This is a genomic window from Nonomuraea solani, assembly GCF_900108335.1.
Lineage (GTDB): Bacteria > Actinomycetota > Actinomycetes > Streptosporangiales > Streptosporangiaceae > Nonomuraea > Nonomuraea solani.
In genome coordinates, this window is record NZ_FNVT01000017.1 from 1 (window position 1) to 57245 (window position 57245).

Below are 57245 nucleotides of genomic sequence, written 5' to 3' on the forward strand. Positions count from 1 at the left end.
CGTCGCGAGGGTGGCTTCGGCGACCGTCGCGAGGGTGGTTTCGGGGCGCGCCGTGAGGGCGGGTTCCGTGACGATCGCGGTCCGCGTCGCGAGGGTGACCGTGGTCCCCATCGCGAGGGTGGTTACGGCGACCGGCGTGAGGGCGGCGGTTACCGGGACGCCCGTCCGTTCTCCCGGGACGATCGCGAGGACCGTACCGGTGCTGGGGGGACCCGCGCCAGGTACGGCCGGCCCGATCGCGAGGGTGCCGACGAGGCTCCCCAGCGTGAGAGGCTGCCCGAGGTGGCGCCCGACATCACGTCGGAGGAGCTCGACAAGGAAGTCCTGGAAGAGCTGCGTTCCCTGCCGGGCGACCTCGCCGACCTGGTCGGACGGCACCTCGTGGCCGCCGAGCGGGCGCTCGAGGCCGACGACCCCGATCAGGCGCACGAGCACACGAAGGTGGCGCGCCGGTTCGCGGCCCGCATCGGCGTCGTACGTGAAGCGGCGGGCATCGTCGCCTACCGCGCCGGTCATTTCTCGGAGGCTCTGAGCGACCTGCGGGCGGCCAGGAGGATGACGGGTTCGGATGCGTACCTGCCGGTCATGGCCGACTGCGAACGCGGTATGGGACGTCCGGAGCGGGCTATCGACCTCGTACGTTCGCCGGAAGCCGAACGGCTCGACCGAGCCGGGCGCATCGAGCTGACCATCGTCGAGTCCGGCGCGCGCCGCGACCTCGGCCAGCACGACGCCGCCGTGATCACCCTTCAGCGCCTGCCCGAACTGCGGGACCCGCAGCCCAAGCCCTGGTCGGCGCGGCTGGCGTTCGCGTACGCGGACGCGTTGGCCGAAGCAGGGCATCAGGAGGCGGCGACCGACTGGTTCGGCAAGGCGATGGCGTTCGACGAGGACGGGGAGACGGAGGCGGCGGATCGGTACGCGGAGCTGACCGGAGCCGTCATCGAGGACATCGAGGAGGAATTCGACTACGAGGACGACTCCGACGACGCCGGTGCGGCGGAGGCCGAAGACGTCGATGACGTTGAGGCCCTGGCCGAGGCGGGCGACCTTCTCGACGACGGTACGGAGCCGGCCGCTCCGCCGGCCGATGCTGCCGACGTACAGGATGAAGGTGCGGAGGAGAGCCGCGCTGACGACGTTCTGGAGACTGACTCCGACTCCGACGACGTGGTCGAAGCGGAGGACGAGCTCGAGGACGAGTCGGAATCCGACGACGAGCCCGATGACGAGTCTGAGCCCGAGGAATCCGGCGAGCCGCAGGATGCCGCTAAGGCGGTTGAAGAGCAGCAGGCCGAGACTCCGGGCATCACTCCGGCGTTCATCGAGCCTAACTTCGGTGACGTACTCGATGAGTCCAACGACGCCGCCAAGGACCGGCCCAAGACGGTCGACTGACGCCGAACTCCCGCCGTACCCGATGACATTCCGGGTACGGCGGGAGACCCGCTCGGTTCTTCATCGGGACACGGTGCCAAGCGGTAGTGCGCTGGGATGTGGCGTCAAGTGGCAGTGAGCAGGACGTGGCGCTTAACCGCAGGGCGCTGAGCGGTGGCGCTTAACCGCAGGGCGCTGAGCGGTGGTGCTTAACGGCAGGGCGCTGAGCCGTGGTGTCAAGGCGCGGGGTGCTGAGCGGTGGCGCAAAGCGGCACTAAGCAGACCATGGTCCCAAGGTGGTAGTGCGCTGAGCGGTGGCGCCAAGCGGCGGTTAACGGGACGTGGCGCCAAGCGGCGGTTGGCGGGGCGTGACGCCGAACGGCGGTGCGCCATCGCTTGGCGTCACGTGTTCCTTCCGGTCACGGGGAGACGCGGTCGAGCCAGTGCAAGATCCCCGCGACGTTCGACGGGGCACCACTCAGTATTTCGACCTCCTCGCTCATGACGCCGTCAGTCGTCAGTGCCGCATAACGCTCCTTGGTGCGATCCCTGACCATGGCGACGGCATGATCCAGGTCCATACCCTCCGACCGAGCCTGCCGTGTGAGATCCACCCAGACCCTCAGCTCCTCCGCAGATCGTTCGAGGGTCTCCCGAACCGCCTCAACCGGCCCATAGTGGCTGAACAGCAACCTCTGCGGCCCAAGCGCCTCGAACAGCGCGATCGAGTCGAGCGCGGTCTGCAGGTCGAAGTCCGGCGGCGGGGTCGCGGGACGCAGATCGCCCGTTTCGGGCAGGTAGACGCCGGCCGCGTCGCCGACGTACAGGTCACCGGTGGCGGAGTCGACCAGGCCCACATGGTGTTTCGCGTGGCCGGGGGAGTAGTGGCTGTTCAGCGTACGCCCATTGCCGAGATCGATGGCACCGGTGTCGCCGAGCGCGACGATGCGTTCCGCCTCAGTCGGGGACAATTCGCCGAAAAGGGTGTCGAGTCTGTCCCCCCACACCATGCGCGCGCTGGCCATCAGCCGTGACGGCTCGGCAAGGTGCCGGGCACCTTTTTCGTGTACGACGACCTGTGCGGACGGGAAGAACCTGGCGATATCCCCCACTCCACCGGCGTGGTCCAGGTGAATGTGAGTCACGACGATCGTGGCCAGGTCCTCGGGACCGACACCGAGCGAGGCGATGGCGTCGCGCACCACGGGCGCCGAGGTCGAGGTGCCCGTCTCTACGAGGCACGGCCGGTCGCCCAGAATCAGGTACCCGGCCGTGATGCCCGAATATCCGGCCATTTTGGTGTCGATCTCATAGACGTCGCCGCCTAGCGCGGTGATGTTGTCCACAGGCACTCCCGAGCGTCCAGCCGTTATCCCCAGAACGGCGTTCCAGCCGATCCGGCCACCCCATCATCGTAGAGAGTGATCTCCACCAGAACACCGATAGGAGGACGACGGTGGATCGAAACGAAGTCTTGCTGGTGGGGAGGCTGTCGGCGCAGGTTGAGGAGCACCCTCTGCCGAGCGGCGACACCGTGACCAAGTGGCGCATCATCGTGCGCCGCCGCCGGAACAGACGTGGCGCGGCACTGACGGACAGCATCCCGTGCGTCACGTTCAACCCGGAAACGGCCGCCGTGCTCCGTGGCCTCAAACCTCGCGACTATATCGAGGTGACAGGGGCATTCCGCTGCCGCGTCTTCGGCCCGTCGGCCGGCAAGATCTGGAGATACGAGGTGGAAGTGAGCACCGCCAGACCCTACGACGCCGAACTCCCCGCACCAGACGACCCGGCAGACGATCCCACCGGCCCCGTTCACGACGGCTTGTCCACCGGGCAAATCGCTGCGTTGATTCCCCGGCAGGTGACCTACCTGGCACCCACTGGTTGACGCGAGCTGCCTACGGGGGCTGGCAGCTTACGAAACGGTCTTCGCCTTCCGAGGGCTGGCGGCTGGGGACGGTCTTCGTCTGCCGGGGGCTAGTTAGCGGCTGACGGCTTGCGGAACGGTCCTCGTTTACCGAGAGCCGCGAGCTGTCGAACTGTCTTCGTCTACCGAGAGCCGCGAATTCGTCGAACCGTCTTCGTCTACCGAGAACCGGCAGTTCGCGGACCATCTCCATCCACCGAGCCGCCAGCGAGCGGAATCCGTGCGAGCGTATGGAGCCCTGCCCGGGTCCAGGCTCCAGCCTGTGGCCGAGGCGGCCGGCGTTCGTGTCTGGGTTTCCGAGCCCGGAGACGGGCAGCGGGCGGCTGGGGGGTCGTGTGGGGTGATGTGCGCGGCTGGGGGGTCGTTCGGCTGGGGTTCGTGCGGCGAAGGCACGGGTGGCTGGGGCGGTTCGTGCCGCGGGGGCGGGCAGCGCCGGGAGGTTCGTGCTGCAGGGCGCAGGCAGGGTCGGGGGAATGTGCTGGGAGGCGCAGGCGGGGCTGGGAGGTTCATGCCGCGAAATGCGGACGGGGCTGGAGTCTGTGTTGTGTGGTGCGTGGCGGGGCTGGGGTTGGTCCTGTGTGGTGCGTGGCGGGGCCGAGGTCAGTCCTGTGTCGTGCGTGGCGGGGCCGAGGTCAGTCCTGTGTCGTGCGTGGCGGATGGCTGGGCGGGTACCCGCCCGTCTCAGTCGGTCGCGAAGGTACGCAGCACTAGGCCAGTCCTCGGTTTGGGGCCGAAGGAGGTGGACTTACGGGGGACTCGTTCGCCACCGGCGGCAACGGCCAGCACGTCCTCGATGGCGAGCGGTTTGAGGATGACAGCGGTGCCGCCGGTGCGGACGGCCAGTTGTACGGCGGCGTCCGTGTCGTGGTGCACGATCCGTACGGCCTGCTCGTTGTCGCGCATGCCCCACAGCACGGGCAGTACGAACTCTGTGAGGACGGAGGTGTTGAGCGAGTTCCAGCGGTCGGAGCGGTCTGGTGGCATGGCTCGGCCCAGTTGAACCGGGTCCGGGTCGGTGAGGAGGTGCGAACCGTCCGCGCCGGCCAGCAGGAGAGCAGGCTCCGGGGCTTCCTCGAGCGCGGCCAGACCCTGCGCCAGGTCGTCGAAGTCGTACACGTGCCACGAGCCCTGGACCCTGGCGACCGCTTCGGCGAGCGGCAGACCGGGGATCACGCGATGGATGGCTTTCAGGTCGGGCGGGTAGGCGGTTGAGTCGACGAGCAGCGCCAGCCCGAAGTCCCACGGCCCTGCCAACGGTCCACGGGACTCTGACGTGAAATGGCTTACGTCGGAGTGCGTTGTCTCGTGACGGGGCCCGCCTGGATGACTTCCGCCCAAGTGGGCCGCACTTGCGGTGGCTTCGTCGGGGTGCGCTGCTCCGTGATCGGCTGCTCCTCCGGGATGTGCTGCGTCTCCGGGATGTGCTGCTCCTCCGGGGTGAGTTGCGCTCGGGTGGGTTGTGCCTGGGCGGGCTGCTTCGGAGTGGGATGTGTCCTGGCGTGCTGCTCCGGGGCGGGGCTGGTGTGGTGGGGCCGAGCTTGGGTGGGTTGCGTTCGGATGGGGTGTATCTGGATGGGCCGCGCCTGGGTGGGGTGTATCTGGACGGGTCGCGCTCGGGTGGGCTGTGTCCTGGTGTGCTGGTTCAGGGTGGGTTAGGTCTGGGTGGGTCGCGCTCAGGTGGGCTTCGTCCGGGTGCGCCGGAGTTGAGTGGGTTTCGTCTGGGTGTGCTGGTTCGGGGCGCGCTTTGTCGGGGTGGGTTGCGTCGGAGTGCGTCTCGGTTTGGTGGTTTTCGGTGGAGGGTCCGTTCGTCGGCTGGCTGGGTTGAGGACGGTGGGTGGCGCGTTCCTGGCGTTGAAGGACGCGGTAGGTGGCGTACCTGTGGTGGCCGTCGGCGATCAGGGCTTGGCGGTAGTGGAGGTCCGCGTTGATCGCGGCGATCTCGGTGGTGTCGGTGATCGCCCATAGGCGATGTGTGAGGCCGTCTTCCGTGTGGGCGGATATGAGGGGACGTCGCTTTGAGGCCACCTCGTCCGCAAGGCGGGTGGCCATGCCGTCGCCGCCCTCGTAGAGGAGGAAGATCGGTTCGAGGTTGGCTTGGGTGGTGCTCATGAGGGCGAGCCGGTCAGTGATAGGGCCCTGGAGGACGTCCTCGTGGGGCAGGATGATGCGCTGCCCGGGGTCGACCAGGCCCACGTCGCCGATCAGGCCGCGCTGCAGGACGTCCGGCCCGCTCTGCTCGTACACGTAGAGCGCCGGCACCGGGTCCGGCACCAACACGCCTGAGTTCAACCAGGCTCGCAGGGTGTTCCGGGCCTCGGCATAGCGGGCGTGAACAGGTACGTCGGGACTAGGGGGCGGCGGACCGGGGTCGGGAGGGGAGGCTTGGGGGCCGGGGTGCGAGGTATCAGGCTCGGAGCCGGCGGCCTGTGACTGCGGGCGGGTGGCTTCGGTTCGAGCGTATGGGGCGTCGGGTTGGGGGTTGGTGGTGGGGTGGGCGGTGGGTGCTTCGGGGGTGGGAGCGGACGTGTCGGGTGGCAGGGTGGAAACGTCAGGGGGAGGGGGTGCTGTGGCTGCGGAGGAGTTGCTGGGGGAGGAGCAGGGAAGGATGAGGCGTACGACGTTGTTCGGGTGAGACTCCAGGAGGGCCTCTACGTCGGCGTCGGAGATCAGGTCGTACGGTGGGGAGGTCACCTTGGCGGGATCCTCGACAGCGAAACGTACGCCTCGGAAGGGCCGTAGCACCAGTCCGCTCGGTACCGGCAGTTCAGGAGTCCCCATACCGGGCATGCTCCCATAAATGCTTACGCCTTCCGGAAGTCGCCCCACGGTTGCATTCGCGCCCGTTCCGCAGCAGGGCGGGGCGGGGTCGCCTTTACGCGGTGAAGGAGTCCTCACGCATGGCCCACGATGGAAATGTTCATGACGAGAGTTCGGGCGTTCCCGGGGGTGGTGTTTACGACTGGTATCAGCGTGGGGTGAAGTTGCTGAAAGAGGGGAGTCCGGCTGCTGCCGCGGCATTGCTGGAGAGGGCCTCTGCGGCTGAACCTGAATCGCGCAGCATTTTGGAGGCGTTGGCGCGGGCGCAGTTCAACTCACGGCAGTACGCCGAGGCTGCGGCCAGTTTCCGGCAGATCGTGGATGCCAATCCGGCCGAGGACTATGCCCACTTCGGGCTGGGGCTGTCCTTGTGGCGGACCGGGGATGTGGAAGGGGCTCAGGAACCACTGGCCATCGCCGTGGCGATGCGGCCGGATGAGCGGCATTATGTCTCGGCTCTGAAGAGCGTTCGGGCGACGTTGCGGGCTCGCCGGGAAATGTAGCCGGGGACGGGAATTGGCTGTGTGTTGCGGTGTGGAGTAAGGGCGCTCCCCCGCTGGCAAGCGTTCGTCATGCGCTAGGTGGCCCCGCGCCTGCGTCTGCTCCCTTTCTGGTGTCTCACTCTGGTGCTGGTTCGTGATGGCCTGATGTCTGGGTGGGCCGGTGACCGTGAGTTGATAAAGGCAAGCGGTGAGTTGATCAATGACAGCGGTGCCCTGGCGGTGACGGTGATGGTGGCAGCGCGGTACTGACCGTGTGGAGGTTGTGAAGCGCTGTAGGGGTTGTGAAGCCGGCGGGGTTGTGAAGCCGGTGGGGGATGGTGAAGCCGGCGGCGGTTGTGAAGCGGCGAGGGTTGTGAAGTGAAGGGGTGGTACTGACGGAGCGGTGGTGCTCTGGTCGGGGTGGGTTGGGTGTTCCGTCAGTTCGTGGGTGGGTCAGGCGTCAGGTTGGTTGATGGGTCAGGCGTTGTGGCGGGTGGCGTTGGCCGCTATGGCGGCCTGGAAGTAGGTGGCCAGGCCGGGGGACGTCGCGTCGATGGTGGTGGTGAAGCGGGGATCGGAGACGTACATGTCGCCCAGGCCGCGGTGGATCTCGTACGTGCAGGTGTAGCACCAGCGGGTGATGTGGGCGCGGTGCTCCTCCACCAGGTCCATGGCGAGGTCGCCGTCCGCCGGGGCGCCTGAGCGCATCGCGTCCGCCATGCGCGCGGAGATGTCGGCCGCCTCCGCCATGAAACGCCGCCAGTCCTCCTTGGTGTACGACGACGCCCGGTTCGTCGACTCCGTCCAGGCCGGCGAGCCGCCCCAGCGCTGCTCGGCCTCCGCCGCGTGAGCGTCCGGGTCGAAATCGCCGAACAGTTCGGCGCGGTCTTCGGGAGTGAGATTGAGGTTCGCGGACATGGCCGTCCTTTCTGTTGGCAGGTAGGTACGGAGGCGACGCTAAAGTCTCACGCGGCGTGAGAGTCAAACGGGAAGAGGCACTGTGCTGATCGACGGTTATGACACCCTGCTGCTCGACCTCGACGGCGTGGTCTACCTGGGCAGTCATGCGGTGCCCGGGGCGCCGGAGGCGCTGGAGGAGGCGCAGCGGCATGGCGTACGGCTGGCGTACGTGACCAACAACGCCTCGCGCACACCGGCCGCGATCGCCGCCCACCTGCGAGAGCTCGGCGCGCCCGCCACGGCCGCCGACGTCGTGACCTCGGCGCAGGCCGCCGCGCGGCTGGTCGCGGAGAAGGTTGCGCCGGGCGCGAACGTGCTCGTGGTGGGCGGGTCCGGGTTGCGGCTGGCGCTACGGGATCAGGGGCTCCGGCCCGTATCGACGGCCGCCGAGTCGCCGGTCGCCGTGGTGCAGGGGATCGCGCCCGGATTGTCGTACGGGCTGCTGTCGGAAGGGGCGCTGGCGGTGCGGCAGGGCGCTTTGTTCGTGGCGTCCAACGGCGACAGCACGATGCCGACCCGGCGGGGCGAACTGCCGGGGAACGGGTCCATGGTGCGGGTGATCGCCACCGCCACCGGGGTCGAGCCGATATATGCGGGCAAGCCCGATCCGCCGCTGCACCGGGAGTCGATGATCCGTACGGGCGCTCGGCGGCCCTTGGTCGTGGGCGATCGGCTGGACACCGACATCGAAGGGGCCTCCAACGCCGGGGTCGACAGCCTGCTGGTGCTCACCGGGGTGGCCACGCCGGCCGATGCGCTGATGGCGGAACCCCGGCATCGGCCCACGTACATCGGGGAGGATTTGGGGGCTCTGCTCCTGCCCTATCCCGAGGTGCGCGACGGCGCGTGCGGAGGATGGCAGGCGCGGTGGACGGACGGCGTGCTGCGTCTGGAAGGCGAGGGCGGCCGGATGGACGGACTGCGGGCGGCCTGCGACGCGGCCTGGACGGCGGCCGGTGACGGACGCCTGGAGGGGGAGGACGTGGTCAAGCCTGCCCTGGAGATGCTGGAGCGGGTCAGATGACGGGCCGTTGATGGTGGTGAGGGTGGGTTTCGGGGATTCGTGAGCGGTGGTGCGAGAGGGCATCTCGGAGGGTTCCCGTGCCGTGTGAAGGGGTCAGGCGACGCGGTGGCTGGTCTGGCGGGTGAACTGCCAGGCGCCCACGGCCAGGAGCAGGGACGAGGCCAGGACGAGTACGCCCAAGGACACCGGCACCCCGCCGCTCCACCCCCGCAGCACCAGCAGCCGCATGGCCTCGATCGCGTACGTCAGCGGATTGGCCCGTGCCACCGCCTCCATCCACCCGGGCATCGCCGTCAGCGGGACGAACGCGTTGCTCATGAACAGCAGCGGCAGCGAGGCGAACCCGGTGACCGCGAAGAACGTACCGTGTGACGGCACCGCGCAGGCCAGTGCCATCGCGGCGGCCGTGAGCGCCAGCGTGAGGAGCGCGGTCGCCGCCAGGATCGCCAGCACCCCGAGCGGTCCCGACGCGGGCCGTACGCCCAGGGCGAGCGCCACGAGCAGGATCACCAGCACCTGGGCCGAGTTCATGCCCACCTGGAACACGAACCGCGACACGATCAGCGAGCTGCGCCTGATCGGCATGCTGAGCAGTTTGTCCAAGTATCCGGTCTCCTTGTCGAACAGCAGCGGCATCGCCGCCGACACGCCGTTGCCGACCACCGTGAAGGCGATGATGCCGGGCACCGCGAACGCGATGTAGTCGCCCGTCCCCACCACCCGGGGATCGACCGCGCCCCCGAGGGCGCCAGCGAAGAACACCAGCCAGACGGCCGGTTGCAGCACGCTGAACAGCAGGTTCAGCCGCTCGCGAAGCATCATGAGCAGCCAGCGCCGGGAAAGGGCCAGCACCTCCTGAGACCACATCATCCGGATTCCTCCCGCAGCGCGTGACCGGTGTGCCGGAGGAAGACCTCGTCGAGCGTGGCCACGCCGAGCGCCGCCTTCAGCTCGGCGGGCGTCCCGCCGACCACCTGCCGGCCGTGGTCGATGATCGTCAGCCGGTCGCAGAGGCGGTCGGCCTCGTCCATGTAGTTGGTCGCCAGCAGGACCGTCATGCCCTCGTCGCAGAGCGAGCGGATGTGGTCCCACATGTGGTGGCGCGACTGCACGTCCAGGCCCAGTGTGGGCTCGTCGAGGATGAGCAGCTCGGGCTGGTGCAGCAGCCCGCAGGCCAGATCGAGGCGCTTCTGCATGCCGCCGGAGTATTCCTGGACGAGCCGGTCGGCGCTCTCCGACAGGCCCACCAGCTCCAATACCTCGCCGACCCGGGCCTTCAGACGCCGCCTCGGTACGTGGTAGAGGGCCGCCTCGATCTCGGCCTTCTCCCGCCCCGTCAGCAGGTAGTAGCCCATGGGGGAGACCTGCTGCATCACGTACCCGATGCGGCGGCGTACCTCCCCCGCCGACCGCACCACGTCGAACCCGCACACCCGCGCCGTGCCCCCGCTCGGCGGCAGCAGCGTGGACAACATCCTGATCGTGGTCGTCTTGCCCGCCCCGTTCGGCCCGAGCAGACCGAAGATCTCCCCGGGCGCGATCGCCAGGGCCAGGCCGTCGACGGCGCGATGGTCGCCGAAGGCGCGGCTCAGGCGTTCGCTGTCGATGATCAGACCCATTTGTTCGCCCATCGCCTAATAGTTAACGTTCTCATTAAATAACTAGGCGACGGAACGGGTCAACGGGTCCCTCAGATGAGCCGGCGCAGGCGCAGCAGGTCGCCGAAGCTCGCGTCGATCTTCACCCGGCCTCCGAGCAGCGCCCGCGCCAGGTCGAGCTCCCCGTCGACCAGCGCGACCAGGTCGTCGCTCGCGATCGTGAGCTTGACGTCGGCGGACTTGCCGTCCGGCGGCGGCTCCTCCGTGAACGGCTCGAGCCCCCCGTGGTGCAGCCGGCCGTAGAAGATCACGTCGAGGTCGGACACCCGGGCGCTGACCGTGCGCTCGACCACGTGCTTGGCACGGTCCTCCTCGTCGATCTCATCGAACTGGGCGACGAGCTTGGCCAATGCCGCCCGGCACTCCTCGACGCTTGCCATGATGCGCATCCTTTCTTCCCTTTGCGGACGGTAGCGTTCCACATCACTAGCACCCCCGTATGAGCTTCAACGAGTGACACGCCTGCCAAGGTCCCGGGTGCTCGCGGGAGGCGTTACGGTCGAGTCATGACTGAGGTTCCGGAGGAGACCGGCGATGAGCGGGTCGACGCCATCGTGGCCGGCCTCGGAGGGCTGGGCGAGCTGCCGGTGAGCGAGCACGTCGCACGCTTCGACCAGGCGTTCTCCGGGCTGGAGAGCACGCTCGCCGCCGCCGACGAGGCCGTGCCCGAGATCGTGCCCGAGGTCGTGCGGGCCACGCCCGAGGCCGTGGACGGCCGGTGAGCCGCAGGATCCGCCTGGACAGCGAGCTCGTACGCCGCGGCCTGGCCCGATCGCGTGAACAGGCCGCCCAGCTCATCGAGGGCGGCCGGGTCAGCGTCGGAGGCCAGCAGGCCCGCAAGCCCGCCACCCAGGTCGAGACCGCCTCCGCCATCGTCGTGGCCGCCTCGGAGGACGGGCCCGACTATGTTTCGCGCGGAGCGCACAAACTGCTCGGCGCGCTGGAGACGTTCACGAACCTGTCGGTGGAGGGCCGCCGCTGCCTCGACGCGGGCGCCTCCACGGGCGGGTTCACCGACGTGCTGCTGCGCCGCGGCGCGGCCCACGTGCTCGCCGTGGACGTCGGTTACGGCCAGCTCGCCTGGTCGCTGCGTACCGACGAGAAGGTGACGGTGATGGAGCGCGTCAACGTACGCGACCTCACCTCCGAGATGGTCGGCGAGCCGCCCACGCTGATCGTGGGCGACCTGTCGTTCATCTCGCTCAGGCTCGTGCTGCCCGCGCTGGCCGCGGTCGCCGCGCCGCGCGCCGATTTCGTGATGTTGGTGAAACCGCAGTTCGAGGTGGGCAAGGACCTGGTCGGGGCGGGCGGGGTCGTCCGTGATCCGGCGCTGCGGGCCGGCTCGGTGCGCGACGCCGCGGCCAAGGCCGGGGAGCTGGGGCTGACGGTCCGTGGAGTGACCGCCAGCCCGCTGCCCGGACCGTCGGGAAATGTGGAATATCTGCTCTGGCTGGGCAAGGGAGAGGGCGAGCCGCCGGTCGCCGACCTCGAAGGCGAGATCCAGCGTGCCGTCACGGAAGGGCCGCAATGAACCGGACCGTCCTGGTCGCCGTACACACCGGGCGTGGCGCCGCCGTCGACAGCGCCCGGCTGGTCATCGCCCGGCTGGTCGACGCCGGCATCACCGTCAGGATCCTTGACGCCGAGGCCGAGGAGATCGGCTGCGCGGGGGCACAGTCCGTCCCGGCCGATCCGAGCGCCGCCAAGGACGCCGAGGTCATGATCGTGCTCGGCGGCGACGGATCGCTGCTGCGTGCGGCCGAGCTGGCCAAGCCCGCGGGCACACCGCTGCTGGGGGTCAATCTCGGGCATGTCGGGTTCCTGGCCGAGGCCGAGGTCGCCGACCTGGCGGCGGCGGTCGACAGCGTCGTGGCGGGGCGTTACGACGTCGAGGAGCGCATGACCATCGATGTTCTCGCCCGGCAGAACGGGCGCGTCCTGGCGGACACGTGGGCGCTCAACGAGGCCAGCGTCGAAAAGCAGGAGCGCATGCTCGAAGTGGTCGCCGAGATCGACGGCAGGCCGCTGTCGCGGTGGGGCTGCGACGGCGTGATCTGCGCCACCCCGACGGGCTCGACCGCGTACGCGTTCTCCGCCGGTGGCCCCGTGGTGTGGCCGGAGGTGGAGGCGCTGCTCATGGTGCCCAACAGCGCGCACGCGCTGTTCGCCAGGCCGCTGGTGGTCTCGCCACGCTCCACGCTGGCCGTCGAGATCCTGCCGGACACCCCTGGCGGGGTCCTGTGGTGTGACGGGCGGCGCAGGTTCGACCTGCCGTCGGGGACGCGGGTCGAGGTGCGCAGGGGCTCCGAGCCCGTCCGCCTGGCCCGCCTGCACGGGGTCGAGAGCAGTGGCGCGCCGTTCACCGACAGGTTGGTGGCCAAGTTCGAGCTACCTGTTCAGGGGTGGCGCGGAAGGGTGCGACCCTGAGTGAATGAGGGGCAGAGCGCGTAGGATCACCTGGGCATGACGGACCGTCCCCAGCGGCCCGTCGCGGGCCGCGAGGTCCGCGCTCAGAGGTGTGACCATCGGACATGGCAGTGAACGGGAGTGGGCAGTGCGACCCAGGGTCGAGGAGGTCCGCATCCAGGGGCTCGGCGTCATCGACGAGGCCGTGCTCGAGCTTTCGCCGGGCTTCAACGTGGTCACCGGCGAGACCGGCGCGGGCAAGACGATGGTCGTCACCGGGCTCGGGCTGCTGTTCGGCGGCCGGGGCGATCCTTCGCGCATCCGCCCGGGAGCGGAGCGGGCGACCGTCGAGGGCACGCTGGTCATCGAGCCGGGCGGGCGCGTCGCCCAGCAGGTCGAGGACATCGGGGGCGAGATCGAGGACGGCGAGCTGATCATCTCGCGGGCCGTCTCGGCCGAGGGCAGGTCCAGGGCGTGGCTCGGAGGGCGCACGGTGCCCGTCGGCACGCTGACCTACCTGGCCGACGACCTGGTGGCGGTGCACGGGCAGATGGATCAGCAGCGGCTGCTGCAGTCGGGCAGGCAGCGGGCCGCGCTCGACCGCTACGCCGGCAACAAGCTGGTCAAGCCGCTGCGGGCCTACTCGCAGGCGTACAAACGGCACAAGCAGGTCGGCGCGTTGCTCGACGAGCTGACCACCAGGGCCAGGGAGCGGGCGCAGGAGGCCGACATGCTCCGGTTCGGCCTGGAGGAGATCGAGAAGGTCGATCCCAAGCCGGGCGAGGACATCGAGCTGCGTTCTGAGGAGGAGCGGCTCTCGCACGCCGACGCGCTGCGCAGTGCCGCGACGACCGCGCACACGGCGCTGCTCGGCGACCCGATGGAGGCCGCGGGCAGCCCGCACGACGTGATCTCCCTGCTCGGCGAGGCGCGGTCGGCCGTCGAGACGGTCCGCGACTACGACACCCAATTGGCCGGCGTGGCCGACCGGCTGGCCGAGGCCGGCTATCTGATCTCCGACGTGGCCACCGATCTGGCGGCGTACGCGGAGTCGATCGAGGCCGATCCGGCGCGGCTGGCGGCCGTACAGGAACGCCGCTCCGTGCTGTCCAGCCTGATCCGGAAATATGCGGAGGACAGCGCCGGTGTCCTGGCCTGGGCGCAGCAGTCCGCCGGCCGGCTGGCCGAGCTCGAAGGCGACGACGAGCGCATCGGCGAGCTGACTCGCGAATTCGAAGAGCTGACCGCCCGCCTCACCGAGCTGGCCGACGAGCTCACGGGGGTGCGCGAGGCCGCCGCCGAGCGGTTCGGGCACGCGGTGACCGAGGAGCTGACCGCGCTGGCCATGCCGCACGCCAGGGTCGTCGTCCAGCTCACCCAGAGCGCCGAGTTCGGCCCTGAGGGCCGCGACGAGGTGGAGCTGCGCATGGCCGCGCATCCCGCCGCGCCGCCCCTCCCGCTCAACAAGGGCGCCTCCGGGGGTGAGCTGAGCCGGGTGATGCTCGCGATCGAGGTGGTCTTCGCCGGTGCGGATCCGGTGCCGACGTTCGTGTTCGACGAGGTCGACGCGGGGGTCGGCGGAAAGGCCGCCGTGGAGATCGGGCGCAGGCTGGCCCGGCTGGCCCGTACCGCGCAGGTGATAGTGGTCACACATCTGCCGCAGGTCGCGGCGTTCGCCGACCAGCATCTCGTGGTCGAGAAGGCGAGCGACGGCAGCGTCGTGCGCAGCGGCGTCGTCACCCTCAACCACGAGGGCCGCGTACGCGAGCTGTCTCGCATGCTGGCCGGACTCGAAGACTCCGAACTTGGCCGCGCGCACGCCGAAGAACTGCTGGGTCTCGCGGCCGCCGACAGGTGATCCTGGGTGACATAGCGGACACGCCGCGTCATGCGTGGCCCCTGCGCTGTTTCGCTCTGGCAGGATGGTCTTGATGAAGGTTCCGGGAAACAGATTGCCGGGCCTCCGCGGTAGGAAGGTCGGAGACCTTCCCGGTGTAACGGCAGTGGCGAGAATCGACCGGCGTACCAAGAGGCTGACAAAACGCCTCCAGCCTGGAGAAGTTGCGATTATCGACCATGTTGACGTAGACCGGGTCAGCGCGGAGGCACTCGTCGCGTGCGGTGCGGCGGCCGTGGTCAATGTGGCCTCGGGCATCAGCGGCCGCTACCCCAACCTGGGGCCACAGATTTTGCTGGAAGCCGGGGTGCCGTTCGTCGACAACGCCAACCCGGAGCTGTTCGAGCGGGTCAAGGACGGCGACGTCGTCCGGATCTGCGAGGGCGTCGTCTACCTCGACGACGACGTGGTCGGCAAGGGTGAGGAGCAGTCCACCGAGGCCGTCGAGGCCGCCATGGCCGAGGCACGCGCCGGGCTGGCCGTCCAGATCGAGGCTTTCGCCGTCAACACGATGGAGTACGTTCGTGGTGAGGGCAAGCTTCTCATCGATGGAGTCGGCGTGCCTGAGATCCGCACCCCCATGGAGGGCAGACATGTCCTCATCGTGGTGCGCGGCTATCACTACAAGGAAGACATCGCGACCCTGCGCCCGTACATCCGCGAATACCGCCCCGTGCTGGTCGGCGTCGACGGCGGCGCCGACGCGCTCCTGGAGGCCGGCTACCTGCCCGACGTGATCGTCGGCGACTTCGACTCGGTCTCCACCAAGGCCCTGACCTGCGGCGCCGAGCTCGTCGTACACGCCTACCGCGATGGCAGGGCGCCCGGCCTCGAGCGCGTGCACCAGCTCGGCCGCGAAGCGGTGATCTTCCCCGCCACCGGCACCAGCGAGGACATCGCGATGCTCCTGGCCGATGACAAGGGGGCCGAGCTCATCGTCGCCGTCGGCACCCACGGCACGCTGGAGGAGTTCCTCGACAAGGGGCGCTCCGGCATGGCCAGCACCTTCCTCACCCGGCTGATCATCGGCAGCAAGCTCATCGACGCCAAGGGCGTCAGCAGGCTCTACCGCAGCCGCATCACCACCTCCCAGCTGCTCCTGCTGGTGATCACCGCGCTGATCACCATGGGGGTCGCGCTCGTCAGCTCGCCGCTAGGCAAGACCTGGCTGAACGGCGTGCAAGACTTCTGGAACGCCTTCATCTTCTGGCTGGTCGGACTCTTCTCGTGATCGATTTCCGCTATCACCTCGTCTCCACTGTCGCCATCTTCCTGGCCCTGGCGGTGGGGATCGTGCTGGGCACCACGCTGCTCCAGGATCCGGCGCTCGATCTGGCCAAGAAGACCAGCGACGAGATCTACAACGCCAACATCGGCCTGCGCGCCGACCTCGACACCCTGCGCGGCAGGGAGGCGGGCAACGACGCGTTCATCGCCGGTCTCACGCCCGAGGTGGTGGCCGGCGACCTGACCGGCCAGCGGGTGCTGCTGATCGAGGCGCCCGGCTCCAGCGGCACCGTGCGCGAGAACGTGCAGCAGGTGCTCGACCAGGCCGGGGCGGAGGTCACCGGGCGCGTCACGCTGACGGAGAAGTTCCTCGACCCCAAGGGCAAGGGCGTGCTCGACGGGCTGGTCAACCAGCTCAAACCGGTCAACATGATATTCCCCGACACGGCCACGAGCTGGGACAGGGCCGCCACGCTGCTCGCCGCGGCCCTCGTCACCACCGACCAGGCCCAGGGCGGCACCCCCAACACCGCCACCGCCGACGTCATCAGCACGTTCGAGGCGGGCGGGCTGCTCAGCACCGAGGGCGAGGTGGACAAGCGGGCCACGCTCGCGGTCATGTTCGCGCCCGAGAAGGCGTACGACGGTGACGGCGCCGAGGTCCAGGCGGGCGCGCTCGTCTCGGTGGCGAACGCGTTCGACGTGGGCGGCAAGGGCACGGTGCTCGCCGGCGCGGCCGCCACCACCGTCCTGCCCGGCGACCCGATCGCGCTCCTGCGCGACGAGAGCGAGATCTCCAAGCGCGTCTCCACCGTCGACACGGCGGATATGCCGGTGGGCCGCGTCGCCATCGTCTACTCTCTGCGAGAACAGCTGAGCGGGCGCGCCGGCCAGTACGGCGTCGGCAAGGGAGCCTCGGCCCCCGTCCCCGTCCTGACGTCCGCCACGCCGACCCCCACCGAGTCAGGGAGCTGACATGCCTGCGAGCCGGGCCCTGTTCTACGCCCTCGCCGGAGCCGCGATCGGGGCCGTGGCCGCCCGCGTCGCCTACACGGGCTTCACCCGCAACCGGCCGGCCGATCTGGGCGGGCGCTGGACCAGGAAGAACCACCGCGGCGAGCCCATCACCCTGCTCGAAGGGCCCGCGTTCGTGGCCGGCTCAGGCGCCGCGGCCGCGCTCACGCCCGGCCTGCCCGGCCGGGTGCGGGCGGCGGCACTGCTCGCCGGGGTCGGCAGCGGGGCGCTGGGCGCCTACGACGACCTCTACGGCACCACGTCCTCCAAGGGCTTCAAAGGCCACCTGACCGCGCTCGCGCGTGGCGAGGTCACCAGCGGCGCCGTCAAGATCCTGGGCATCGGCGCCACCGGGCTCGGCGCCGCCGCCCTCGTCTCGGCGGGCCCCGTGGACACCGCCGTCAACGGCGCCACCATCGCCGGCGCCGCGAACCTCGCCAACCTCTTCGACCTGCGTCCCGGCCGGGCCGTCAAGGTGGGGCTGCTCACCGGCGGGCCGCTGCTGGCCGCCTCCCTCTTCCGCGCCTCGCCCGCCGCGGCCGCGCTGGCCGCCGTCCCGCTGGGCGCCGCCGCCGCGCTGCTGCCCGACGACCTCGGCGAACGCGCCATGCTCGGCGACGCGGGCGCCAACTCCCTGGGCGCCCTGCTCGGCCTCGCCGCCGTCACCAGCCTCGGCAAGCCCGGCCGGTACGCGCTGCTGGGCACCATCGCGGCGCTGACCGCAGCCTCGGAGAAGGTCAGCTTCACCAAGGTCATCGCCGGGAACAGCGTGCTCAACCGCATCGACATGCTCGGCCGCCGCCCGGTCGACCCCGTGTGACGCCCGCGACGCGCGCGCCGGTCCGGCCCGCTAGGACGCGCGCGACGGTCCGGCCCGCTAGGACGCGCGCGACGGTCCGGTCTGTCAGGACGCCCGCGACGCGATCGCTTGCGCGGCCCGCTACGACGCCCACGATGGCCCGTCCTGCCAGGACGCCAGTGACGCGATCGCTTGCGCGGCCCGCTATGACGCCTGCGACGGCCCAGTCTGTCAAGACGTCGGCGACGCGATCGCCGGTTCGGCCGGCCAGGATGCCCGCGACGCGATTGTCGGTCCGGCCTGCCAGGATGTCTGCGTAGGCGTGATCGGCGGTACGGGTCGGCGGGAGGCCGGGTGGGCGTGGTGACGGCGCGGGGCGTCGCGGGCGGGGCGATGCTCATCGGGGCGATCACCGTGCTGGCACGCGTCGCCGGATTCGCCAAGCAATACGCCTTCGCCCAGACCGTCGGCACCAACTGCCTTGCCACCGCCTACATGACGGCCAACCAGATCCCCAACATCGTGTTCGAGGTGGTCGTCGGAGGCGCGCTGGCCGGCATGGTGGTTCCCGTGCTCGCCGGGCGCGAGTCGCGGGAGCAGGTCGGCCGGATCGGGTCGGCGCTGCTCACGTGGGTGGTCGTCGTGCTCGTGCCGGTGGGCGTGCTCACCGCGCTGCTGGCGGGGCCGATCATCGGACTGTTCTTCGGTGGCGGCGTCGCGGGGTGCACAGACGCGGTGACCGCCGTCGCGACCCGGATGCTGGTCGTCTTCGCCCCCCAGATCCCCCTGTACGGCCTGGCCGTCGTGCTCTACGGCGTGCTCCAGGCGCACAAGCGGTTCGCCGGGCCCGCGGTCGCGCCCCTGGTGTCCAGCATCGTGGTCATCGTGGCCTACCTGCTGTTCGTGCCGCTCAGCGGCGGGCAGAGCGAGCCCGTCGCGCGTCTGGAGCCCGCCGAGCTGGCCCTGTCGGTGGGGACGAGCCTCGGGGTGCTGTCGCTGGTGCTGGCGGTGATCGGGCCGGTCGCGCGGCTGGGACTGCGGTGGCGGCCGACCTTACGGTTCCCCGACGGGGTGGCCGGGCAGGTGCGCAGGCTCGCCCTGGCGGGCATCGCCGCGCTGCTCGCCCAGCAGGCGGCCATGATCGTGGTGGTCCTGCTGTCGAACCAGGCGATCGGCACCGGGGCGCTCGCCGTCTACAACTACGCGTGGGCGATCTATCTGGTGCCGTACGCGGTGCTCGCCGTGCCCATCGCCACCAGCGCCTTTCCCCGGCTGTCGGCGCGGGCGGACGATCCGGTGGCGTTCTCGGCGCTCGCGGCGCGCACGACCCGGGCGGTGGTGCTGGTGTCCGGGCTTGCGGCCGGGGTGCTGGCGGCGGCGTCCGGGCCGGGAGCGGTGGTGTTCCTCGCCGGCAAGACCGTGGTGCCCCCGCCGCAACTGGCGGCGGCGATCGCCCTGTTCGCGCCGGGGCTGGTGGGATATGGACTCATCGCCCATCTGAGCCGGGTGCTGTACGCGGCCGGGCGCGGGCGGGCCGTGGCCACCTCGACCGTGGCGGCCTGGGCTGTCGTGATGGTCGCCCAGACGGTCTTCGTGCTGGTCCTGCCCGACGCGTGGAAGATCGGGGGGATGGCGCTCGGGATGAGCGTCGGCATGACCGTCGGCGGGGCGCTCCTGCTGGGGGCCGTGATGCGGGCCCGGGGCCGCGCGGCCGTCGCCGGGCTGCTCAGGGCAGGGGGCGCGGCGGTGGCCGGTGGACTCGCCGGATACCTGGCCGGGGGCGGAGTGGCCGGTTGGCTGGGGGCGGGAAGCATGGGCTTCACGGTCCTGGCGACTGTGCTGGCCGCGGTGGTGGCGCTGGTGGTGGGGGCGTTGGTCGTGGCGGTGGTGGACCGGGAGGACGCGGGCGCGGTGACGGGCCTGCTCCGCCGGGACCGGTCCGGATGAACCGGGTGGGGTCGAACCCGGCTGGGTTGGCGGGTTCGGGCTGAGCGGGGCGGGGCTGGATCTGGCTGGACCAAGCGGACTTCGGTCGAACGGGGCCGGGCTGGACCTGGCCAGGTTGGGCGAGTTTGGGACGATCCGGGCGGGGTTGGACCTGGCGGGGTGGGGTGGGCTTGCGCGGAATGGGACGGGTTGGATGGCTTGGGCTGGGGTCGACCCGGCTGGGTTGCGCGGAGGTTCAGGTCTCAGTGGGCCGGGTTCGGCGGAGTTAGGTCTGGCCGGGCGAGACGGGCATGGGCTGGACCGGGGTGGGGCTCGACCTGGCTAGGTTGAGCGGGTTCGGGTCGAGCCGGACGGGCTGGACGGGCTTGAGTTCGATCGGTCTGGGATGGAGTGGTCTGGGTTGGGCCGGTCCGGGGATGGAGTGGTCTTGGTCGGGCTGGATGGGCTTGGGTCGAGCGGGCTTGAGTTTGATCGGTATGGGTTGGGCTGGTCTTGGTCGGGCTGGATGGGCTTGGGTCGAGCGGGCTTGAGTTCGATCGGTCTGGGATGGAGTGGTCTTGGTCGGGCCGGTTTTGGGTCGGGGCGGCGTGTGCGGGGTTGTGGTGGGACGGTGGTGTGGGGCTTGAGGGAGGAGCGGGTCGTGCGGGTGGCTTTTGTGCTGGGGACCACGTCCGGTGGCACCGGGCGGTACGTGCTGATGCTGGTCCGCGGCCTGGTACGGCGTGGGCATCGGGTGGTGGTGGCCGGGCCGCGCAGCGTTGAGGAGCAGTTCGCGTACACCAGCGCCGGAGCCAGGTTCGTGGAGGTGGCCGTCTCCGATCGGCCGGACCCCGTCAACGACGTGCGTGCCGTGCTCGCCCTCAGACGTGTGACCCGGGGCGCCGATGTCGTGCACGCTCACGGGATGCGGGCCGGGGCGCTGGCCGCGATCGGGCGGCGCGGGCCGGTGGTGACCTTGCACAACGCGCTGACCACAGGCGGTTTCGTCGGGCTGGTCTATGGGGTGCTGGAGCGGATCGTGGCCCGCCGGGCCGGGTGCGTGCTGCCCGTCTCGCCCGACCTCGGCGCGCGCATGACCACGCTCGGCGCCCGCGACGTGCGGGCCGCCCTGGTGCCGGCCCCCGCGCTGCCACCCGCCAAGCGGACGCCCGAGGACGTCAGGGCCGAGCTGGGGGCGGGGGAGCGGCCCGTCGTGCTGACGATCGCCAGGCTGGCCCAGCAGAAGGGGCTCGACACGCTGCTCGACGTCGCCGCGGGACCGTGGCCGGGCGACGACTCCGTGAAACCCCTGTTCGTGGTCGCGGGGGAAGGGCCGTTGCGTGGAGAGCTGCGGCGCCGGATCGATGCCGAAGGGCTCCCGGTCGTGCTGCTCGGGAACCGGGATGACGTGGCCGACCTGCTCGGCGCGGCCGTCGCCCTGCTGATGCCGAGCCGGTGGGAGGGGCAGCCGCTCACGCTCAGGGAGGCGCTCATGGCGGGGACGCCGGCCATCGCCTCCGCCGTGGGTGGGATTCCGGAAATATTGGGGGATGCGGGGATTTTGGTGCCGTATGGGGACGTCGGGGGGTTCCGTGACGCCGTACAGGAACTGCTGACGACGCCGGGAACTGCGGAAACGCTGGCTGCGGCGGCAGTGCGGCGCGGGCGGGAGATGCCCGATGGCGACGAGGCCGTGGAGAGTGTGCTGGCCGTCTACCGCGGACAAGATCCAGCGGATGATTAGGTGACGCTCAGGCGTTCTCATATACTGCGTGGGTTAGGGAGGGGAGTATCCCTTCGCGACAGCCTCGTCATCACGGTGCCGCCCCGCTCCACGGGGCCCCCGGGGCTGCCGGTCCGCAGATTTCGGCGGGCGGGAGAGACCTCCGGCACTGAGCCATGTCTGCCGGAGGGTTTTGAGTGGACGTACCCATGTGGGCCTGGATCGCCGTTATCGGCGGTCTTCTTGTTGTGCTCGCCGTTGACCTGTGGATCGTCGACCGCGGTGAAGCCCGCGAGTTCTCCATGCGGCAGGCCGGATACTGGGTGACGTTCTACGTCGCCCTCGCCGTCGCCTTCGGCGCGTTGTTGTGGGCCGTTGGCGGTGGTGGCGCGGCGGGCGAGTTCTTCGCCGGTTACATCACCGAATACAGCCTCAGTGTCGACAACCTGTTCATCTTCTTCATCATCATGAGCCGGTTCGCCGTGCCGAAGGCGTATCAGCACAAGGTGCTGCTCGTCGGCATCCTGCTCGCGCTCGTCATGCGCGGCATCTTCATCGCGCTCGGCGCTGCGGCGCTCGAGCGGTTCAGCTGGCTGTTCTACGTGTTCGGCGCCTTCCTCGTCTACACCGCGATCAACCTCGTCCGCCAGCACCTCAAGGGCGACGAGGAGGAGTTCAACGAGAACGCCGTGCTGCGGTGGGTCCGCAGGGCCTTCCCCACCACCGAGGGCTACGTCGGCTCCAAGGTCACGGTCAAGATCGACGGCAGGCGCATGGTCACGCCGATGCTGATCGTGATGGTCGCCATCGGAAGCACCGACCTGCTGTTCGCGCTCGACTCGATTCCCGCGATCTTCGGGCTCACCAAAGACCCCTTCATCGTCTTCACCGCCAACGCGTTCGCCCTGATGGGGCTGCGTCAGCTCTACTTCCTACTCGGCGGGCTGCTCCAGCGGCTCGTGTACATCAGTTACGGTTTGGCGTTCATCCTGGGGTTCATCGGGGTTAAGCTGGTATTGGAGGCGTTGCACTCCAGCCATGTCTCCTGGGCGCCTCAAATTCCCATCTGGGTGTCGCTCTCGGTCATTGGCGCCACCATGGTCATCACCACCGTGGCCAGCCTGATCAAAGCCCGCATCGACGCGCGCAAGGGCGAGGAAACGCACCCGGAGCAGGTCTAGCGAAAAGGGCTTCGAGGCGCTTTGCTTGTGTAGTTGCGCCGTGTAATAGTTGCTGGTTCTGTAACATCACGGCAAAGCGCCCAGTCCTATCACCACCAAAGGTTGTACGTGTCAGACGATTCTGCCAAGCCGAGCCGGATCAGGCTCGCACGCGGGGTCTCCCCGTGGCTCCTCCCGACGGCGGCCGCGGCGGCCGCTACCGCGCTGCTGACGCGCCGAGACCGGCGATGGGCTCTGGCGGCGGCGCCGCTGAGCGCACTCACCGGCGGGATGCTCTGGTTCTTCCGCGACCCGGACCGCATTCCGGGGGAGGGACGCATCCTGTCACCCGCCGACGGCGTGGTGCAGAGCATCGACCCGTGGCCGGACGGCCGTACCAGGGTGGCGATCTTCATGAGCCCGCTGAACGTGCACGTCAACCGTGCCCCCCTTGCGGGAAATGTCTCCTCCGTGCAGCATGTGGCGGGTGGGTTCCTGCCGGCGTTCAACAAGGACAGCGACCAGAACGAGCGCGTGGTGTGGCATTTCGAGACCACGCTGGGCGACATCGAGATGGTGCAGATCGCGGGCGCGGTGGCGCGCAGGATCGTGCCGTACCTGAGCGCCGGTGCGAAGGTCGAGCAGGCTGAGCGGATCGGTCTGATCCGGTTCGGCTCGCGGGTCGACATCTACCTGCCCGAAGGCATATCTCCCGCGGTGTCTGTGGGGGAGAAGACGGTTGCGGGGGTGACCAGAATTGACCGCGGCTGACGCCGGTAGCTGGCAGGCGAACGAGGACGAGCAACGTGGTCCGGTCGGCAAGGCGTTCCGCCTGTCGGCCGCCGACTCCCTGTCGCTGGGCAACGCCGTCTGCGGCTTCCTGGCGGTGTGCGTGCTCGCCTACTCCGCCATTCAGCAGCTCCAGGTGGGCGGTGGCCGGTTCACACCGGCGCCCAGCTACTTCGCCACCGCCATCGTGCTGCTGCTCATCGGCGCGACGTGCGACCTGTTCGACGGCCTCGTCGCGCGGCGCTTCCGGGCCTCCGCGATGGGCGCCGAGCTCGACAACCTGGCCGACGTCATCAGCTTCGGGTTCGCGCCCGCGTTCATGGTCGTGATCTGGGGCGGGTTCACCGACCAGGTGCCGTTCACCGCCGTGCTGGCCGCGGCCACGGCGATCCTGGTCGCCGGGGTCGTGCGACTGGCCAGGTTCGCCTGCGTCAAGACCAAGAGCGGCGACTTCATGGGCCTGCCCATCCCGATGGGCGCCATGACCGTGATCTCCATCGTGCTGCTCTTCCAGCCGAACTTCTGGACCCTGCTCGGCGTGCTCGCCGTGGCCTGGCTGATGGTCAGCCGCATCGAGTACCCCAAGCCGAAGGGCCAGCTTCTCGCGGTCGTTCTCGGGTGGATCATGGTGAACGTGGCGTTCCTCGCCGTCTGGGTCGCCTGGCCGCAGGGCGGCGACCTGCCGATCAAGATCGGGGCGAGTATGCAGATCGCCCTGGTGGCGGCGATTCCGCTGCGGATGCTGTTCTACAAGCGCGAGCAGCGCAAGGGTGCGGAGCGCATTCACAACTAGCGGGATTTTTCGTCTTACTTCGGCTTTGATGGAACCATGGCCGCCACGCCGCGCGAGCATACGCGCACGTACTATCTCGGCAAGCTGGCCACGGAGCTGGAACAGCGCGGGCTGACGGCCACATTGCGGCCCTATCCGCCCGCGCTGCGCATCAGCGATCCCGACACGATCATGCTGGCCGAGACCGTCGACTGCGTGCCGCTCTCCGAGGGGTGGTTCTACCGATGGTCGTGGGGCGAGCTCGTCGGGCTGGCCGACGATCCCACCCTGGCGGCCGAGCGCATCGTGCACGTGCTGGCCGCCCGCGGGTGAGCCCTGCAACCAGCCCTGCAACCAGCCCTGCCACCAGCCCTGCCACCAGCCCTGCCACCGGCCCTGCCACCGGCCCTGCTACCAGCCCCTGGCCTTCCACTCGGGAAGGGCGGGGCGCTCCACCCCCAGCGTGGTGTCCTTGCCGTGGCCCGGGTAGACCCAGGTCTCGTCGGGCAGGCGGTTGAAGACGCGCTCCACCACATCGGTGTAGAGCTGGTTGAAACGCTCGGCGTCCTTCCAGGTGTTGCCGACCCCGCCGGGGAACAGGGAGTCGCCGGTGAACAGGTGGTGACCCGCCGTGCCGCCGTCGTACAGCAGGGCGATGGAGCCCGGGGTGTGCCCCCGCAGATGGATGACCTCCAGGGTGACCGCGCCGAACGTGATCGTGTCGCCGTGCTCGACCGTGCGGTCGACCGGTACGGGAAGGGCGGAGGCGTCGAGCGGATGGGCGACCACCTGCCCGCTCGTCACCTTGACCATCTGCTCCAGTGCCTGCCAGTGATCGCCGTGCTGGTGCGTCGTGACGATCGTGCCCACCGCCTGCTCGCCCATCAGGGCCAGCAGCCGGTCGGAGTCGGCGGCCGCGTCGATGAGCAGCCCTTCGCCGGTCTCGGTGCAACGCAGCAGGTAGGCGTTGTTGTCGTACGGGCCGACGGCGAGCTTGCAGATCGTCATCGCGGGCAGCTCGCGCACGTCGGCGGGGCCGCCGACCTGGACGTCACCTGAATAGGTCATGAATAGTCCTTTGGAGGCGTCATGGGTAGATCAGCGGGGGCCGGCATCGTCTGCCACGGCGGCGGATCTGGGAGATCCGCCGGCCCGGGGCGTGGCGGCAACGACTGCCCCACGGGCAACAGACTAACCCCCTTGCCGTCCGACCTGCCGGTGAGCCAGGCCAGCATGTCGGCCGGTGCGCCGGTGACTCCTGGACCGGTGCCCAGGTTGTGCCATTCGGCGATGGTTCGGGTGCCCTCCTTGATGATGACCTCGCTGATCGTGGAGCGGTCGTACGGCCAGCAGGCCAGGCAGTCGTGGAGTTCGCGGCGGACGAACGAGGCCGGCCAGTCCGCGGGAGTGTGGCCGGCGTCGAGGTCGACGTGGTGGAGGCCGACCTCGCGCAGGCGGCGTACCAGGATGTACCAGGCGGGGTGGGGCGGCGGGCGCATGGCCTCGACCGGGGCGGACCAGCGGTCCTCGGGGAGGTCGCGGATGGCGGTGGCCAGGCGGGCGGCCTCTTCTCCGAGCTCGGCCAGGAGCCTGGCGGCCGGGCGGGTGGCGTGGGCGGCGATCTCGGTGGCCCTGGCCTCGTACGAGGAGTATTGAGGGGTTTTGGTGCCGGTTCTCGCCCAGGTCAGGAGATTGAGGTGGGAGCGGGCGTTGCCGGCGAGGTGGGCGAGGACGTGTCCTCTGGTCCAGCCGGGCAGGAGGGAGGGGGCGGCGATGTCGGTGTCCGAGAGGGACGCGGCCGTGGCCAGCAGCCGGTCGGTCGCCGCGGCCAGTTCGGCCTGCAGCGCGGGTAGAACGGTCATGTCCTGATATTTCATCATCTAGGGTGTCTGGGCTGGACGGGGCATAAAACCGCAGGTCGGGAGGTTGAATGTTGAAGGGCTCCTGGCGAGGCGCGAGATGGCCGTAACCTGTGGGGGACGGATTTTCGATGGCCGGAGATCGGGCCGCCGAAATTGTCGGAGCCTCCGTCTACCATCCCCCGTGGACCTATCCGCCTTTCGACATCCGGGATCGCCGTGGCAGACCGCCTGATCGTGCGTGGTGCACGAGAACACAACCTCAAGGACGTCTCGCTCGACCTGCCGCGAGACTCGCTGATCGTCTTCACCGGCCTGTCCGGCTCTGGCAAGTCGAGCCTGGCCTTCGACACGATCTTCGCTGAGGGGCAGCGGCGCTACGTCGAGTCGTTGTCGGCGTACGCCCGCCAGTTCCTCGGCCAGATGGACAAGCCCGATGTCGACTTCATCGAGGGCCTGTCGCCCGCGGTGTCCATCGACCAGAAGGCCACCAACAAGAACCCGCGCTCGACCGTCGGCACGGTCACCGAGGTCTACGACTACCTGAGGCTGCTGTGGGCGCGCATCGGCAAGCCGCACTGCCCGGTGTGCGCGCGCCCGATCGCCAGGCAGACGCCGCAGCAGATCGTCGACCGGGTGATGGACCTGGAGGAGGGCACCCGGTTCCAGGTGCTCGCGCCGGTCGTCAGGGGGCGCAAGGGCGAATACGCGGAGCTGTTCCGCGAGCTGCAGACCAAGGGCTTCGCCAGGGCCAGGGTCGACGGCACCGTCGTACGGCTGGAGGAGCCGCCGACGCTGAAGAAGTACGAGAAGCACGACATCGAGGTCATCGTCGACCGCCTGTCGGTCAAGGAGTCGTCGCGGCGCAGGCTCACCGACTCCGTCGAGACGTCGCTGCAGCTGTCCGGCGGCACGATCACGCTCGAGTTCGTCGACCTGCCCGAGGGCGACCCCAACCGTGAGCGCTTCTACTCCGAGCACCTCTACTGCCCCTACGACGACCTGTCGTTCGAGGAGCTGGAGCCGCGTTCGTTCTCGTTCAACTCGCCGTTCGGCGCCTGCCCGGAGTGCACCGGTCTGGGCACCAAGATGGAGGTGGACCCCGACCTGGTGGTGCCCGACCCCGAGCGGACGCTCGGCGACGGCGCGATCCACCCCTGGTCCGGCGGCCACACCAGCGAATACTTCGCCAGGCTGATCGAGGCGCTCGGCCACACGGTCGGGTTCACGCTCGACACGCCGTGGGAGAAGCTGTCGAAGAAGGCCCAGAAGGCGCTGCTGTACGGGCACGACGAGCAGGTGCACGTCAGCTACAGCAACCGATTCGGCCGCAAGCGGGCCTATTACACCACCTTCACCGCCGTCATCCCGTGGGTGCAGCGCCGGCACGCCGAGGCCGAGAGCGACTCGGCGCGCGAGCGGTTCGAGGGCTACATGCGCGAGATCCCGTGCCCCGCCTGCAAGGGGGCCAGGCTCAAGCCGATCACCCTCGCGGTCACGGTGGCAGGGCAGTCCATCGCCGACGTCGCGGCCATGTCGATCGGCGAGTGCGCGAAGTTCCTGGCCGGGCTCAAGCTGTCCGACCGCGACATGCACATCGCCGAGCAGGTGGTCAAGGAGATCAACGCCCGCATGGGCTTCCTGCTCGACGTCGGCCTCGACTACCTGTCCATGGACCGCGCCGCCGCCACCCTCGCGGGCGGCGAGGCGCAGCGCATCAGGCTGGCCACGCAGATCGGCTCCGGCCTGGTCGGCGTCCTGTACGTCCTGGACGAGCCGTCCATCGGCCTGCACCAGCGCGACAACATGCGGCTGCTCGACACCCTGATCAGGCTGCGCGACATGGGCAACACGCTGATCGTGGTCGAGCACGACGAGGACACGATCGCGGCCGCCGACTGGGTGGTCGACATCGGGCCCGGCGCCGGTGAGCACGGCGGCCAGGTCGTCGTCTCCGGCACCGTGCAGGAGCTCCTCGCGAGTGAGACCTCGATGACCGGGGCATACCTGTCCGGGCGCAAGAGCATCGCGATCCCCGCCAAGCGCCGCAAGCGGGACAAGAAGCGGCAGATCACGGTCAAGGGGGCCCGCGAGCACAACCTCAAGGGCGTCGACATCGACTTCCCGCTGGGCATGTTCACGGCCGTCACGGGGGTGTCGGGGTCCGGGAAGTCGACGCTGGTCAACGACATTCTCTACAGCGCGCTGGCCAAGGAGCTCAACGGGGCGCGCACGGTGCCCGGGCGGCACTCCCGGATCAACGGCATGGACCAGGTGGACAAGGTCGTCCACGTGGACCAGTCGCCGATCGGGCGCACGCCGCGCTCCAACCCGGCGACGTACACCGGTGTGTTCGACCACGTGCGCAAGCTGTTCGCGGCCACGGCGGAGGCGAAGGTGCGCGGCTACCAGCCGGGGCGCTTCAGCTTCAACGTCAAGGGCGGGCGCTGCGAGGCGTGCGCGGGCGACGGCACCATCAAGATCGAGATGAACTTCCTGCCGGACGTCTACGTGCCTTGCGAGGTCTGCCACGGCGCCCGTTACAACCGGGAGACGCTGGAGGTCCACTACAAGGGCAAGACGATCTCCGAGGTGCTCGACATGCCGATCGAGGAGGCCCTGGGCTTCTTCGACGCGATTCCGGCGATCAAGCGGCACCTGCAGACGCTCAACGACGTGGGCCTGGGTTACGTACGGCTCGGGCAGCCGGCGACCACGCTGTCCGGTGGTGAGGCGCAGCGGGTCAAGCTCGCCTCCGAGCTGCAGCGGCGGCAGACCGGGCGGACCATCTACGTCCTCGACGAGCCGACCACCGGTCTGCACTTCGAGGACATCCGGCGGCTGCTCGGAGTGCTGGGGCGGCTGGTCGACGGCGGCAACACGGTGATCGTCATCGAGCACAACCTCGACGTCATCAAGACCGCCGACTGGCTGATCGACATGGGGCCCGAGGGCGGGTCGCGTGGTGGCACCCTGGTCGCCAGCGGCACTCCGGAGGAGGTCGCGCTGGTGGAGGAGAGCCACACCGGGCGGTTCCTGCGGAAGATCCTCTCCGTCTGATCTGATACCTGGCGGTCCGTTCCCCGGCTCATCGGGGATCGGACCGCCGGTCCTCCCTGGAAGGTGATTCAGGAGCGGCGTCGCCGCGTTCGAGCCACCACTCCGCGAACGGCAGCGGCAGGATCCAGCCGAGCCAGGCACCCAGGCCCGCCACCGTGGCGGCCGGCAGGGTCTCGTCGCCGTGGAACGTCGTTTCAAGCTGCGGCGACAGCAGAATGGCGAACAGCACGCCGTACACGCGGTTGGTGATGATGGACATCGTCAGGGCGAAGTTGCGCACCATCCACCGGCGGTGATCGACGAACCGGCGCCGCCCGGCCATCCGCCGGCCGGCCGGCGTACAGCTCAGCCAGAGCAGCGCGTCACCGGCCATCGTGACCGGGCCGTACGGGGTCGCCAGACCGGCCACCAGGCCCAGCAGGCCGCTCGGGAGGCGGCCGCCGAAGACGTACACACGGCCGATCAGGCGGTGGGCGCCTGGAATGGTGCCGGCGGAACCACGGCCAGATCCGCAGGCAGCACGTGATCATCGCGATCGAGCCGAAGATCACGTGCAGAGAGCATCACGAAGTGCGGTGGGAAGAAGCCGGGGGGCGGGCACACGGGACTGGGCCGGGTCCAGCGACAGGCAGGGCGGTAGCGAGAACGCCAGGAACGCCGCCACCAGCGAAGCCGGGGGACAGGTGGGGCGGGCGGGCTGGTCGTCGTCTATGTCATGAGAGGAGCCTGGGCTCCGCCGCTGACCGTACGCCTACCACCCGCTGACCGGACCGTGGGGTAACGCCAATACAGTTAATGCCTGGCCAAGGGGTGTGCGAGGCCGGCCGGAAAACAATGATGACGGATCGGGGCGGAGCCATGTCCGAAAACGGGTTGGGACGGCGCGAGGTGCTGGGAGCGGCCGGGGTGGCGGCCTGCGGGCTGGCGCTGACCGCCTGCGGCACCGGCGGGGCCGAGAGCAGGCCGAGTCTGAAGGGCAAGGTCCTCGCCAAGACGGCCGACGTGCCCGTAGGCGGTGGCGCGCTGATCGAGGACCTGAAGGTCGTGGTGACGCAGCCGAGCGAGGGCGTCTACATGGCCTTCAGCGCGCGGTGCACGCACAAGGGCTGCGCGGTCAGCACGCCCAAGGACAACGTCATCCGCTGTGCCTGCCACGGCAGCGAGTTCGCCACGGACAGCGGTAAGGCCACCAAGGGGCCCGCCACCGCGCCGCTGGCCTCGTTCAAGGTCAGGGTCGAGGGCGACGGCATCGTGGTGGCATGAACAGGTAAATCTGCGTAGTTACCCGGATTGGGCTCGGGCACGCTGAACCGGCGCGAGGGCGCTGGCCGTACCTGAAGTGAGAAACAATCTGGGAGGACACACCATGACGGAAACGACGCGCCGGACAGTGGTGTTCGGTGCCGGTGGCGCCGGACTCGCTGCGGTTCTGACGGCGTGCGCGAGCTATGGTTCGCCGACGACGGAGGCGAGCGCGGAGCCGGAGGCGCCGGCTGAGGAGGAGGCGTCGTCTGAGCCCACCAAGAAGAAGAAGGAATCGCAGGCCAAGGCGCTGGCCGACACCAGCGACATTCCCGAGGGGGGCGGGAAGGTCTTCGAGAGCCAGAAGATCGTGGTGACGCAGCCGACGGCCGGGGAGTTCAAGGCGTTCACGGCGGTCTGCACCCACGCGGGGTGCACGGTCGCCACCGTCGCCAACAAGACGATCAACTGCCCGTGCCACGGGAGCAAGTTCAGCATCGAGGACGGTTCGGTGAAGGACGGCCCCGCGGGCGGCCCGCTGGAGGAGAAGCAGATCACCGTGGACGGCGACAAGATCCGGCTGGCCTAGCCGTCGTCTCATGATTTTCTCACCTGCGTGCGCTTGGGTGTGCGCATGGGAGAAGACCTTCAGCAGAGCCGCAGGGCGGTGTTCGCAAGCGTCGGAGCGGGTGGCCTGGCGCTGGCGATCACCGCGTGCGGCGCAAGCGACACAGGAACGACCGGCACCACGACCGCGACCGAGTCGAGCGCGCCCGCCGCGGGCGCGTCCGAGTCCAGCGCGCCCCAGGCCGGTGGCGCACTGGGCAAGACCGCCGACATCCCCGTCGGCGGCGGCACGATCTTCAAGGATCAGAAGATCGTGGTGACGCAGCCGACCGAAGGCGAGTTCAAGGCGTTCAGCGCGGTCTGTACGCACAAGGGCTGCGCGGTCGGCAGCGTCGAGGGCGGCGCGATCGTGTGCCCGTGTCACAACAGCAAGTTCGGTATCGCCGACGGCGCGGTCACGGCCGGCCCGGCGGAGAAGCCGCTGCCCGCGCAGGAGATCAAGGTCGAGGGCGACCAGATCATGCTCGCGTAGCGGACGACTCTTCAGCGTTGCCCGCCGTTTCTTTTGGCGAAAAGATACGGCGGGCAACCTTGTCGGTGGGGGCTACTAGGCTCTAGGCGTGGCGAGATCAGCGGGCAGCACCTTGAGTTTCCGGCCCAAGCCGGGTTCGATCCCCGATTCCCCGGGGGTCTACCGGTTCAGGGACGCGCATGACCGGGTGATCTACGTCGGCAAGGCCAAGAGCCTGCGGCAGCGGCTCAATTCGTACTTCGCCGATTTCTCCGCGCTCCACCCGCGCACGCAGACGATGCTGACCACGGCGGCCGGCGTCGACTGGACGGTCGTGAGCACCGAGGTCGAGGCGCTGCAACTCGAATACTCCTGGATCAAGGAGTTCGACCCGCGCTTCAACGTGAAATACCGCGACGACAAGTCCTACCCCTACCTCGCGGTCACCATGGGCGAGGAGTTCCCGCGCGTGCAGGTCATGCGCGGTGCCAAGCGCAAGGGCACCCGCTATTTCGGGCCCTATTCCCACGCGTGGGCCATTCGCGAGACCGTTGACCTGCTGCTGCGGGTCTTCCCGGTGCGCACCTGCAGCGCGGGGGTGTTCAAGCGGGCCGGGCAGATCGGCCGGCCGTGCCTGCTCGGCTACATCGACAAGTGCTCGGCGCCCTGCGTGAGCCGGGTGACCCCCGACGAGCACCGCGACCTGGCCGAAGACTTCTGCGACTTCATGGCGGGCAACACCGGCCGGTTCATCAAACGGCTGGAGAAGGAGATGCGCGACGCGGCCGTCGAGCAGGAATACGAGCGGGCGGCCCGGCTGCGCGACGACATCCAGGCGCTGCAGCGGGCGCTGGAGAAGCAGGCGGTCGTGCTCGGCGAGGGCACCGACGCCGACGTGATCGCGCTGGCCGAAGATCCGCTCGAAGCCGCCGTCCAGGTCTTCTACGTGCGCGGCGGCCGCATCCGCGGCCAGCGCGGCTGGGTGGTGGACAAGGTCGAGGAGACCTCGCCCGGCGAGCTGGTCGAGCAGTTCCTGCTGCAGATGTACGCCGAGGCGAGCCCCGACTCGATGCCCCGCGAGGTGCTCGTGCCCGCGCTGCCGCCCGACAACGAGGCGGTCGCCGAGCTGCTGACCGAGCAGCGCCGCGCCCGCGTCGAGGTGCGCGTGCCGCAGCGCGGCGACAAGAAGTCGCTGATGGAGACCGTCGAGCGCAACGCCAAGGAGTCGCTGGCGCAGCACAAGATCCGCCGCGCCAGCGACCTGACCACCCGCAGCAAGGCCCTGCAGGAGATCGCCGAAGCGCTCGACCTCGACCAGGCGCCGCTGCGCGTCGAGTGCTACGACGTCTCCCACCTGCAGGGCGAGAACGTCGTGGCGTCGATGGTGGTGTTCGAGGACGGCCTGGCACGCAAGGGCGAATACCGCCGCTTCGCGGTCAAGAGCAAAGAGGGCGACGTCGCCTCGATCCACGAGGTGATCACCCGGCGGTTCCGCCGCTACCTGGAGGAGCGCTCCGCGACGGGCGAGCTGGCGGCCGACGACGAGGACGGTCACGGCCCCATCGACCCGGAGACGGGCAAACCGCGCAAGTTCGCCTACCCGCCCAACCTGGTCGTGGTCGACGGCGCGGGGCCCCAGGCGGCCGCCGCCCAGCGGGCGCTCGACGAGCTCGGCATCGACGACGTCTCCGTGTGCGGCCTGGCCAAACGGCTGGAGGAGGTGTGGCTGCCCGGCGATGACCAGCCGGTTATCATGCCTCGTTCAAGTGAGGGTCTCTACCTCCTGCAACGCGTACGAGACGAAGCACACAGGTTCGCCATCACCTACCATCGTTCCAAGAGGTCAAAGACGGTGAAGGAGAGCGCGCTCGACAGCGTGCCCGGCCTGGGGCCGGCGCGCAGGCAGGCGCTGCTCAGACACTTCGGCTCCGTGAAGAAACTACGCGAGGCCACTGCCGCCGAAATCTGCGAGGTTCCCGGCATCGGCCCGTCCATCGCCGAGGTCATCGTGTCGACGCTGAAGGGAGAGTCACCTTGATCTCGTCAGGATGCCAAGGTGTTCATGCCGAAGGGGCGAGCGCCCCACCGGATCGCCGGCGCGGCGCGCCGGCACGCGAGCAGGTCCGTGATACCGGGCCGGCGGACGGAGCGAGACGATGAGCACCGAACCGGCGTTCGTCATCGTCACCGGCATGTCGGGGGCGGGCCGCAGCACCGCGGCCAAGGCCCTCGAGGACCTGAGCTGGTTCGTGATCGACAACCTGCCGCCAGGGCTGCTGTTCGCCATGGCCGAGGAGGCGGGCAAGGTCAAGCTGGCCACCGACAAGGTGGCGGCCGTCGTCGACGTGCGCAGCCTGGCCTTCACCACCGACCTCAACGCGGCCATCGAGGAGCTCGAAGGGCGCGGCGTACGCGTGCGGGTGGTCTTCCTCGAGGCCAGCGACGAGGAGCTGGTGCGCAGGTTCGAGAACGTGCGCCGCCCGCACCCGCTGCAGGGCGAGGGGCGGCTGGTCGACGGGATCGCCCGCGAGCGGGGGATCCTGCGCGAGGTGCGCGCCAACGCCGACCTGGTCATCGACACCTCCGCGCACAACGTGCACGACCTGCGCAACAAGATCGTCGCCTACTTCGGCGGGGAGGACCGGCCGGGGCTGCGGCTCAACGTGGTGTCGTTCGGGTTCAAGTACGGGCTGCCGGTCGACGCCGATCTCGTGGTCGACTGCCGGTTCCTGCCCAACCCGCACTGGGTGCCCGAGCTGCGGCCGATGAACGGGCTCGACCCGTCCGTGGCCGACTACGTGCTCGGGCAGCCGGGGGCCAAGGAGTTCCTCGACGCGTACGAGGAGGTCCTGCAGGTGGTCGCCGCCGGATACGCGCGCGAGGGCAAGAGCTATGCGACGCTGGCGGTGGGCTGCACGGGCGGCAAGCACCGGAGCGTGGCCATGGCCGAGCAGGTCGGCGCCCGCCTGCGCGACCGCGGGATGGAGGTCCAGGTGAGCCATCGGGATGTGGGGCGGGAGTGACCGATGAGCGTGCCGACGCTGCTTTGCCGGATCCGGTAGAGGGTGGTTCGAAGGCTGTTCCGGATCTGGTGGGGGGCGAGGTTCGTTCGCTTGAGACCACCGATGGTTCGCGCGTGCTCGATGCCGCGGCTTCTTCCGATGATGGTTCGCGCGTGCTCGAAGCGGCCGGGTCCGAGGGACGGGAGGCCGGGTTCGGGCCTGGGGTCGTGGCGTTGGGGGGTGGGCATGGGCTTTATGCGTCTCTGTCCGCCTTACGGATGGTCACCGATCGCCTGACCGCCGTGGTGACCGTCGCCGACGACGGCGGGTCCAGCGGGCGGCTGCGCCGGGAGCTCGGCGTGCTGCCGCCCGGCGACCTGCGGATGGCGCTGGCCGCGCTGTGCGGTGACGACGAGTGGGGCAGCACCTGGAGCGAGGTCGTCCAGCATCGCTTCAGGAGCGAGGGCGACCTGCACGGGCACGCCGTCGGCAACCTGCTGATCGTGGCGCTGTGGGAGCTGCTCGGCGACTCTGTGGAGGGGCTCGACTGGGTCGGGCGGCTGCTGGGCGCGCACGGACGGGTGCTGCCGATGGCGTCGGTGCCGCTCGACATCGTGGCCGAGGTGGAGCTCGACGGCGTCATCTCGACCGTACGCGGCCAGGTGGCGTGCGCTCTCACACCCGGCCGGGTGCAGGCGATCTCTCTCGTGCCCGAGGATCCGCCCGCCAGGCCCGAGGCGGTAGCGGCCGTGCTGGAGGCCGACTGGGTGGTGTTCGGGCCCGGGTCGTGGTTCACCAGCGTGCTGCCGCATCTCAAGGTGCCCGAGCTGGCCAGGGCGCTGCACGCCACCCGGGCCAGGCGGCTGGTGACGCTCAACCTGGCGCCGCAGCCGGGCGAGACCGACGACTTCTCCCCTCAGCAGCATCTGGAGGTGCTCAGGCAGCACGCCCCGGACCTGTCGATCGACATCGTGCTCGCCGACACCGGCATCGTGGACGATCCGGACGCGCTAGAGAAGGCCGCCGCGGCCCTCGGCGCCCGGCTCGTGATGGCCGACGTGGCGGGCCGCGACGGCTCGCCGAAGCATGACCCACGACGTCTTGCCTCCGTCCTGGACGAGATTTTCCTCTCGAAGCGTTGATCCTGGTCGGCGTGGCGCGAAGGTGCGAGAGACTCAAGGGATCCGGTCTGAATGGGGGAGAGGACTAGCGCATGGCGATGACAGGTGTGGTGAAAGACGAACTGAGCCGCCTGCCGGTGCTGAAGCCGTGCTGCCGCAAGGCGGAGGTTTCGACGCTGCTGCGGTTCGCCAGCGGCCTGCACCTGGTGGGCGGGCGGATCGTGATCGAGGCCGAACTCGACACCAACGCCACCGCACGGCGACTGATCAAGGACATCGGTGAGGTCTTCGGTCACAAGGCCGAGGTGCTCGTGCTGGCGCCGGCGGGGCTGCGTAAGGGGTCACGGTACGTGGTGCGCGTCTACCGCGACGGTGAGGCACTGGCCCGGCAGACGGGCCTGATCGACAACCACGGGCGTCCGGTGCGGGGGCTGCCCCGCCAGGTGGTGGCGGGGGCCGCCTGCGACGCCGAGGCCGCGTGGCGGGGGGCGTTCTTGGCGCACGGCTCGCTCACCGAGCCGGGGCGGTCGATGTCGCTCGAGGTGACGTGCCCGGGGCCGGAGGCGGCGCTGGCCCTGGTGGGGTCGGCGCGGCGGCTGAAGATCCACGCCAAGGCGCGCGAGGTGCGCGGCGTGGACCGGGTCGTGGTGCGAGATGGCGACGCGATCAGTGCGCTGCTCACCCGGCTGGGCGCGCATGACAGCGTGCTGGCCTGGGAGGAGCGGCGGATGCGCCGCGAGGTGCGGGCCACGGCCAACCGGCTGGCCAACTTCGACGACGCCAACCTGCGGCGGTCGGCGCGGGCGGCGGTGGCGGCGGGGGCGCGGGTGCAGCGGGCGCTGGAGATTCTGGGGGAGGAGGCGCCCGAGCATCTGGTGGTGGCGGGGCGGCTGCGGGTGGAGCACAAGCAGGCGTCTCTGGAGGAGCTGGGGCAGATCGCCGATCCGCCGCTGACCAAGGACGCGATCGCGGGGCGTATCCGGCGGTTGCTGGCCATGGCCGACAAACGCGCCTCCGACATGGGCATCCCCAACACCGAGGCCAACCTCACCGTGGACATGCTTGCACCTTAGCCACGGTGGGACGGTTGCCGCCGGCGTGGGGGTTTGCGGCCATTTGTTGCGGCGGTTCTGGTCGGTGCGCACGTGCCCACGTGGGGTTTACGACCATCTTTTACGGCGGGCCAGGTGGACGCGTACGCGCCGACGTGGGGTTTGCGGCCATCTTTTACGGCGGGCCAGATGGTCGCGTACGCGCCGATGTGGGGTTACAGCCATCCTTTACGGCGGGCCAGGTAGACACGCACGCGCCGACATGGGCGGGCGTCCGTCATGGCCGGTCGTGAAGGCTCACGGGGTGCTCGCCGTGACGGAGCGTCTTCTTGACCGGGTTCCGTGGCACCTTGGCCGGAGAGCGCCGCTTGGGACACCGTGGTGGGTGGGGGATGGATGCTCACCACGGTGCCGTGATCAGTCGCGGGCCGGGTTGCGGGGGGCGAAGAGGTCGGTCGTGGGCTTGGGGGAGGGTTGCTGGGCGGGCTCGAAGGGGGCCCGATACTCCGGTTCCTGCGACTCCTCCTCCTCGGCCGCCGCCTCCGTGCGCTGGGCGCGGCGTACCCGGGTGACGCGCAGGGCGACCAGCACGAGAGCGGCCAGGGCCGCCACGGCGATGTACAGCCAGGCCGCCCACGTCTCCGACAATGGGGCGCTGTAGAGGGACAGGGCGTCGGGGAGGCCCCCGTTGAAGTTGGCCAGGGTGACGTCGCCGAGGTCGGCCGGGGCGCGCTCGTCGGCCGGGGCGCGCAGGGCGGCGCCGATCATGACGGCGGAGCCCGCCATCTGGCCCGCTACCACGGCGCCGCCCGCGTACAGCGCCGCGAAGGGGAGCAGGACGAGGCTGCGCGGGCGTACGGCGCCGATCGCGAGGGCGACCAGCACGGCGATGAGGAGCGACAGCGCGAGCGAGACCGGCAGACCACCCCCGAACGCCATCACGGCGCCGGGCAGGCTCTGCTGGAACAACACGGCCGTCCCCAGGCCCGCCGCGCAGACGAGCCCGGCGAGCAGGCCTGCGAGGAGTCCGGGAAGCAGACCGGACCGCTTATGTGACATCTCAGCCCCCAGAGAATGCACGAATTTACTTCGACGAGTCGGGCACTTTACTCGAACCTGGCAAAACGTGTCGCCGGAACGGTGATTCACAGGGTGGGACCTGCAGTGGTCTAAACCAATTTAGGTCCGATAGGGTTCGTGTTTGAGGTTCAGCCCGCCATCTGTTCGAGGAGATCGGTTCCCGTGAGCATCCGCGTAGGCGTCAACGGCTTCGGCCGTATCGGTCGCAACTTCTGGCGCGCTGTCGCCGCCAGCGGCAAGGACATCGAGATCGTCGCGGTCAACGACCTGACCGACAACGCGACGCTCGCCCACCTGCTGAAGTACGACAGCATTCTGGGCCGTCTGCCCTACGAGGTGAAGGCCACGAGCGACGAGATCACCGTCGACGGCAAGGCGATCAAGGTCTTCGAGGAGCGCGACCCGGCCAAGCTGCCCTGGGGCGACCTCGGTGTGGACGTCGTGCTGGAGTCCACCGGTCTGTTCACCGACGCCACCAAGGCCAAGGTGCACGCCGACAACGGCGCGAAGAAGGTCATCATCTCCGCCCCGGCGAAGAACGAAGACGTCACCGTCGTCATGGGCGTCAACGACGGCACCTACGACCCGGCCAAGCACACGATCATCTCCAACGCCTCCTGCACCACCAACTGCCTGGCGCCGATGGCCAAGGTCCTGCACGACTCCTTCACCATCCAGAAGGGTCTGATGACCACCATCCACGCCTACACGCAGGACCAGAACCTGCAGGACGGCCCGCACAAGGACCTGCGCCGCGCCCGCGCCGCCGCCCTCAACGTGGTGCCCACCTCCACCGGCGCCGCCAAGGCCATCGGCCTGGTGCTGCCCGAGCTCAAGGGCAAGCTCGACGGGTTCGCCATGCGCGTGCCGATCCCCACCGGCTCGGCCACCGACCTCACCGTTGACGTCGGCCGTGACGTCACCGTCGAAGAGGTCAACGCCGCGGTCAAGGCCGCCGCCGAGGGGCCGCTCAAGGGCATCATCAGCTACACCGAGGACGAGATCGTCTCCTCCGACATCGTCACCGACCCGGCCTCCTGCATCTTCGACGCCGGTCTGACCAAGGTCATCGGCAACCAGGTCAAGGTCGTCGGCTGGTACGACAACGAGTGGGGCTACTCCAACCGCCTCGCCGACCTGATCGAGCTGGTGGGCCGCGACCTCTGATCCGCCCGCGAGGGAGCGCGCCGTCGTCCGGGGAAGCGGCCATCCGATCTGCTGAGCGGGTGGCTCTTCGAGCGGGCCGGGCGGGCCGTTCCTCCGAGTGGATCGGCCGGGCCGTGAAGCGGGTTGACACGTTTGGGAGGGTCGGTCCGCGAGGCGGGCCGGCCCCTTTGAGTGGGACCGCCGGTCTGTGAGGCGGTCCCTCCCTCAGGGCGGGTCGCCTTAGAGCCGGTCGGTCTTGGACAGGTCGGGTTCGAGCCGGTCGGTGTACTGCCGGTCGGGTTCGGGGCGGCCGGTCGTAAGCCGTCCCCGCCCCAACCCCGTACCCGCCTCAAGCCCGTACCCGCTTCAAGCAGTGAGGCCGGGCGCACGGGGTAGGGCGATCGGGCCGCCTCCGCCGGGTGAGGCCAGGAACACGTGTCGGGGCGCGCGCCGCGCGCCCCACGGGAACAGGAGCATGAGCATGCGCACGCTCGACGATCTCGACGTGAAGGGCCGGCGCGTGCTCGTGCGCGCCGACCTCAACGTCCCCCTCGACGGGGAGACGATCACCGACGACGGCCGTATCCGGGCGTCGGTGCCGACGATCAAGACCCTGCTGGAGCGGGGTGCCCAGGTCGTCGTCTGCGCCCATCTGGGCAGGCCCAAGGGCCAGGTCAACCCGAAATACTCGCTCAGGCCGGTGGCCGCGCGCCTCGGTGAGCTGCTCGGCCAGGACGTGGCGTTCGCCACCGACGTGGTCGGCGAGAGCGCGCGGAGCACCGTCGAGGCGCTCCAGGACGGCCAGGTGGCCCTGCTGGAGAACCTGCGCTACGAGCCGGGCGAGGAGTCCAAGGACGACGCCGAGCGCGGCGCGTTCGCGGAGAAGCTGGCCGGGTTGGCCGAGCTCTACGTGGGCGACGGGTTCGGGGCGGTGCACCGCAAGCACGCCAGCGTCTACGACGTGCCCAAGGTGCTGCCGCACGCGGCGGGCGGGCTGGTCGTGGCCGAGGTCGAGGTGCTGAAGAGGCTGACCGAGAAGACCGAGCGGCCCTACGTGGTGGTGCTGGGCGGCGCCAAGGTCTCCGACAAGCTCGGCGTCATCGCCAACCTGCTGACCAAGGTCGACCGGCTGCTGATCGGCGGCGGCATGGCGTACACGTTCCTCAAGGCCCAGGGCCACGAGGTCGGCAAGTCGCTGCTCCAGGAGGACCAGCTCGACAAGGTGCGCGGCTTCCTGAACCAGGCCGCCGAGCGCGGCGTCGACCTCGTCCTGCCGGTCGACGTGCTGGCGGCGGTCACCTTCGCCGCCGACGCCGAGCACGACGTGGTGGCCACCGACGCGATCCCGGCCGACCGGGAGGGGCTCGACATCGGGCCCAAGACCCGCGAGCTGTTCGCCTCCAAGCTGGCCGACGCCAAGACCGTCTTCTGGAACGGGCCGATGGGCGTGTTCGAGTTCGACGCGTTCTCCGGCGGCACCAGGGCGGTGGCCGAGGCGCTCATCGGCTCCGACGCCTTCACCGTGGTGGGCGGCGGCGACTCGGCCGCGGCCGTGCGCAAGCTGGAGCTCCCTGAGGACGGTTTCTCCCACATCTCGACCGGTGGCGGGGCCAGCCTCGAATATCTTGAGGGTAAGACCCTTCCCGGACTCGCCGCGCTGGAGGACTGAGTGACGCAGCGGAAGCCGCTCATCGCCGGTAACTGGAAGATGAACCTCAACCATTTCGAGGCCATCGCACTCGTCCAGAAGCTGGCGTTCGCGCTCAACGACAAAGACTTCGACAAGGCCGAGGTCGCCGTGCTGCCCCCGTTCACGGATCTGCGCAGTGTGCAGACGCTGGTCGACGGCGACAAGCTCAGGATCGTGTACGGCGCCCAGGACCTGTCCCAGCACGACGCCGGCGCCTACACCGGTGAGATCTCCGGCGCGATGCTGAGCAAGATCGGCTGCACCTTCGTGACGATCGGCCACTCGGAGCGCCGGCAGTATCACCACGAGGACGACGACCTGGTCAACGCCAAGGTGCACGCCGCCTACCGGCACTCGCTGACCCCCATCCTGTGCGTGGGAGAGGGCCTGGCGGTGCGTCAGGAGGGCGGCCACATCGCGCATATTCTCGGCCAACTCGACGGCGCGCTGCGCAAAATCACCGCCGAGCAGGCAAAATCGATAGTGGTGGCCTACGAGCCGGTGTGGGCGATCGGCACCGGCGAGGTGGCCTCCCCCGAGGACGCCCAGGAGGCGTGCGAAGCGTTGCGAGTGAGACTCGCTGAGCTCTACGACTCCGAAGTGGCCTCTGGGGTCCGTATCCTTTACGGAGGCTCGGTCAAGTCAGGCAATATCGCGGGGATCATGGCTCAGCCGGATGTCGATGGCGCGCTCGTGGGTGGTGCCAGCATCGACGCCGGGGAGTTCACGAAGATCTGTCGTTTCTCCGATATGCCCGGCTAACTGAGTCGTTCTGGGGGTGCGACTTGACAGCAGGCCGTACCCTCAAGAGGCAAGTTTGAATCGTCACGCGTAACAGAGCATTGAAGGAACAGGCATACCGTGGAAATCGGAATCTCCATCGCCCTCATCCTGGCGAGCCTTCTCATGATCCTGCTCGTCCTGCTCCACAAGGGCAAGGGTGGTGGCCTGTCTGACATGTTCGGCGGCGGTTTCTCGTCGAACTTCGGTGGTTCCTCGGTGGTGGAGCGCAACCTCGACCGGCTGACCGTCATCACGGGCACGGTCTGGTTCGTCTGCATCATCGCTCTCGGCCTGCTCATGAGGCCCTGAGCCAAAAAGTTAACGCGTGACAGTGATTCTCCCCCCGTGTCTGTACGCGGGGCGATCGAGCGAGGAGTTCATCCGTGGGTAGTGGCAACGCGATCCGTGGCAGTCGAGTCGGTGCGGGCCCGATGGGGGAGGCCGAGCGCGGCGAGGCGGCTCCGCGAGTGCGGGTCTCGTTCTGGTGCGCCAACATGCACGAGACGCGCCCCAGTTTCGCCAGTGACGCGGCGGTCCCCGAGACGTGGGACTGCCCACGTTGCGGCCTTCCGGCCGGCCAGGACGAGGAGGCCCCGCCTGCCCCGCCGAAGAACGAGCCGTACAAGACGCACCTGGCTTACGTGAAGGAGCGCAGGAGCGACAAGGACGGCAAGGCGATCCTCGAGGAGGCACTGGAGCGCCTGCGCAACAACAAGTCCCCCTGGTAGTGCGCGACCGCGAAAGGGCCCCGGAGCAGGTCTCCGGGGCCCTTTCGCGTCTTGGAGGGGCCGGCGGCCTCGATGAGCCGCGTTCGTCGTACGGGGTCAGCGGGTTTCGGGAACCGGCACGTCAGCGGGCTTCGTACACCGGTTCGCCGTCCACGAACGTCATCCGCACCCGTGTCGTCCAGATCTCGGCGGCGGGGAGGTCGAACGGGTCGCGGTCGAGCACCACCAGGTCGGCCGGGCGTCCCGGCTCGATGGCGCCGGCCGGAGAGCGGTTGATCCAGGCCGAGCCCGCCGTGTACGCGGTCATGGCGGTCGCCAGGTCGAGCCGCTGGCCGGGCAGGAACGGGGTCTGCGCGGTCGGGTAGCCGGCGTGCACCGAGTCGCCGGGCTCGGTGCGGTTGACCGCGACGTGCATGCCCTGCAGCGGATCGGCGCTGGAGACCGGCCAGTCGCTGCCCGCGCAGAAGCGGGTGCCGTGCCGGAGCAGGTCGGCGAACGGGTACTGCCAGGAGGAGCGCGGCTCACCCAGGTACGGCAGCGTCAGCTCGTCCATCTGGGCGTGGTGTGTGGCCCACAGCGGCTGCAGGTTGGCCGTGACGCCCAGGGCGGCGAAGCGCGGCACGTCAGAGGGCTCGATGATCTGCAGGTGCGCGATGTGGTGCCGGTTGGCCGGATCGGTGCCCTCGAAGCTGTCCAGGGCCTCGCGCACGGCCCGCTCGCCGATGGCGTGGAAGTGCACCTGGAAGCCGAGCCGGTCCAGCTCGGCGACGTACGACTTGAGCTTGCCCGGGTCCACGTACGACAGGCCCGTGCCCCCGCACAGGCAGTAGGGCTCCAGCGTGGCGGCCGTGAAGTTCTCCGTGATGCCGTCCTGCATGATCTTGACCGAGGTGGCCTTGAACCGGTCGAGCCCCTCTGCGGCGGCCCGGCGCGCCACCAGGTCGTCGATCTGCTCCAGGCCCCGCGTACGGTCCCACCACAGGGCGCCCGTCACGCGCGCCCGCAGCCGCCCCGCGCGGGCCGCCGCCACATAGGTGGGCAACTGGTCCCGGGAGCCCGCGTAGGAGCCCACGATGGCGTCCTGCCAGCCCGTGACGCCCAGCGAGAACAGGTGCTCCTGCGCGTCGGCCAGCGCGTCCTGCAGGTCCTGGTCGGTGGGGCGGGGGGTGAGCAGGCCGACGAGGTCCATGGCGCCCTCGTGCAGGACGCCGGTCGGGGCGCCGGTCGCGTCGCGTTCGATGCGGCCGTCGGCGGGGTCGGGGGTGTCGCGGGTGATGCCGGCGCGTTCGAGGGCGCGGGTGTTGACCCAGGCGGCGTGGTGGTCGCGCTGGATCAGATAGACGGGGCGGTCGAGGAAGTCGATCTGGTCGCGATGGGGAAGACCGCCGGGGAATGCCGACATGTCCCAGCCGCCGCCATCAATCCACTCTTTATCGGGATTTATCGCGGCGTAGTTTTTGATCTTCGCGATATATGCGTCAAGCCCGAAAACCTCTGACAAATCGCACTTTGCGCGTTCCAGGCCCGCCTGGACCGGATGGATGTGCGCGTCCGTGAAACCGGGCACCAGCAGACCGCCGCCGAGATCGACCGTCTCGTGGGCCTGTCCTGCCAGGTCCCCCTCCGCGTCCACGGCGGCGATCACGCCGTCGCGCACCAGCACGGCCTCGGCCACGACGCCCTTCGGGGTGAAGACGCGGCCCCCTCGGAAGAGGATGTTCATGGGGTCTCCCTTTCTCGATCACACCATCTTCCCGCCGCGAGGGCGGTTCAGTGACCGGTGATCAGGTCGGCGAAGCGGGCCAGGACAGAGGTACGCGGCATGGTGTGCTCGCGGTGGTCCGCCATCCGGTACAGGCGGTACATCGTGTGCACGCCCAGCCACCGCAGCGGCTCCGGCTCCCAGCGGCGTACCTCGCGGCCGACCCAGGGCAGCGTGGTCAGCTCCGTCTCCTCGCCCAGGATCAGGTCGCGGAGCGTGCGGCCGGCCAGGTTCGTGGTGGTGACGCCGTGCCCGGTGTAGCCGCCGGCCCAGCCCAGGCCGGTGGCCGGGTCCACGTGGACGGTCGAGCACCAGTCGCGCGGCACGCCGAGCACGCCCGACCAGGCGTGGGCGATCGAGGCGGAACGGGCGGCGGGGAAGAAGTCGGTCAGCAGGCTCCACAGGGCCTCGACGGTCCACTCGTGGGTGTGGCCGCGGGCGTCGATGCGCGAGCCGTACAGGTAGGGGCGGCCGCGGCCGCCGAAGGCGATGCGGTCGTCGGCGGTGCGCTGGGCGTACATGTAGTAGTGGGCCAGGTCGCCGAGCAGTTCGGCGTCGCGCCAGCCGACCTCGTCCCAGAACGACGGCGGGAGGGGCTCGGTGACGATCATGGAGCTGTTCATGGGGAGCCACTGCCTGCGCAGGCCGCGCAGGCGGGCCGTGAAGCCCTCCGTGGCGCGGATCACGTGGCCGGCCGTCACCGTGCCGTACGGGGTGACCGCCCGGTGCGGGGCGATCTCCGTGACCGGGGTGCGCTCGTAGATGGGCACGCCGAGCTCGCGTACGACCCTGGCCAGGCCCTGTGCCAGCTTGGCGGGCTGGATGCGCGCGCAGTGGGGGCTCCAGGAGGCCGCCAGCGCCCCGTTGACCCGGATGCGGTCCGCCGGGCCCACCAGGCGCAGATCGGGCTCCTCGATGCCCCACGCGCGGGCCGAGGCCACACTCTCGCGCAGCCGGGCGGCCTGGGCGGGGGTGCGCGCCACGTTGACCACGCCGCCCTTGACCAGGTCGCAGTCGATGGACTCCTTCTCACAGACCGCGATGACCTCGTCGATCGAGGTGTACATCTCGCGTTGCATGCGGCGGGCGTCCGCGCCGTACCGCTCGTGCGAGCCGGGCAGGTCGCCGGTCAGCCAGCCGCCGTTGCGGCCCGACGCGCCGAAGCCCGCGAACTCCTGCTCCAGCAGCACGACCCGCAGGGACGGGCGGGCGCGCTTGAGGTAGTACGCGGTCCACAGGCCCGTGTAGCCGGCGCCGACGATGGCGACGTCCGCCTGGAGGTCGCCATCGAGCCGGGGACCGGGGGCGGGCACGCCGGAGTCTCGGTACCAGAAGGACACGTCGCCGTTCACAAACCCAGACGACAAGGGGACACGCGCGCTCATAGCGACATATCATCCTATATCGGGAAAAATCACGCATCTTGCGACGAAATGCGCGATGAAACACGTCGTTAGCGGGCGCGTAACAGCCGCCGGGCATGCTCGTGTGCATGGGATTCTTGCGTATCCGGACCACGGTGGACGAGCGACCCGGCCGCCTGGCCTCGCTGGCCGCGGCCCTGGCCGACAGGGGCGGCAACATCCTCGGCCTGAGCGTACAGTCCGACACCGACGGCACCGTCGACGAGTTCGTCGCCGACATTCCCGCGAACCCCGAGACCGTGCGCGAGGCGCTGGAGGCGGCCGGTGGCCGGCGCGTCCAGGTCGTGCCCGCCACCGCTCACGAGCTGACCGACGAGCCCACCCGGGCGCTGCTGCTGGCCTCGCGCCTGCGCTCGATGCCCTGGCGGCTGCCCGAACTGCTGGCCGAACTGCTGCGCGCGGACGACGCGCGGTGGGTCTATGGTGAGCCGGTGAATGATCTTCCCGACCCGACCCTGCTCATCGTGCCGGTCGCGCCCAGGCGCTCGGTGCGGCTGCGCCGTGCCGAGCTGCCGTTCACGCTGACCGAGGCGGCCAGGGCGGCCTCCTTCGCCCGGCTCGCCCAGCCGGCCACCGGGCACGGCGGGGTCGAGCCCGCGGTCAAGCTCACCGACGGCGTCGAGGTCACCGTGCGCCCGCTGACCGGCATCTACCGCGAGGCCGTCCGCGACCTGCACGACAGGTGCTCGCCGGAGTCGCGCAGGTTCCGCTACTTCACCTCCATGCCCGCGCTGCAGCCGCGCATGTTCGACCGGCTGTGCGACAGGAGCCGTGGGCAGTCGCTGGTCGCCGGGCATGACGGGCAGGTCGTCGCGATGGCGAATCTCATGTTCACCCCCGACCCGGGCATCGCCGAGATGGCCTTTCTCGTCGAGGACCGCTGGCAGGGGCGCGGCCTGGGCACGGCGCTGGCCAGGATGCTCGTACGCACCGCCCGCGACCTCGGGTACGCCGAGGTCAGAGCCACGATGCTGGCCGACAACGCCAGGATGCGCAGCCTGCTGGTCTCCCTGGGCGCCACGCTCACCTACACCGAGGACCCCGGAGTGATCGAGTCTCGCCTGCCGGTCGGCGCCGTGGCGTCAGCCTAGGCCCTCCTCTTTCCCCGGGCTCTCGGGGTTCTCGGCGGCCGGCCGTTCGATGCCCAGGTGCCGTTCGATGCGCTCCAGACTTTCCTGGATCTGCGTGAGCCGCTCGCCCAGCACGGAGCCGCCGGCGAAGAACATCTCGCTGGGGCGCTCCTTGGAGCCGCGGCCCACCCGGTCCAGCAGGCGCTGGCGTACGTCGGCGAGGTCCGTGCCCGCGTCCACGAGCGCCTGCGCGGCCAGGCCCTCGCCCTCCTTGATCAGCCCGAGCAGGATGTGCTCGGTGCCGATGTAGTTGTGGCGCAGTTGCAGGGCCTCGCGCAGCGACAGCTCCAGGACCTTCTTGGCTCTCGGTGTGAACGGGATGTGCCCGCCGGGAGACTTGGCGCCGCGGCCCACCTCGCGCTCGACGAACGCGCGTACCAGATCGAGCTCGACCCCGCAGTCTTCGAGGACCAGCGCGGCCAGTCCCTCACCCTCGTGGATGAGGCCGAGCAAGATGTGCTCTGTGCCGATGTAGTTGTGGTTCATCATCCGCGCCTCCTCCTGGGCGAGGACGACGACCCTGCGCGCACGGTCGGTGAAGCGTTCGAACACCGGGGGCCTCCGTTCGGCTGGGGCTGCCTCCACTATGCGCTAGAAACCCCGTGATGTGGGGTATTTGTCCTGTGTGGATCTTGACGAGGTAGCCGACCGGCTGTATGCGCTGCCGCCGTCCGAGTTCACCGCCGCGCGCGAGGCCGAGGCCCGCGCGGCGAAGGACGCGGGCGATGTACGGCTGTCGCGGGACATCGCGAAACTCCGCAGGCCGACGGTCTCCGCCTGGGCGGTGAACCGGCTCGCCCGCGACCATCCCGACGCGCTGGCCGACCTGCTCGACGTGGGGGAGCGGCTGCGTACGGCCTGGGCGGAGCAGGACGCCGACGCGCTGGCCGAGCTGACCCAGCGCCGCGCCGACGCGACGGGCAAGGTGGCCCGGCTGGCCCGGCAGGCGGGCGGCCTGTCGTCGGCGGCCGCGACCGAGGTGGACCAGACCCTGGACGCCGCCGTCGTGGACGCCGACGCCGCCGCGGAGGTGCGTCTCGGCCGGCTGGTCAAGCCGCTGCGCTACAGCGGCTTCGCGCCCACCCCGATCCCGAGCGGGCGCCCCGCCGCGAGGAGGCGGAAGAGTCCCGAGGACGAGGCCGCGGAGACCAGGAAACGCGAGGAGGCCGAGGCTCGCAAGGCCAAGGAGCGCGAGGAGGCCGAGGCCGCGCACCGGGAGTGGCGTGAGGCGCTGGAGGTGGCCGAGAAGGAGCACGATGAGCGCGCCGAGAAGGTCGCGCGGCTGGAGGGGAAGCTGGCCAAGGCGCGCAAGAGGCTCGCCGACAGCCGGCAGCGGCTGGAGGTGACGCGGCGCGAGGAACGGCACGCGCGGCAACGGCTGGATCGATGAGTTAGGGTAGGTGTACGAAACGGTTTCGTACACCTTGGAGTGACGATGACTTGGACCCCTGCCTCCATGCCCGACCTGAGCGGCAAGACGGCCATCGTGACCGGCGCCAACACCGGCATCGGCCTGCCCACCGCACTCGAACTGGCCAGACACGGCGCCCGCGTCATCGTCGCGGCCCGCAACCCGGACAAGGGCGCCACCGCCGTCGAGCGGATCCTGGGCGCGGTGCCCGGCGCGCAGGCCGAGTACGGCCGGCTCGACCTGGCCGACCTGGCCTCGGTCAGGCGGTTCGCCGAGGGCGTCGAACGGGTGGACCTGCTGATCAACAACGCCGGCATCGGCATGATCCCCCGGCAGGAGACCAAGGACGGCTTCGAGATGCAGTTCGGCACCAACCACCTGGGGCACTTCGCGCTCACCGGGCTGCTGCTGCCGCTGCTCCTGGCCGCCCCGGGCGCCCGCGTGGTGAACGTGTCCAGCGACGCCCACACGGTGGGCAGGATCGACTTCGACGATCTGGGGCTGGAGCGCGGTTACCGCAAGATGGCCGCGTACGGGCGCTCCAAGCTCGCCAACCTGCTCTTCACCCTGGAGCTGCAGCGGCGCGCCGAGCGGGCGGGGGCCGGGCTGATCAGCGTCGCGACCCATCCGGGCATGACGGCCACGAACATCATCAAGATCGGGCCGCTCCAGCCGCTCCTCGGCGTGTTCCTCAAGGGCCCGGAGCGTGGCGCGCTCTCTTCCCTGTACGCGGCCACCTCCCCCGGCCTGCGCGGCGGCGAGTTCGTCGGGCCCACGCTCAAGCTGCTCAAGCCGTCGGCGACGGCCCGCTCGGAGGAGGTCGCCCGGCGGCTCTGGGACGTGTCCACGGAGCTGACGGGCGTACGATTCGATGAGATCGCCCACCGCTGAACCGTAAGGACGTGCACGTGGCTCCACTCGACCCTGCGCGTGACAGGGCCATCCTCGACGCCACGTTGGAGCTGCTGTCGGAGGTCGGCTACGACAGGATGTCGGTCGACCAGATCGCCAAGCGGGCCAAGGCCAGCAAGGCCACCATCTACCGGCGGTGGGCCGGCAAACCCGAACTCGTGGTGGACGTCATCTGCCGGCGGTTCGACACCGACGCGCCGCCGGGGGAGGACACCGGTTCCCTGCGGGGTGACCTGGTCAGCATCTTCCGGGGGCTGTGCGAGGCGGTGGAGCGCAAGCACACGCTCATCATCGGGCTGTCGTCGACGCTGGTGTCCAACCAGGAACTGGCCCGGACGCTGCGGGCCCACATGCCGACGAAGAACCTCGGCGACGTGGGGGCGCTGCTGGAACGGGCCGTGGTGCGCGGCGAACTGGGCGGGCCGGTCGACGCGGGGCGGCTCTTCGGGGTCGCGGAGGCGCTGGTGTGGCACCGCATGATCTTCGCGGGCCCCCCGTTCGACGCCGCCTTCGTCGAGGAGTCGGTGGACGGGGTGCTCATGCCGGTGGCCTTGGCCTGGTCGGCGGGCTAGCTTTCGGCCTCGATTCCCGCACGTCACCCGCCGCACTTCGGCGCGGTCCCTTTGATTGAGGGGAAGCAGTGAGGTCGCCTGCCTTGCGCTGAGGTCGCTTTGTGTTGGCGGCGGTGGTGAGATCGGTCGCCTTGCGCCGAAAGGGCGGCGGTGCGCCAGAGGGGCGGCGAGGTCGGCCATCTTGCCCCTGAGGAGGCGGCGTCGCGGCGGTCGTGAGACCCGGCGCCCTGCGCCGGAGTGGGGCGGCGAGTCCGGCAGCGTTGCCAGGGGTGGCGGGGTCGCCTTGCACCAGAGGGGACGGCCTTGCGATGGGGGAGGCTGCGAGGCCGTGCCTTGTGCTGGGGAGGCGGCGAGGTCGCCCTGCGGCGGCCGTGAGGCCGGCCGCCTCGCGCAGGAGGGGTGGCGGTGCGCCGGGAGGGTGGCGGTCCGCTGGAGGAGGCGGTGAGGCCGGCCTTGCGTTGGGGTGTGGCGAGGGCGCCTTGTGCGGGCGGAGGTGGTGAGGCGGCTGTCTGCGCCGCCGGAGGGAACGCCCGTGCGTCGGGGAACGGCGACGCCGCCAGCTGCCCTTGAGAGCGGTGGCATCGCCGATCGGCCTGCGCCTGAGGGCGGCGGGCCCGGCTGGTCACCTCATGCCGAAGGGGCGGCAAGGTTGGTCGGCCCATGCCGGAGGGGCGGCAAGATTGGTCAGCTCATGCCGGTGGGGGCGGCAAGATTGGTCGGCCCATGCCGGTGGGGGCGGCCTGACCGACCACGCTGCCTGGCCGACCGGCCTGCGTCCGAGGGCGGCGGCATGGCTGGCCGGGCCGTGCGTGGGGGTGGCGGCATGGTTGGCCGGGCCGTGCCGGGGGGCGGCGGTATGGCCGGTCGGCCTGTGTCGGAGGGCGGCCTGGCTGGTCGGGCGGTGCTGGCCGGGTCGTGCTGGTCGGGCTGTGCCGGTCAGGCCGTGCCGGTTGGGCTGGCCGGTGGGACGGTGCCGGAGGGGTGGTATGCCGGTCGGGCTGTGTTTGGGAGGGGCGGTAGGGGCGCGCGTCCTGTGTCTGAGGGAGGTGGCGTGGGTGGGTCGTGCCGTGGGAGGAAGGGTGGCGTTAGCGGGTGGCGTGGGCCAGGTAGGCGCAGACGGGGAAGCCCTCCTGCGCGTACGGGGTGGCGAGTCGGAGGTAGTGGGATCTGATGCGTTCGACGGTCTCCGGCGGATGGTCGGCGATCACTCCGAACCGGGGGCCGCCCGACTCCACGATGTCGGTCCACCAGGTTTCCAGGTCGACCTGGTGGCGCCATCTGACGGAGTCGACGGCCGGGGCCTGGAAGCCCGCCTCCGCGAGAAGGGCGGTGAAGCGGGGCGGGGTGTCGTGGGCGGAGAACGGGCGTCGCGGAGGATCGTAGGGGACCTCGGCGGCGGTGATGGCCTCGGTGAAGACGCTCGTGGCGGTCATCTCGTCGGACTTCCACCAGGTCAGCGCGATGGTGCCGCCGGGACGCAGGACGCGGTGCAGCTCCTTGAGGGCTCCGGCGGTGTCGGGTACGTGGTTGATGACGAAATTTCCGGCTATCGCGTCGAAAAGCTCGCCCTCAAAGGGCAACTCGGGAAGCGTGGCCTGCCGGATGGTCGCGTACGGATGCCGCCGCGCGATCAGCTCCAGCATGACCGGATCGGCGTCCACGGCGGTGACCTCGGCCCCTAAGGCGAGCGCCGCAGCCGTCACCACGCCGGTGCCGCAGCCCACGTCGAGCAGGCGCGGGGCGAGACTCTCGCGGGCTGTGGCCAGAAGGGGGCCGACGGTGTGGGAGCTGAGGTGGGCGAAGCCGCGATCGTACGCTTCGGCGTTGGTCACGGACCTACCCTAACGTAGCCAGAGAACCTGACATTCTGATGTGATATTTACCGGCAAACCCTATTTTTTCGTGAAATGTCGCCTCTAAGGTCGTCGGCATGACCATGACCACCGACGCCTTCATCCAGGCTCTCCCCAAGGTCGAGCTGCACGTCCACCTCGTCGGCTCGGCCTCCGTCCCCACCGTGCTGGAGCTGTCCCGCCGCCACCCGGGCAGCGGCGTGCCCACCACGGAGGAAGAATTGCGCCGCTTCTACACCTTCCGCGATTTTCCGCACTTCGCGCAGGTGTACCGGGCCGTCAACGGTCTGGTACGCGACCCCGAGGACGTGGCCACCCTCGTCCTCGGCCTGGCCCGCGACCTCGCCCCCCAGGGTGCCCGGTACGTGGAACTGCAGGTCACGCCGTACGCCCACAAGATCGTCGGCATGCCCATGCGCGAGGTCACCGAGGCCCTGGACCTGGCCGCCCGCCGCTCACTGGAGGAGCACGGAGTCGAGATGGCCTACATCTTCGACATTCCCGGCGAGTACGGCGAGGAGGCCGCCAAGGCCACCCTGGACCACGCCCTCCAGGAACCTCCCGCCGCGCTGGTAGGTTTCGGCATCGGCGGCATAGAACAAGAACGTACGAAATATCGGGACATCTATCGTTCGGCCTTCTCGGCCGCCCGCGCGGCGGGCCTGCACAGCGTCCCCCACGGCGGCGAGATGACCGGCCCTGAGACGATCTGGGAGGTCATCGAAGGCTACGGCGCCGAGCGCATCGGCCACGGCATCAACTGCCTGTCCGACCCCCGCCTGGTGGCCCACCTGCGCGAGACCCAGCTCCCCCTGGACGTGTGCCCGACCTCCAACGTGTGCACGGGCCAGATCACCCGCATCGAGGACCACCCACTGCCCCGGATGCTGGAAGAGGGCCTGTACGTCACCCTGAACAGCGACGACCCGCCGATGTTCGCGACGACGCTGGCCGACGAATACCGGGTGGCGGCCGAGGCGTTCGGGTTCGGGAAGGAGGAGCTGGCCCTGCTGGCGCGCAACGGGGTGCGCGCGGCATACCTCTCGGAGGAGCGCAAGCGGGAACTGGAGACGGAGATCGACGCGCTCGTCACAGGCGCAGGCGTCTGAGCGCGCTGCGAACGCGCCTAAAGCGCCGTACAGGCGCCCTAAAGCGCCGTACACGCGCCAAAACGCAGGACAGACGTCCCAAAAGCGCTGTACACACGCCCCAAAGCGCCGTACACACGCCTGAAAGCGCCGTACACACGCCTGAAAGCGCAGGACGCGCGTCCGGGACGAGCCGAACGCGCGCCTGAGGCGAGCCGAAGGGCGGCGCCGGGTGGACGCCGCCCGTGGTCGTCACGGGGACGCCATGCGCCCCAGCCCCGGCGGGATCTTGCCGGCGGCCGTCCGGTCCAGCAGGAACAACGTCCGCCCCCGCCCCCGAGCCCCGGCCGACGGGACCTGGACGGGCCCCGAGTCCGACAGGGCCAGGCGGACCGCGCCCGACTTCTCCTCCCCGGCCGCCACCACCCACACCTCGCGTGAGGACTGGATGGCGGGCAGAGTCAGCGAGATGCGCGTGGGCGGCGGCTTCGGGGCGCCGTGCACCGCCACCACCGGGCGGGTGTCGTAGAGCGCCGGCATCCCCGGGAACAGGGACGCCACGTGCGCGTCCGGGCCCATGCCCAGCAGCATCACGTCGAAGTTCGGCACCGGCCCGTGGTCCTCGGGGCGGGACGCCTTGCGCAGGTCGGTGGCGTACGCCTCCGCCGACTCCTCCGCCGTCAGCCCCGAGTCGGGGCCGAGCATGACGTGCACCCGCTCCGGATCGACGTCCACGTGGTCCAGCAGGGCCTCGCGGGCGCCGGTCTCGTTGCGCTCCTTGTCGCCGGTGGGCAGGAAACGCTCGTCGCCCCACCAGACGTCCAGCCGCCGCCAGTCGACGGCGACGCGGGCGGGGGTGGCGGCGATGGCCGCCAGGGTGGCGATCCCGACCGTGCCGCCCGTCAGCACGATCGACGCCGAACCCTTGGCCGACTGCACGTCGACCAGCCGGGTGATGATCCGCGCCGCCACCGCCTTGGCCAGGACGTCGGCGTCTCGGTGTACGACGATCGTGGGAACGCTCACTGTCGTCATCCCTTGTACGTCCTCGCGAACCGCTTGACCGCGGCCTCGTAGATCTCGTCGCTGTCGAGCCTGCGCAGCTCCTCGGCCATGAGCTCCGAGGTGTGCCGCCTGGCCAGGGCCACGTTCCTGTCGGGCTGACCCGGACGGGAGAGCGTCGCCAGGCGGGAGTCGCTCCTGGCCACGGAGAGCGTACCGCCGGAGGCGACCTGCAGGCGTACGGCGGTCAGGCCGGGACCCGGCGAGTCGATCACCTTGATCGACGCCCCGAGGCGCTCCGACAGCCAGGCGGCCAGCAGCACCGCGCTCGGGTGGTTGGGGGCGGCCTCCACGATCCCCTTGCGGATCTTGCCGACCGGCTGGTCGAACGCGGCCGCCAGCAGGCTGCGCCACGGCGTCAGCCGGGCCCAGGCCAGGTCGGTGTCGCCACGCGCGTAGCCCTTCGCCCTGGTCACCAGCGACTGCACACCGCCGTCGTCGAAGCCCTTGGCGTCGGTGATGCGCCGCTGGGCCAGCGCCCCGATCGCGTCCTTGGACGGCACGTCGGGGGCCTCGCCCGGCCACCACGCCACGACGGGGGTGTCGGGCAGCAGCAGCGGGCTGACCACGGAGTCGGCGTGCTCGGTCAGCTCGCCGTACAGGCGCAGCACCACGACCTCGCCGGGCGTCGACTCACCGATGCGCAGCTCGGCGTCGAGCCTGATGGGCTCCTCCACCTCGCGCTTGACCACCACGATGATGCGCGACGGGTGCTCGCGGGCGGCCTCGGAGGCGGCGCGCAGCGCGTCGTACTGGTGGCGCTCCTCGCAGACCACGACCAGCGTCAGCACCATGCCGACCGCCGGGGCGCCCATCTGGTGACGCAGATGGGTGAACTGGGCCGAGATCTTCCCGGCCGTGGTGTCCGACAACATGAAGGTCGTCATCTAGAGCCTCCTCCACACGCGGCCGTCGCGGGCCATCATCGCGTCCGCCGACGGCGGGCCCCACGCGCCGGACTCGTACGGCTCCGGCTGGCCCTGGGTGGCCCAGAACTCCTCGATCGGGTCGAGGATCTTCCACGACAGCTCGACCTCCCGCTGGTGCGGGAAGAGGGGCGGGTCGCCGATCATGACGTCGAGCAGCAGCCGCTCGTACGCCTCCGGCGACGACTCCAGGAACGACTCGCCATAGGCGAAGTCCATGGAGACGTCACGGACCTCCATCTGCGTGCCCGGCACCTTCGAGCCGAACCGCACCGTGATGCCCTCGTCCGGCTGCACCCTGATCACCAGGGCGTTCTGCCCGAGGATCTCGGTGTCGTCCTTGCTGAAGGGCAGGTGCGGCGCCCGCTGGAACACCACGGCCACCTCGGTGACGCGGCGGCCCAGGCGCTTGCCGGTGCGCAGGTAGAACGGCACGCCGGCCCACCGCCGGTTGGCGATCTCCAGCTTGATGGCGGCGTACGTCTCGGTGATGGACTCGGCCGAGATGCCGTCTTCCTGCAGGTAGCCGACGACCTTCTCGCCACCCTGCCAGCCCGCCGCGTATTGTCCGCGGGCCGTGTCGAGCCCGAGGTCAGGCGGCTGCTGCACGGCCTTGAGCACCTTCTCCTTCTCCCGCCGCAGCGCGGAGGCGTCGAAGGAGGTCGGGTCCTCCATCGCGACCAGCGCGAGCAACTGGAGCAGGTGGTTCTGGATGACGTCGCGGGCCGCGCCGATGCCGTCGTAGTAGCCCGCGCGCCCGCCGATGCCGATGTCCTCGGCCATGGTGATCTGCACGTGGTCGACGAAGCTGCGGTTCCAGATCGGCTCGTAGAGGTTGTTGGCGAACCTCAGCGCCATGATGTTCTGGACCGTCTCCTTGCCCAGGTAGTGGTCGATCCGGAAGATCGAGCTCTCCGGGAAGGCCGACGTGGTGATCTCGTTGAGCTCGTGCGCCGACTTCAGGTCGTGCCCGAACGGCTTCTCGATGACCACCCGCCGCCACGAGCCGTCGGGCGCGTCGGACAACCCCGTCCGCCTGAGCTGCTCCACCACCGTGGGGAAGAACTTCGGCGGCACCGACAGGTAGAAAGCGTAGTTTCCGCCCGTGCCGCGCGTCTCGTCGATCTCGGCCAGGGCCATGGCCAGCGCGTCGAAGGCCCCGTCGTCGTTGAACTCGCCCGGCACGAAGTGAATGCCCTCGCGAATCTGCTTCCAGACCTCCTCACGGAAAGGGGTCCTGGCGTGCGCCTTGACGGCGTCGTGCGTCAACTGGGCGAAATCCTGGTCCTTCCAATCGCGCCGGGCGAACCCGACCAGCGAGAAGCCGGGCGGCAGCAGCCCCCGGTTCCCCAGGTCGTAAATCGCCGGCAGCAGCTTGCGCTTGGCCAGGTCACCCGTCACGCCGAACAACACCATCACACACGGTCCCGCCACCCGCGGCAGCCGCTTGTCGCGCGGATCGCGCAGCGGGTTGGCTGCCGCCACCTCCTCGGTGGTGGCGATGCCCGCGACGGCCGCCGCCACGAGGGCGGCCTCCTCCGCGGGCGCTGCCGGGTCTGTCATCTCAAGCCTCCTGTGCGGCTGCGAGCAGGTGAGCGACACCCGCCACGCGGTCGGTCAAATGCAGGCGTACGGCCGGACGCCCGCGCGTCTCAAGCGCCCCCAGGTCGCCGAGCGCCTGGGCGAGCTGAAGCCGGCCCAGCGTGTAGGGCCGGCCGGGCACGGGCACGTCTTCTGCCACGGCCCCGGTGATCTGCAGGAACACGCCGTTCTGCGGCCCGCCCTTGTGATATTGCCCGGTCGAGTGCAGGTAGCGGGGGCCCCACCCGAAGGTCACGGGCCGGTCGGTACGCAGTGCGAGCAGCGCCCGCAGCGTCGCCGGATCGGCCATCATCCAGGCGTCGGTCATCTGCTCGAAGTCGGCCCCGTCGGGCACCGGCGCGTCGAAGGCGGCCAGCCGGTCGAGGTAGGCCGTGATCGCCAGGTAACCGTCGCCCGGCACCGCGCGGAGCAGCTCGGCGAACACCCCGGGCAGGTCCTTCGCCGTCACCGCGCCGTAGACCTCCACCGGGCCGTCCGTGAACGCGGGCCCGCCGGTGGGCAGGTCGGGCAGGGCCAGCAGGGATGCGGTGTTGTCCTTCGACTCGGCCACGTTGGGCTGGTCGAAGGGGTCGATCTCGATCAGCAGCCCGGCGATCGCGGTGGCGTATTCCCAGACCAGGAACTGCGCGCCCAGGGGCCCGTCCACGCGTACGTCACCGCCGTCCGACTCGATCGCGACGACGAGCTCGTCGCCCGCCCGCGTCGGGTCGGCGCCCACGATCGGCAGGATCCCCCTGCCCTGCTTGCCGGTGGACTCGGCGACGAGCTGCTCGATCCAGTCGGGCAGCCCGCTGATGGACGAGAGCTGGTCTTCCAGCAGCAGCTTGTCGCGCCCGGCCAGCGCCGAGCCGCCGAGCGCGGCCCCCAGGTCGAGCCCGGGGTTGCCGGTGTCGCGCGACAGCAGCGGCAGGATCTCCTCCGCGTCGTCGAGCAGCCGCGCCACGTCGGCGCCCGCCAGCGCGCTGGGCACCAGCCCGAACGCCGACAGGGCAGAGTAGCGGCCGCCCACGTCGGGAGGCGCCAGGAACAGGTGGTGGCCGCCGTCGAGGGCCCGCTGCTCCAGCGGCGAGCCCGGATCGGTGACGACCACGATGCGGCCCGCGGGCGCCAGGCCCGCGTCGGCGAAGAGCCGCTCGTAGATCCGCAGGTGGCAGTCGGTCTCCACGGTCGAGCCGCTCTTGCCGGCCACGACCACGATCGTGGCCTCCAGCGGCTCGGTGAGCGCGCGGCGCACCTGCCCGGGATCGGTGGTGTCGAGCACGGTGAGCGGCACGTCGGCGGTGTCGCAGATGACCTCCGCCGCCAGCGACGAGCCGCCCATCCCGGCCAGCACCACGTTGGTCAGGCCCGCGGCGCGGGCCCGCTCGGCGAGCTCGCCCAGCTCGGGCAGCAGCTCGCGCGAGGAGCGGGGCAGGGTCAGCCAGCCGAGCCTGACCGCCGCCTCCGCCTCGGCGTCCTCACCCCACAGCGTGGGGTCGCCGCCGGCGAGCCGCGCGGGCACGCCGTCGGCGACGAGGCGCCCCGCGACGGAGGAGGCGGCCGAGGCCACCCCCTCCTCGCGGTAGGACACCTCCATCACGGAACCAGGTTCTTCTTGACGCTCTCGAGCAGCTCGTTCCAGGACGCCTCGAACTTCTGCACGCCCTCGTCCTCCAGCACCTTCACGACGTCGTCGTAGTCGACGCCGGCCTCCTTGAGCTC

Annotated in this window: 54 protein-coding genes and 2 pseudogenes (1 of these 56 running past the window's edge); 35 read left to right on the top strand and 21 right to left on the bottom strand. The window is 70.0% G+C overall.

The genetic code is table 11. The features are described 5' to 3' along the window. Positions 1-429, bottom strand: a 429-nt coding sequence (locus tag C4V41_RS64670; RefSeq protein WP_235030736.1) for a hypothetical protein, incomplete at its 3' end; no start/stop codon positions are given. Between C4V41_RS64670 and C4V41_RS42565 the strand changes: the two genes are divergently transcribed. Further along, positions 382-1398: a hypothetical protein gene (locus C4V41_RS42565; protein ID WP_235030737.1), complete on the top strand. Its 1017-nt coding sequence runs from the start codon at positions 382-384 to the stop codon at positions 1396-1398. The genes C4V41_RS64670 and C4V41_RS42565 overlap by 48 nt on opposite strands. A 398-nt stretch (positions 1399-1796) precedes the next feature. Here C4V41_RS42565 and C4V41_RS42570 read toward each other — a convergent pair whose 3' ends face one another. After that, positions 1797-2723 (bottom strand): MBL fold metallo-hydrolase, encoded by a 927-nt coding sequence (locus C4V41_RS42570; RefSeq protein ID WP_103961726.1) that lies wholly within the window; start codon positions 2721-2723, stop codon positions 1797-1799. A gap of 110 nt (positions 2724-2833) precedes the next feature. Between C4V41_RS42570 and C4V41_RS42575 the strand changes: the two genes are divergently transcribed. After that, complete coding sequence (locus tag C4V41_RS42575) at positions 2834-3268, top strand: single-stranded DNA-binding protein (protein ID WP_160150579.1); 435 nt, start codon at positions 2834-2836, stop codon at positions 3266-3268. Between the two features lie 720 nt (positions 3269-3988). Here C4V41_RS42575 and C4V41_RS63385 read toward each other — a convergent pair. Next, positions 3989-4561: a DUF1015 domain-containing protein gene (locus C4V41_RS63385; RefSeq protein WP_200824625.1), complete on the bottom strand. Its 573-nt coding sequence runs from the start codon at positions 4559-4561 to the stop codon at positions 3989-3991. A gap of 630 nt (positions 4562-5191) precedes the next feature. After that, a pseudogene (locus C4V41_RS63390) lies at positions 5192-6094 on the bottom strand (DUF1015 family protein); the annotation flags it as partial. 110 nt (positions 6095-6204) lie between these two features. Here C4V41_RS63390 and C4V41_RS42590 point away from each other — a divergent pair. Then, on the top strand, positions 6205-6627 hold the full coding sequence (locus C4V41_RS42590) for a tetratricopeptide repeat protein (RefSeq protein WP_103961728.1): 423 nt from the start codon (positions 6205-6207) through the stop codon (positions 6625-6627). 456 nt (positions 6628-7083) lie between these two features. On the opposite strand, the gene C4V41_RS42595 is transcribed toward C4V41_RS42590, so the two are convergent. After that, entirely contained in the window at positions 7084-7524 is a 441-nt protein-coding gene (locus tag C4V41_RS42595) for a TipAS antibiotic-recognition domain-containing protein (protein WP_103961729.1), read from the bottom strand. Between the two features lie 82 nt (positions 7525-7606). Here C4V41_RS42595 and C4V41_RS42600 point away from each other — a divergent pair, with 82 nt between their 5' ends. After that, positions 7607-8590, top strand: a complete 984-nt coding sequence (locus C4V41_RS42600) for an HAD-IIA family hydrolase (protein WP_103961730.1) — start codon at positions 7607-7609, stop codon at positions 8588-8590. Positions 8591-8683: 93 nt separating this feature from the next. Here C4V41_RS42600 and C4V41_RS42605 read toward each other — a convergent pair whose 3' ends face one another. From C4V41_RS42605 to C4V41_RS42615, 3 genes are read right to left on the bottom strand one after another with little or no spacing between them, the layout of a single operon-like run. Further along, positions 8684-9460 carry an ABC transporter permease gene (locus tag C4V41_RS42605; RefSeq protein ID WP_103961731.1) on the bottom strand — a complete coding sequence of 259 codons (777 nt, stop codon included), beginning with the start codon at positions 9458-9460 and terminating at the stop codon, positions 8684-8686. Beyond that, entirely contained in the window at positions 9457-10221 is a 765-nt protein-coding gene (locus C4V41_RS42610) for an ABC transporter ATP-binding protein (protein ID WP_103961732.1), read from the bottom strand. Before C4V41_RS42610 ends, C4V41_RS42605 begins: the two co-directional genes overlap by 4 nt. A gap of 59 nt (positions 10222-10280) precedes the next feature. Further along, positions 10281-10637 carry an SCP2 sterol-binding domain-containing protein gene (locus C4V41_RS42615; protein ID WP_327537505.1) on the bottom strand — a complete coding sequence of 119 codons (357 nt, stop codon included), beginning with the start codon at positions 10635-10637 and terminating at the stop codon, positions 10281-10283. 117 nt (positions 10638-10754) lie between these two features. Between C4V41_RS42615 and C4V41_RS42620 the strand changes: the two genes are divergently transcribed. From C4V41_RS42620 to C4V41_RS64675, 13 genes are all read left to right on the top strand, one after another. Then, positions 10755-10970 (top strand): hypothetical protein, encoded by a 216-nt coding sequence (locus tag C4V41_RS42620; RefSeq protein WP_103961733.1) that lies wholly within the window; start codon positions 10755-10757, stop codon positions 10968-10970. Beyond that, positions 10967-11779, top strand: coding sequence for a TlyA family RNA methyltransferase (locus C4V41_RS42625; RefSeq protein ID WP_103961734.1), 813 nt, complete (start codon positions 10967-10969; stop codon positions 11777-11779). The genes C4V41_RS42620 and C4V41_RS42625 overlap by 4 nt, the downstream gene beginning before the upstream one ends. Beyond that, entirely contained in the window at positions 11776-12675 is a 900-nt protein-coding gene (locus C4V41_RS42630; RefSeq protein ID WP_103961735.1) for an NAD kinase, read from the top strand. The genes C4V41_RS42625 and C4V41_RS42630 overlap by 4 nt, the downstream gene beginning before the upstream one ends. Before the next feature lie 127 nt (positions 12676-12802). Then, positions 12803-14512 (top strand): DNA repair protein RecN, encoded by a 1710-nt coding sequence (gene recN, locus C4V41_RS42635; RefSeq protein WP_103961736.1) that lies wholly within the window; start codon positions 12803-12805, stop codon positions 14510-14512. 73 nt (positions 14513-14585) lie between these two features. Further along, positions 14586-15782, top strand: a complete 1197-nt coding sequence (steA, locus tag C4V41_RS42640) for a putative cytokinetic ring protein SteA (protein ID WP_103961737.1) — start codon at positions 14586-14588, stop codon at positions 15780-15782. Continuing rightward, positions 15779-16753, top strand: coding sequence for a copper transporter (locus C4V41_RS42645; RefSeq protein WP_103961738.1), 975 nt, complete (start codon positions 15779-15781; stop codon positions 16751-16753). The genes steA and C4V41_RS42645 overlap by 4 nt, the downstream gene beginning before the upstream one ends. Before the next feature lies 1 nt (position 16754). Next, entirely contained in the window at positions 16755-17612 is an 858-nt protein-coding gene (locus tag C4V41_RS42650; protein WP_103961739.1) for a hypothetical protein, read from the top strand. Positions 17613-17945: 333 nt separating this feature from the next. After that, positions 17946-19538 carry a murein biosynthesis integral membrane protein MurJ gene (gene murJ, locus C4V41_RS42655; RefSeq protein ID WP_103961740.1) on the top strand — a complete coding sequence of 531 codons (1593 nt, stop codon included), beginning with the start codon at positions 17946-17948 and terminating at the stop codon, positions 19536-19538. Between the two features lie 640 nt (positions 19539-20178). Next, the gene (locus C4V41_RS42660; protein WP_103961741.1) at positions 20179-21261 is read left to right on the top strand and encodes a glycosyltransferase family 4 protein; all 1083 of its coding nucleotides are present in this window, start codon (positions 20179-20181) and stop codon (positions 21259-21261) included. A gap of 176 nt (positions 21262-21437) precedes the next feature. Then, positions 21438-22421 (top strand): TerC family protein, encoded by a 984-nt coding sequence (locus C4V41_RS42665; protein ID WP_103961742.1) that lies wholly within the window; start codon positions 21438-21440, stop codon positions 22419-22421. Positions 22422-22529: 108 nt separating this feature from the next. After that, positions 22530-23171: a phosphatidylserine decarboxylase gene (locus C4V41_RS42670; protein WP_200824603.1), complete on the top strand. Its 642-nt coding sequence runs from the start codon at positions 22530-22532 to the stop codon at positions 23169-23171. Continuing rightward, positions 23158-23982, top strand: a complete 825-nt coding sequence (gene pssA, locus C4V41_RS42675; protein WP_103961744.1) for a CDP-diacylglycerol--serine O-phosphatidyltransferase — start codon at positions 23158-23160, stop codon at positions 23980-23982. Before C4V41_RS42670 ends, pssA begins: the two co-directional genes overlap by 14 nt. A 36-nt stretch (positions 23983-24018) precedes the next feature. Beyond that, the gene (locus C4V41_RS64675) at positions 24019-24294 is read left to right on the top strand and encodes a hypothetical protein (RefSeq protein WP_103961745.1); all 276 of its coding nucleotides are present in this window, start codon (positions 24019-24021) and stop codon (positions 24292-24294) included. Positions 24295-24372: 78 nt separating this feature from the next. On the opposite strand, the gene C4V41_RS42685 is transcribed toward C4V41_RS64675, so the two are convergent. Both C4V41_RS42685 and C4V41_RS42690 read right to left on the bottom strand, forming a co-directional pair. Next, positions 24373-25029, bottom strand: coding sequence for an MBL fold metallo-hydrolase (locus tag C4V41_RS42685; RefSeq protein WP_103961746.1), 657 nt, complete (start codon positions 25027-25029; stop codon positions 24373-24375). After that, entirely contained in the window at positions 25026-25823 is a 798-nt protein-coding gene (locus C4V41_RS42690) for a maleylpyruvate isomerase family mycothiol-dependent enzyme (protein ID WP_103961747.1), read from the bottom strand. The genes C4V41_RS42685 and C4V41_RS42690 overlap by 4 nt, the downstream gene beginning before the upstream one ends. Positions 25824-26039: 216 nt before the next feature. On the opposite strand from C4V41_RS42690, the gene uvrA reads away from it, so the two are divergent. Continuing rightward, the gene (uvrA, locus tag C4V41_RS42695; RefSeq protein ID WP_103961748.1) at positions 26040-28880 is read left to right on the top strand and encodes an excinuclease ABC subunit UvrA; all 2841 of its coding nucleotides are present in this window, start codon (positions 26040-26042) and stop codon (positions 28878-28880) included. Between the two features lie 28 nt (positions 28881-28908). Here uvrA and C4V41_RS63395 read toward each other — a convergent pair whose 3' ends face one another. Beyond that, positions 28909-29364, bottom strand: coding sequence for a DUF2306 domain-containing protein (locus tag C4V41_RS63395; RefSeq protein WP_268808798.1), 456 nt, complete (start codon positions 29362-29364; stop codon positions 28909-28911). 374 nt (positions 29365-29738) lie between these two features. Between C4V41_RS63395 and C4V41_RS42705 the strand changes: the two genes are divergently transcribed. The 7 genes from C4V41_RS42705 (at position 29739) to whiA (ending at position 36396) form a co-directional block, all read left to right on the top strand. Next, complete coding sequence (locus C4V41_RS42705) at positions 29739-30143, top strand: Rieske (2Fe-2S) protein (RefSeq protein ID WP_200824605.1); 405 nt, start codon at positions 29739-29741, stop codon at positions 30141-30143. Positions 30144-30246: 103 nt separating this feature from the next. Then, on the top strand, positions 30247-30711 hold the full coding sequence (locus tag C4V41_RS42710; protein WP_103961749.1) for a Rieske (2Fe-2S) protein: 465 nt from the start codon (positions 30247-30249) through the stop codon (positions 30709-30711). 45 nt (positions 30712-30756) lie between these two features. Continuing rightward, positions 30757-31221, top strand: a complete 465-nt coding sequence (locus tag C4V41_RS42715) for a Rieske (2Fe-2S) protein (protein ID WP_103961750.1) — start codon at positions 30757-30759, stop codon at positions 31219-31221. 112 nt (positions 31222-31333) lie between these two features. Continuing rightward, the gene (uvrC, locus tag C4V41_RS42720) at positions 31334-33238 is read left to right on the top strand and encodes an excinuclease ABC subunit UvrC (protein ID WP_103961751.1); all 1905 of its coding nucleotides are present in this window, start codon (positions 31334-31336) and stop codon (positions 33236-33238) included. Between the two features lie 118 nt (positions 33239-33356). Further along, the gene (rapZ, locus tag C4V41_RS42725; protein ID WP_103961752.1) at positions 33357-34223 is read left to right on the top strand and encodes an RNase adapter RapZ; all 867 of its coding nucleotides are present in this window, start codon (positions 33357-33359) and stop codon (positions 34221-34223) included. A 257-nt stretch (positions 34224-34480) separates the two neighbouring features. Further along, positions 34481-35344 (top strand): gluconeogenesis factor YvcK family protein, encoded by an 864-nt coding sequence (locus C4V41_RS42730; RefSeq protein ID WP_235030738.1) that lies wholly within the window; start codon positions 34481-34483, stop codon positions 35342-35344. 71 nt (positions 35345-35415) lie between these two features. Continuing rightward, the gene (whiA, locus tag C4V41_RS42735; protein WP_103961754.1) at positions 35416-36396 is read left to right on the top strand and encodes a DNA-binding protein WhiA; all 981 of its coding nucleotides are present in this window, start codon (positions 35416-35418) and stop codon (positions 36394-36396) included. 396 nt (positions 36397-36792) lie between these two features. On the opposite strand, the gene C4V41_RS42740 is transcribed toward whiA, so the two are convergent. Beyond that, on the bottom strand, positions 36793-37434 hold the full coding sequence (locus C4V41_RS42740) for a hypothetical protein (protein WP_103961755.1): 642 nt from the start codon (positions 37432-37434) through the stop codon (positions 36793-36795). Between the two features lie 183 nt (positions 37435-37617). On the opposite strand from C4V41_RS42740, the gene gap reads away from it, so the two are divergent. From gap to C4V41_RS42765, 5 genes are all read left to right on the top strand, one after another. Then, a complete protein-coding gene (gene gap / locus C4V41_RS42745; RefSeq protein WP_103961756.1) occupies positions 37618-38622 on the top strand; it encodes a type I glyceraldehyde-3-phosphate dehydrogenase in 1005 nt (334 codons plus the stop codon). 460 nt (positions 38623-39082) lie between these two features. Beyond that, positions 39083-40270: a phosphoglycerate kinase gene (locus C4V41_RS42750; protein ID WP_103961757.1), complete on the top strand. Its 1188-nt coding sequence runs from the start codon at positions 39083-39085 to the stop codon at positions 40268-40270. Continuing rightward, positions 40271-41053 (top strand): triose-phosphate isomerase, encoded by a 783-nt coding sequence (gene tpiA / locus C4V41_RS42755; protein ID WP_103961758.1) that lies wholly within the window; start codon positions 40271-40273, stop codon positions 41051-41053. Positions 41054-41152: 99 nt separating this feature from the next. Continuing rightward, the gene (gene secG, locus C4V41_RS42760) at positions 41153-41383 is read left to right on the top strand and encodes a preprotein translocase subunit SecG (protein ID WP_103961759.1); all 231 of its coding nucleotides are present in this window, start codon (positions 41153-41155) and stop codon (positions 41381-41383) included. Positions 41384-41457: 74 nt separating this feature from the next. Then, positions 41458-41802 (top strand): RNA polymerase-binding protein RbpA, encoded by a 345-nt coding sequence (locus tag C4V41_RS42765; RefSeq protein WP_103961760.1) that lies wholly within the window; start codon positions 41458-41460, stop codon positions 41800-41802. Positions 41803-41923: 121 nt separating this feature from the next. Here C4V41_RS42765 and C4V41_RS42770 read toward each other — a convergent pair whose 3' ends face one another. Continuing rightward, positions 41924-43525 (bottom strand): amidohydrolase, encoded by a 1602-nt coding sequence (locus tag C4V41_RS42770; RefSeq protein ID WP_103961761.1) that lies wholly within the window; start codon positions 43523-43525, stop codon positions 41924-41926. A gap of 47 nt (positions 43526-43572) precedes the next feature. Then, positions 43573-44949, bottom strand: a complete 1377-nt coding sequence (locus C4V41_RS42775; protein WP_103961762.1) for an NAD(P)/FAD-dependent oxidoreductase — start codon at positions 44947-44949, stop codon at positions 43573-43575. Positions 44950-45056: 107 nt separating this feature from the next. Here C4V41_RS42775 and C4V41_RS42780 point away from each other — a divergent pair, with 107 nt between their 5' ends. Next, positions 45057-46079, top strand: coding sequence for a GNAT family N-acetyltransferase (locus C4V41_RS42780; protein WP_103961930.1), 1023 nt, complete (start codon positions 45057-45059; stop codon positions 46077-46079). Between the two features lie 174 nt (positions 46080-46253). Here C4V41_RS42780 and C4V41_RS42785 read toward each other — a convergent pair. Beyond that, positions 46254-46670 (bottom strand): annotated as a pseudogene (locus C4V41_RS42785) (Clp protease N-terminal domain-containing protein); the annotation flags it as partial. Positions 46671-46743: 73 nt separating this feature from the next. Between C4V41_RS42785 and C4V41_RS42790 the strand changes: the two are divergent. From C4V41_RS42790 to C4V41_RS42800, 3 genes are read left to right on the top strand one after another with little or no spacing between them, the layout of a single operon-like run. Next, complete coding sequence (locus tag C4V41_RS42790) at positions 46744-47508, top strand: hypothetical protein (protein ID WP_103961764.1); 765 nt, start codon at positions 46744-46746, stop codon at positions 47506-47508. Between the two features lie 45 nt (positions 47509-47553). Continuing rightward, the gene (locus tag C4V41_RS42795; protein WP_103961765.1) at positions 47554-48420 is read left to right on the top strand and encodes an oxidoreductase; all 867 of its coding nucleotides are present in this window, start codon (positions 47554-47556) and stop codon (positions 48418-48420) included. 17 nt (positions 48421-48437) lie between these two features. After that, positions 48438-49013: a TetR/AcrR family transcriptional regulator gene (locus C4V41_RS42800; protein ID WP_146103999.1), complete on the top strand. Its 576-nt coding sequence runs from the start codon at positions 48438-48440 to the stop codon at positions 49011-49013. A 1085-nt stretch (positions 49014-50098) separates the two neighbouring features. Here C4V41_RS42800 and C4V41_RS42810 read toward each other — a convergent pair. Further along, the gene (locus tag C4V41_RS42810; protein WP_103961768.1) at positions 50099-50845 is read right to left on the bottom strand and encodes a class I SAM-dependent methyltransferase; all 747 of its coding nucleotides are present in this window, start codon (positions 50843-50845) and stop codon (positions 50099-50101) included. 98 nt (positions 50846-50943) lie between these two features. Here C4V41_RS42810 and add point away from each other — a divergent pair, with 98 nt between their 5' ends. Beyond that, positions 50944-51975: an adenosine deaminase gene (gene add, locus C4V41_RS42815; RefSeq protein WP_235030740.1), complete on the top strand. Its 1032-nt coding sequence runs from the start codon at positions 50944-50946 to the stop codon at positions 51973-51975. Positions 51976-52206: 231 nt separating this feature from the next. Here the strand turns inward: add and pgl are convergent, their stop codons facing one another. The 5 genes in view from pgl to tal are tightly spaced (at most 5 nt apart) and all read right to left on the bottom strand, a layout consistent with a single transcriptional unit that may run on beyond the window. Continuing rightward, positions 52207-52980 carry a 6-phosphogluconolactonase gene (pgl, locus tag C4V41_RS42820; protein ID WP_103961769.1) on the bottom strand — a complete coding sequence of 258 codons (774 nt, stop codon included), beginning with the start codon at positions 52978-52980 and terminating at the stop codon, positions 52207-52209. Between the two features lie 5 nt (positions 52981-52985). Continuing rightward, entirely contained in the window at positions 52986-53903 is a 918-nt protein-coding gene (locus tag C4V41_RS42825) for a glucose-6-phosphate dehydrogenase assembly protein OpcA (RefSeq protein ID WP_103961770.1), read from the bottom strand. Then, positions 53904-55505: a glucose-6-phosphate dehydrogenase gene (gene zwf / locus C4V41_RS42830; protein WP_235030741.1), complete on the bottom strand. Its 1602-nt coding sequence runs from the start codon at positions 55503-55505 to the stop codon at positions 53904-53906. 1 nt (position 55506) lies between these two features. Next, positions 55507-57120 (bottom strand): glucose-6-phosphate isomerase, encoded by a 1614-nt coding sequence (locus C4V41_RS42835; RefSeq protein WP_103961771.1) that lies wholly within the window; start codon positions 57118-57120, stop codon positions 55507-55509. Then, positions 57120-57245, bottom strand: partial view of a transaldolase gene (gene tal / locus C4V41_RS42840; protein ID WP_103961772.1) — the 3' portion only. Its footprint extends 966 nt past the window's final position; 126 of the gene's 1092 nt are visible here — the last part of the coding sequence; its start codon lies beyond the right edge, outside the window; it ends in the stop codon at positions 57120-57122. Before tal ends, C4V41_RS42835 begins: the two co-directional genes overlap by 1 nt.

Coding starts and splice junctions, on each gene's coding strand:
- C4V41_RS42590 (WP_103961728.1), top strand. CDS start 6,205: ATGGCCCACGATGGAAATGTTCATGACGAGAGTTCGGGCGTTCCCGGG.
- C4V41_RS42595 (WP_103961729.1), bottom strand. CDS start 7,524: ATGTCCGCGAACCTCAATCTCACTCCCGAAGACCGCGCCGAACTGTTC.
- C4V41_RS42605 (WP_103961731.1), bottom strand. CDS start 9,460: ATGATGTGGTCTCAGGAGGTGCTGGCCCTTTCCCGGCGCTGGCTGCTC.
- C4V41_RS42610 (WP_103961732.1), bottom strand. CDS start 10,221: ATGGGCGAACAAATGGGTCTGATCATCGACAGCGAACGCCTGAGCCGC.
- C4V41_RS42615 (WP_327537505.1), bottom strand. CDS start 10,637: ATGCGCATCATGGCAAGCGTCGAGGAGTGCCGGGCGGCATTGGCCAAG.
- C4V41_RS42620 (WP_103961733.1), top strand. CDS start 10,755: ATGACTGAGGTTCCGGAGGAGACCGGCGATGAGCGGGTCGACGCCATC.
- C4V41_RS42630 (WP_103961735.1), top strand. CDS start 11,776: ATGAACCGGACCGTCCTGGTCGCCGTACACACCGGGCGTGGCGCCGCC.
- steA (WP_103961737.1), top strand. CDS start 14,586: ATGAAGGTTCCGGGAAACAGATTGCCGGGCCTCCGCGGTAGGAAGGTC.
- C4V41_RS42650 (WP_103961739.1), top strand. CDS start 16,755: ATGCCTGCGAGCCGGGCCCTGTTCTACGCCCTCGCCGGAGCCGCGATC.
- C4V41_RS64675 (WP_103961745.1), top strand. CDS start 24,019: ATGGCCGCCACGCCGCGCGAGCATACGCGCACGTACTATCTCGGCAAG.
- C4V41_RS42685 (WP_103961746.1), bottom strand. CDS start 25,029: ATGACCTATTCAGGTGACGTCCAGGTCGGCGGCCCCGCCGACGTGCGC.
- C4V41_RS42690 (WP_103961747.1), bottom strand. CDS start 25,823: ATGACCGTTCTACCCGCGCTGCAGGCCGAACTGGCCGCGGCGACCGAC.
- C4V41_RS42705 (WP_200824605.1), top strand. CDS start 29,739: ATGTCCGAAAACGGGTTGGGACGGCGCGAGGTGCTGGGAGCGGCCGGG.
- C4V41_RS42710 (WP_103961749.1), top strand. CDS start 30,247: ATGACGGAAACGACGCGCCGGACAGTGGTGTTCGGTGCCGGTGGCGCC.
- C4V41_RS42715 (WP_103961750.1), top strand. CDS start 30,757: ATGGGAGAAGACCTTCAGCAGAGCCGCAGGGCGGTGTTCGCAAGCGTC.
- rapZ (WP_103961752.1), top strand. CDS start 33,357: ATGAGCACCGAACCGGCGTTCGTCATCGTCACCGGCATGTCGGGGGCG.
- C4V41_RS42730 (WP_235030738.1), top strand. CDS start 34,481: ATGGTCACCGATCGCCTGACCGCCGTGGTGACCGTCGCCGACGACGGC.
- whiA (WP_103961754.1), top strand. CDS start 35,416: ATGGCGATGACAGGTGTGGTGAAAGACGAACTGAGCCGCCTGCCGGTG.
- C4V41_RS42740 (WP_103961755.1), bottom strand. CDS start 37,434: ATGTCACATAAGCGGTCCGGTCTGCTTCCCGGACTCCTCGCAGGCCTG.
- C4V41_RS42750 (WP_103961757.1), top strand. CDS start 39,083: ATGCGCACGCTCGACGATCTCGACGTGAAGGGCCGGCGCGTGCTCGTG.
- C4V41_RS42770 (WP_103961761.1), bottom strand. CDS start 43,525: ATGAACATCCTCTTCCGAGGGGGCCGCGTCTTCACCCCGAAGGGCGTC.
- C4V41_RS42775 (WP_103961762.1), bottom strand. CDS start 44,949: ATGAGCGCGCGTGTCCCCTTGTCGTCTGGGTTTGTGAACGGCGACGTG.
- C4V41_RS42780 (WP_103961930.1), top strand. CDS start 45,057: ATGGGATTCTTGCGTATCCGGACCACGGTGGACGAGCGACCCGGCCGC.
- C4V41_RS42795 (WP_103961765.1), top strand. CDS start 47,554: ATGACTTGGACCCCTGCCTCCATGCCCGACCTGAGCGGCAAGACGGCC.
- add (WP_235030740.1), top strand. CDS start 50,944: ATGACCATGACCACCGACGCCTTCATCCAGGCTCTCCCCAAGGTCGAG.
- C4V41_RS42825 (WP_103961770.1), bottom strand. CDS start 53,903: ATGACGACCTTCATGTTGTCGGACACCACGGCCGGGAAGATCTCGGCC.
- zwf (WP_235030741.1), bottom strand. CDS start 55,505: ATGACAGACCCGGCAGCGCCCGCGGAGGAGGCCGCCCTCGTGGCGGCG.
- C4V41_RS42835 (WP_103961771.1), bottom strand. CDS start 57,120: ATGGAGGTGTCCTACCGCGAGGAGGGGGTGGCCTCGGCCGCCTCCTCC.